Below are 53,421 nucleotides of genomic sequence, written 5' to 3'. Positions count from 1 at the left end.
CAAGCTCAACGCGTCAGCGCAAATGTCAGCAAAGACGCTCTTACGACTTATCTTTTATCGTTTTTGCCTGTCTTATGTGAACTCAGTGCATCAGCGTCAATGAAAAATACAGGGTTTTTGAGGTTGTAGGTACTGAATATTGTGTGGGTTCTGTGTTTAGATTTTATTGTTGGTAAAAGGATAAAGTTTGCGAATTTTTCTATAAGTAATGTGAAGAAGGATTGTTTACTGCAGGATACGTAAGAAAAGAGTTTTTCCTGCTGCATCCTTGCAGCGTTGGTTTGTCCCTAAAAAGCGACAGAGCCTCCTTCCTGGAGGCTAAGGCAAGTCCATTTGCCCTCTGTCTGAATAATACTTTAGCGAAACTGTTTATTCAGTGCAAGATCAAAAGATCAAATAATAGACATTTTTCAAGTTTATATGGCAGTGGGCGTTACTTTTATTTTCGTGTTTCAGAAGGTAATACAGAAGGTTCAATGAAGTACTCTCTCATTAAGTTTTTCATTTGATCTTTATTTGCTGAGAGTTTAATACCACAGCGTGCACCTAAGGAGTATGGTTTCACGCTGCGTATGGCCCCTTCAAAATTATTTGCTTTTTTATTATTTCCGATTATTACAGAGCATTTCATATCTTTAAGGTTATCGATTTTATCGATGTTTGAAATTTCAAACATAACCCCAGTTAATGAGATATCTTTAATTAAGCCTGTAAGTTCTAGCCCATTAGATAATTTTAATTTTGCAGGTAATAATGTTGGCACGCGAGTTTGAGAGCGTAGTGAAAATAACTGCACTTGTTTAGGGTAAGCGATGAAAAGAAGTCGAGAGGGTCGAAATGAAATAGTTAATAGTAGTTGTCGAAAGGCAATTATTTGGCCACCATCGCCTTCTATTAACGCTCTAACTACGACAGTGGCGCCATCAGGTAAGTAGTCTGCGGCTTTAGCCAAGCGAGCAGTGCTTGGATAATTTAAAATAATGAATTGGTTTTCTAATAAGCCTACAAACTCTGTTTTTACACGTTTACTGCTGGTTGGCGTCAAAATTTCTAAATCAACCATGCTTCCTGGTGTTAACTGATGAAGCTTGTCTATGTTTGTTCTTTTCATAGCAGGTTTCCAATAGAAGATTATTACTCGCTAGTCTTCTTGTTCAAATATAAATAATCATCTAGTGACGTGGAATATATGATATTAAACTCTGCTTTCAGAAATTACTAGTATATAAATAGAGGTGAGAGCTTTATTGAAAAGCCACTTAATTGAGGTGATTAAGTAATAATTTCAGCATAGAAGCAATAAAATCCGACTGATATTGTTTAGTCGGATTTTGTTTTCTTAGTTTTATGCGAATAGCATTATTTTCTAAGGAAGTTTAACGAGTGCTATCAGCTAGCTCGTTGAGCAATACACGTTGAGCGCTTCTGTATTCGCCTTTTCTTGGTTTAGATAGCTGGTAAGAACCATCACTTTGTAATATCCAGCTTTGGGTGTTATCTGTTAAGTAATACTCTAGTTCTTTTTTAACTCGGCGAGTTTGCTTGTAATCTTGAAGTGGGAAGGCGACTTCAATGCGGTTGTTTAAGTTTCGATCCATACCGTCTGCACTAGATAAATATACTTGAGGATTACGATTGTTATAGAAGTAATAAACGCGTGTATGTTCTAAGAATCGTCCGATAATACTGCGTACCCTAATGTTAGACGATATACCTTTAATTCCTGGGCGTAATGTACAAATTCCACGAATAATAAGGTCTATTTTTACACCTGCTTGAGATGCTTTATATAAAGCTTGTACGAGTCTCTGTTCTGTCAAAGAGTTTACTTTAATGATGATACGTGAAGGATCACCATTTTTAGCATTAGTCGCTTCACGGTCGATCATTTCAAGTAAGCGATCACGTAGAGTAAATGGAGCATGAAGTAATTTTTTTACTTTAAGCTCTTTGCTCATTCCTGTTAATTGCTGGAATACACGATGAACATCGTCGCCAATATCCTTATTACAAGTCATGAAACTATAGTCGGTATAAAGTCGAGCATTACCGGCGTGATAGTTGCCAGTACCTAAATGAACATAACGATTAAGGTTGGCGCCTTCTCTACGAACGATGAGGATCATTTTTGCATGTGTTTTGTGTCTTACGACGCCATAAACGACAATCGCACCAGCGTCTTGTAGGCGACTTGCTAGGGTTAAGTTTTCAGCTTCATCAAATCGTGCTCGTAATTCAATAACAACGGTAACTTCTTTACCATTTCTAGCTGCTTCAACAAGGGCGTTAGCAATAGGTGAGCGTGCGCCTGTTCGATAAAGAGTTTGTCGAATCGCAACAACATTTGGGTCTTTTGCGGCTTCACTCAGTAAATCGATAACAGGGGAAAAACTCTCAAACGGATGCATGAGCAAATAATCACGCTGGCGTACAGCTTCAAATATTCCACCTGAACTAGCAAGTTTTCTTGGTAAACCAGGAGAAAAAGGAGCGTACATTAGGTCAGGGCGATCAACTAATTCAAGCACTGCCATCAAACGGCTTAAATTAACTGGGCCATCAATACGATATAAATCTTGTTGTTCTAAATCAAATTGTTTAAGCAGTGAATCAACAATATGCGGAGGGCAATTTTCGGCGATTTCTAATCGTACTGAACTGCCATAATGTCGGCTTTGTAATTCGGTACGTAATGCGCCTGCTAAATCTACGCCAATGTCGTCAGAATCTACTTCTAAATCTGCGTTTCGAGTGAGGCGAAATTGAAAACAGCCTTTTACTGTCATGCCTGGGAAAAGTTGATCTGCGTGAGCATGAATAATAGAAGATAGGAAAACAAGGTTATCGCCGCCTTCACATACATCGCCTGGTAATTTAACCAAACGAGGTAATGAGCTTGGTGCTGGCACAATTGCAAGTCCGTTCTCTCTCCCGAAAGCATCGCGGCCTTCTAGCTCAACTACAAAGTTGAATGTTTTATTCGCCAATCTTGGGAATGGATGCGCAGGGTCAAGACCAATAGGGCTGATAATCGGCAGTACATTGTCTCTAAAATAACGTTTGACCCAAGTGGCCTGTTTTTCATTCCAGACTGTTCTGCGAATGAACTTTACATTCACTTCTGCAAGTTTGGGTAAAATGATGTCATTAAGAATGCGATATTGACGGCGAACAAGTTTGTGAGCCTGTTCACTGATAAGAGCAAGTACCTTTTTAGGATGCATGCCATCAGGGCCGTTTTTTTCTCGACTATATTCAAGTTGGCTTTTTAAGCCGGCTACTCGAATTTCAAAAAATTCATCCATGTTCGAGCTGAAAATACATAGAAACATCAATCTATTTAAGATCGGATGGTTTTCATCCATAGCCTGCTCAAGCACACGAGCGTTGAATTGTAGGTGGCTTAATTCACGGTTGAAATAGAGTTCTGGGTCAGCGAGATCAATTTCTTCAGGCAAGCGCTCTTCGATCGCTATTTTGGTAGGATCTTGTGGTTGTTCTGGAATTGGCTCTAAAATCAACTCAGCATCAATTTCAACTAGTTGGCTAGGCGTTGACTCTTTTTTTTCGATCTCGTTCACAGACTGCTCAGACATGTACTTCTATTATCTCCAAATATCGCTATATCATGATTTTGGTGTCGTGTTATTACTTACCCTTTAATTTTTAGGTATTTCATAACAAATTACACCAACGCAGCCTGCTGGTCACCGATTCTGTGTACTTATTTTCGCTAAATGCGCTTTTTAAGCAAACGAGCTGCGTCTTTTGCAAAATAGGTTAGGATGCCATCTGCACCAGCACGTTTAAATGCTAAGAGTGATTCCATCATTACCGTGTCTTTATCCAGCCAACCCTTTTCGAAAGCCGCCATATGCATGGCGTACTCACCACTTACTTGGTAAGCAAAGGTTGGTACTTCTAATTCTGTTTTTACTCTGCGGACAATATCCAGATAAGGCATGCCAGGCTTCACCATGACCATGTCGGCACCTTCTTCCAAATCGAGCATGACTTCACGAATAGCTTCGTTAGAGTTCGCAGGATCGATTTGATAGGTGAACTTATTGCCTTTACCAAGATTACCGCTTGAGCCTATTGCATCACGGAATGGGCCATAATAAGCCGAAGCGTATTTTGCCGCGTACGCCATGATTAATGTGTTAATGAAGCCTTCTGCTTCTAGTTCATCGCGAATTTCGCCAATGCGACCATCCATCATATCGGACGGGGCTACAACATCTGCACCTGCTTTGGCATGTGATAATGCTTGCTTAACAAGTGTGTCGACTGTGATGTCATTTAATACGTAACCTGAATCGTCGATGATGCCGTCTTGACCGTGTGTCGTGTAAGGGTCTAAAGCAATGTCTGTTAAAACGCCAAGTTCTGGGAAGGCTTCTTTTAAAGCACGAACCGCACGTTGTACTAATCCATCAGGGTTATAAGACTCTTCTGCGAGTAGGGACTTTTTGTCGCTTTTAATAACTGGGAACAAGGCGATTGTAGGAATACCCAATTCAACTAATTCTTTAGCTTCTTCGAGAAGTAAATCGATAGAAACACGATCAATATTTGGCATCGAAGGCACAGCTTCGCGCACGTTCGTTCCTTCAATAACAAACATTGGATAAATCAAATCATCTGCTGTTAAGTGATGCTCACGCATGAGTCGACGAGAAAAATCATTCTTACGCATGCGGCGCATACGAGTATATGGAAACGTCATCCAATATCTCTCCTTTTCGCTGTTTGTAAATCTACTTGAGTATTGTGACAATATTAAGTCAGTATTCACTTAAAAGCTTTGTGTTAAAGCAATGTTTACGTGTTTCTAGGATTTCTTATACTTTCTCGACATTTATAGCTCAGTTATTTGTGATTCAGCTTCTTCTAATTCCTCTTGAGCTTCGAACCAAGATTCTTCACTTTCGGCCAGAGTTTTTTTCCATTTTGCTTCATCGCTTAGTAAAGCTTGTAGTTTATCCTTTTGTTCGGCTTCATAAAGGGTGCTATCAGACATGGCATCTGAGATTTTATCGAGATGCTCTTGAGCGGTTTGAACGCTTTTTTCGAACTTCTCTATTTTTTTGCGTAAAGGGCGTAGTTTTTCGCGCATTTCAGCAGCTTTACGCCGTTCTTCTTTTCTGTCCGTTTTTTCTACTTTACCGAGACTTTGTTCGCCTTTTTCAATTTGTGCAGCGCTGGTTTGTCGTGCCTGTAACCAAGCGTGGTAAGCGGGTAGATCGCCATCAAATGCTTGGATTTGATTATCAGCTACTAGATAAAATTCATCGACGGTACTGTTTAAAAGGTGACGGTCATGGGACACCAATAAAATAGCGCCAGGGAATTCCTGTAATGCTTCTGTTAGAGCCTGACGCATGTCTAGGTCTAAATGGTTAGTCGGTTCATCGAGCACCAATAGGTTGGGTTTGGTCCATGAAATAAGCGATAAAGCCAAGCGGGCCTTCTCTCCACCAGAAAAGCCTTTTACAGGGCGTAGAGCATCATCACCAACAAACCCAAAACCGCCTAAGTAACGACGAATGTCGCTTTCTAAGACCTTAGGTGACAAACGTTGAATATGAAGCAATGGAGAGGCTTCTAAATCAAGAGCACTCAGCTGATGTTGAGAGAAATAGCCTATTTTAAGATTTTCTCCTGTGACTCTGTCTCCAGATAACACGTTGATTTCGCCAACAATCGATTTGATCAGTGTCGATTTACCTGCTCCGTTAGGGCCAAGTAGACCAATTCGCTGTCCGTCTCGTAAAGTGAAATTGGTCTTCCCAAGCTGAACTAATGCTTGATTAGTCTCAGACATGTAACCTAAATCAGCTTGTGATAAATCGATCAGTTGCTGTGAGGTTTTCTCGGCAACAGGAATAGAAAACTGAAACTGCGAGTCAATATGTGCAGGCCCGATGATTTCCATTTTCTCCAACATGCGCAAACGGCTTTGAGCCTGTTTTGCCTTGTCTGCTTTGTAGCGAAAGCGGGCAACGTATTGTTGTAGGTGTGCACGCTTTTCTAATTGTTTTTCATGGTTAGCCTGTTGCTGAGCAAGATGCTCTGCACGCTGACGTTCGTAGTCTGAATAGTTACCTTTATATAAAGTAAGACGTTTCTGGTAAAAGTGAACAATATGACTACAGATTCCATCAAGAAAATCTCGGTCATGGGAGATTAAGAGTAGTGTGCCTGGGTACTGTCTTAACCAGTTCTCCAGCCACATCACGGCATCTAGGTCCAAATGGTTAGTTGGCTCATCAAGTAACAGAACGTCAGAAGGGCACATTAATGCTTTAGCAAGATTTAGACGAATCCGCCAACCACCAGAGAAGTCTGAAACAGGCTTTTGCATGTCCGACATTTTAAAACCTAAACCTTGGAGAAGTGTTTCAGCTCTGGATTGAGCTGTATAGCCGTGGGCGGTTTCAAACTCGCCTAGCCAAGTTGCATGAGCGTGGTTATCACCACTTTCTTGTGCTTTGGCGATATTGCGTTCAATGAGTCGTAATCTATCATCACCATCTAGGCAATAATCTAAGGCGCTGCGTTGCGTTTCTTCTACTTCTTGAGCCATGAAAGCAATGCGACGATTACTTGGAAGAATGACTTCGCCTGTGTCGGCATGTAGCTCGCCTTTAATCATGGCGAATAAAGAAGATTTCCCGGCGCCGTTTGCGCCAATGAGACCAACTTTCTGACCTTCGAAAATAGTGAGGTCAGCATCTTCAAGTAAAAACTGAGTGCCGCGCTGTAAACTAACTTCAATAAATTGAATCATAAAAACTAGAAATCTCTTATCTCGATTATGAGAAGTAAAAATAGACACTTAAATAGAATGAATAACATTTTAGAGTGCTGCTAGTGTAAACGAAATAGTAAGCAAGCATATTCCCAGTTTATCCATGGTTTAAAGTGGATGATTCCTTAACACGAGGGTAAAATGGCGAAAATATTAATGTGAATTTTTAACTCAGGACGTTTGGACTGAGCAAGGTGTACTTTGTGAATAATGTATCAATAAACGAAATCCAACGCTTTTCATTCGATGACACAAATGTTCGTGGTGAACGTGTACTTTTAAACAGCGCTTATCAAGAAATTATTAAGCGTAAAGAATACCCACTACCGCTAGAGAAATTACTTGGCGAATTTGTCGCTGCAATTGCGCTGTTAAGGGATATCATCAAAATAGATGGTGTGTTATCGATTCAAGCAAAAGGCAACGGCTTTCTATCGACTCTAATGACGGAATGCGACGAGCATCAAAACCTTCGCGGCATTGCTCAATGGGATGAAAATCAAAATGTTCCAGATGTTATTTCGCTAAAAGACGTATTAGCTGGCGGTTATTTAGCTATTACAATTCAGCCGCGTAATGGGCAGCGCTATCAAGGTATTGTTGAAATCATAGGCGATACATTATCTGAATGTCTTGAACAGTACTTTTCTCAATCTGAGCAATTGCCTAGCCGAGTTTGGTTGGCTGCGAACGGTGCTCAGTGTGGTGGTTTGTTTTTACAGCGTTTACCGCATGAGCAATCTAAAGAAGGGGATGAGGACGCTTGGGAGCGTTTCACTCATTTAGCTTCAACGGTAAAAGAAGAGGAATTGCTAGGGCTTGAAACGGAAGAATTATTACATCGTTTGTATCATGAAGAAGAAATTCGCTTATATGATACCAAGACAATGCAATTCGGTTGTTCCTGTTCTCGTCAACGAACTATGGACGCTGTGATGTCTCTTGGCCAAGAAGAAATGCGCGAAATATTGATAGAGCAAGGCAGTATAAAAGTCGACTGCCAATTTTGTGCCGAGAAATATGAATTCACAGAAGCAGATTTAGAAGACGTGCTCGGTGATCAAGCTAAAGTACATTAAAAAATCACGTCTCATTAAAGTCTAAAATGTGGCGTGGCTGATAAGGTCACGCCACGATATCATACCAATAACTTGTTCCTCCTCATCAATAACAGGTAAGCAAGATATATCCACTCTTTTAAACCAAGCAAGAACCTCTTCTATTGGTGTCTCTGCCTTCACGGCAATCGGTTGGCGCGTCATAACTTGATGAGCGACTCGATTGAGGGTGTCTAAGTCTCTTGGTTGCTCTGATAAGCCATCAATAAAAGGACTGATCAATCGCAAAAGGTCTCGATCTGAAATAATGCCTACAAGCTTTCCATTATCAGTAACTGGAAGATGGTGAAATTTATGATTTTCCATAATTTTTTTTATGTCAGGAAGACGGCCATCTATATCCACACATATGACACTTTTAATCATAATATCTTGTGCTTTCATGTTGCGCTCCCTGTTAGCTAAGTGGAGATTTAGTATATTTATATTGAACATTATAATTTTAATATAGCAGCAAAATCGAAGCATGTTTTTTCTTAATGTTGCTAACATCGGATATCTTGCTGCTAAAGACAATAAAATGAGCGCCATCTTGTTTTTTTAAGTGTGAATATATCTACATTCTTATACTAAGGTCTCAAGACATTATTTTAAAAACCCGTATAATCTAGCCAAACCTGCTCAGAACCCTTGATAGGTTGTTAGTTTTTGAACTTGCAGCATTGAAATGCAAGTGAAAACGTTCTGAAGAGAGAGTATAAGAAAGCAATGCAGTACCCTTCGTAATATTTACTGCTGGCCAAAAGCCTATTTTCTTAATACGTCTCAAATCCACAATTGGCTATGACACGGCGAAATCCTATGACCTCAAATTCAGTAGACGTTTTATTAGTCGGGGGAGGTGCTATGAGCACAACCCTAGGAGTGTTACTAAAACAACTTGATCCAACGTTAACCATTACTATGGTTGAACGTTTAGATGGCATTGCAAAAGAAAGCACAGATGGCTGGAACAATGCCGGGACAGGTCATGCAGCATATTGCGAACTTAATTATACTTCTCCAAATGATGATGGCTCAGTCAATATAGATAAAGCAGTGAATATTAATGCCGCTTTTGAGATTAGCCTTCAGTTTTGGTCTTATCTTGTTAAGCAAGGTTTAATGCCAGCGCCACAAGATTTTATCCATCGTGTACCTCACCAAAGCTTTGTTTGGGGGGAACGCAATGTAGATATGCTCAAAGCGCGTCATGCGGCTATGAGTGCACATCCTGCTTTTAAAGAAATGCAATACACAGAAGACCGAGAAAAAATGAGAGAGTGGATGCCTCTTATTATGAATAATCGTGATGATAGTGAACCTCTTGCTGCAACACGTATTGAACATGGTACAGATGTGAATTTTGGTGCGATTGCTCGGAACATGAGTAAGCATTTAGAAGGTTTAGAGAATTTTACACTTAGTCTAAATACGGAAGTAAAAGCGTTAAAGAAAAAAGCGGATGGTCGATGGGATGTTACGATTGAGCAAAATGGCTCTCGTAGCAAAGTAGACGCTAAGTTTGTTTTCTTAGGTGCTGGCGGTGGCGCTTTACCTCTTTTACAAAAAGCAGAGGTAAAAGAAAGTCATGGATTTGGTGGTTTTCCTGTTAGTGGCCAATGGTTAGTTTGTGAAAAACCAGAATTGGTTGAGCAGCACTTTGCTAAAGTCTATGGCGCAGCGCCTATCGGTGCGCCACCTATGTCTGTTCCTCATTTAGACACGCGAATTATTGACGGCAAAAAAGCCATTTTATTTGGTCCATTTGCCGGCTTCACGACGAAGTTCCTTAAAACTGGCTCGCTCTTCGACCTTCCAAAAAGTGTTCGCTTTAACAATATTAAACCTATGTTGAGTGTGGGCAAAAACAACATGGATTTGACTCGTTATTTAATCAGTGAAGTTATGCAGTCTCATAAAGACCGTTGTAATTCGTTACGTCAGTTTTTTCCTGATGCTCAGGATAAAGATTGGGAACTAGCCTATGCTGGTCAACGTGTTCAGATTATTAAGAAAGATGAGAATACTGGTGGTAAGTTGGAGTTTGGGACTGAAGCCATCACTACTGAAGACGGTTCATTGGCCGCTTTGTTAGGTGCTTCTCCGGGCGCATCAACAACGGTTAATACAATGATAGGTATTTTAGAGCGCTGTTTTCACGATAGTTTGGCTTCTGATGAATGGCAAACGAAAATGAAAGAGATGGTGCCTTCTTATGGTGAGTCCTTGGTAGAAAACACAGATTTATTACTGTCTATCCGAGAGCATACTTTAGATACACTAAATCTAAATCCTTAGTATTCGATATAAAGCAATGATTTTTTAAAAGCTGGGTATTTCCCAGCTTTTTTATATGGATTAATTGATATAAATACATCAACACAGAGATTTAACATGACAATGACTTTTGCAGATCGTGCTGATCAATTGTGCGATAAACTACGGGAAATTGAACATCAAGCAGAAGAAGGAGACGAGCTTTTTCATTGCGCTTATCTTTTAGGCTTATTGGGTTTACATAGTAGTATTGAAGGTGATGGTAGTGAAGAATTCGACGCCAATTTCGATGCTATTTTACATGAGACGATAGAGGCCGAGAATTTAACCGAGAGTGATCAAGAATACATTTTGTCATTATGGAAAGCGGTTTGTGAGAACGCCAAATAAATAGAAGAACACACAATTAAAAAAGGGGAGCAATCTTATGATTGTCTCCCCTTTATAATGCCAACGGCAGCTAAATTTTATGGTTCTTATAACTGTGGTTTAGTTGGATGTGGAGCATAAGCAAAAACATCAGAGAAACAGCGATTTTTTGTTAAGCCTTTTAGTTCTAATTGATCAAATGTTCCATAAACCATACCAACTGAGCCGCTGATAAAAGCAACGCTTTTGCTTAAATCAGAATGATCGGTCAAAACAGCTTCATACAACCAGCCTGTTCTGCCATGCCACTCTTCATGTTTATCATTAACGATGACATTCAAAGAAAACTTAGTATCTGTCTTCACGCTGTCTAACCATGAATGTGCGAAGGTATCTTCAAAGGTTCTTACACCCCAATACAAAGACACTTTACCTTGGAAATTTTGTGCTACTAAATCTTCATATAAACTTTTAACTTGAGCAAAACCTGTGCCGCCAGCAATCAATAAAATGTGCTCAGGATTAGAATCTAAAATACCATTTTGAACGTGACAATCACCACCTGGTGCTTTGATTGTGATGTTGTCATTTGACTTTATGTGTTCAACCACTTTGCTTGCGAGCGATTCTGGATCTGAAACCAGAATATATAAAGTTAAATCAGGCAGTTCATGTGGAGCGCTACCAATAGAGTAGGGAACTTGCTCGCCAGATGGTAAAGCGACCATTAAATATTGGCCAGCCTTAAATGAAAAGTCATCTGCTTGTAAGGTGATTTGGTGTACGTTTTTATTAACTAACTCAACTTCTTTTACCTTGGCGGTAATATCTTTCATACAGTTACTCCGATACCGTCGCCGTCCTTTTCAACAAAAACAGACAAACAATAATTCACTAATTTGATTATGTATCTAAAAAAAAGCCACTTTACTTAAGTGGCTTATTTTGTGGTATGCAAAGCAGAATTATTTATTCTTTCCTTTCATTGACTCGAAGAACTCATCGTTTGTTTGAGTTACTTTTAGACGATCAATCAAGAATTCTGTTGCAGCAACATCTTCCATAGGGTTCAAAAGCTTACGAAGAATCCACATGCGTTGTAATTCATCTTCGGAGGTCAATAAATCTTCACGACGTGTGCCTGAACGACGAATATTGATTGCAGGGAAAGTACGTTTTTCCGCAATTTTACGATCAAGGTGAAGTTCTGAGTTACCAGTACCTTTGAACTCCTCAAAGATAACTTCGTCCATTTTCGAACCAGTATCAACAAGAGCTGTTGCGATAATGGTTAAACTGCCACCTTCTTCGATATTACGAGCCGCACCAAAGAAGCGTTTTGGACGTTCTAGGGCATTAGCATCAACACCACCAGTTAATACTTTACCCGAAGATGGAATAACTGTGTTGTAAGCGCGGGCTAGACGAGTGATTGAGTCTAGTAGAATAACAACATCGCGTTTATGCTCAACTAGACGTTTCGCTTTTTCGATTACCATTTCTGCTACTTGAACGTGGCGTGCTGGTGGTTCATCAAATGTAGAAGCAACCACTTCACCGCGAACAGTGCGAGACATTTCTGTCACTTCTTCCGGACGTTCATCGATTAGTAGAACGATCAAATGACAATCTGGGCTGTTACGCGTAATGGCGTTTGCAATATTTTGTAGCATGAAGGTTTTACCCGCTTTAGGCGGAGAAACAACTAAGGCACGCTGACCTTTACCCATTGGAGCAACAAGGTCGATAATACGAGACGTCACATCTTCCGTAGAACCGTTACCTGCTTCCATCAATAGACGTTCATCTGGAAATAATGGTGTTAAGTTTTCAAAAAGAATTTTGTTGCGAACGCTTTCTGGCTTATCAAAGTTAATTTCATTAACTTTTAGCAATGCAAAGTAGCGCTCACCATCTTTGGGCGGACGAATCTTCCCAGCGATAGTGTCGCCAGTACGAAGGTTGAAACGTCTGATTTGGCTTGGGGATACGTAAATATCATCTGGGCCTGCTAAGTAAGAGCAGTCAGGAGAACGTAGGAAGCCAAAGCCATCTTGAAGAATTTCTAGAATGCCGTCGCCATAAATGTCTTCCCCACCTTTTGCATGACGCTTTAGGATTGAGAAAATGACATCTTGCTTACGAGAACGAGCCATGTTGTCTAGGCCCATTTCTGCTGCAATTTCTAAAAGTTCGTGTACTGATTTCTGTTTTAAGTCGGTAAGGTTCATAAATGGATTTTTTTGTATTAGCTCATTAGAGGAAAATTGACGGAATTAGAGTTAAGTAACAATAATTTGTGTCTGGAAGTATTTTACAAAGTATCAGCTATTCGGCACTAAAAAACAGAGAACAATTTAAGTAAGTCTTTTGTTCTTGTTTAACCGCCCGGATAGGGCATAGCCAATACAGCGCGAAACAATTTGATTCGAGTCTGAACAAGACAAATCGTTCGTCTTATCACTGTTGAGACCTTCCATACTATAGTTCGACTTAAAGGCGAGGTCTATAGTCAAATCTCGGAAAAAAAGAAAAACTGATAATTTTTTGATCAAACTCAGAGTTAATCTGAGTTTGATGGCGTTTTTTTGAAAAAATAACACCTTGCTCAGCTTGCTTTTTCTAAAAAATCGTTCGAATTCATAAAACTATCATCTGATATTTCGAATTTTTGAGTACTTTCTTGTCAATGGGGTTGCCGGTAGCTGATATACTCTTCTTTCTATTAAGACTTCTGTAATAAAAAGGCTTTCTGAATGCAATCACTCTTTTTGCAACAATCTCATGACTTTCCCTTTGAAAAAATTGCGGCGATTGACCTAGGGTCAAATAGCTTTCATATGGTTGTTGCTCAAGTTACGCATGGACAACTGCGCATTACTGGGGAGTTTGGTGAAAAAGTTCAGTTGGCCGCAGGGTTGGTGAACGGTCATCTTGATGATGCTTCTCAACAAAGAGGTTTGGATTGTTTAGCGCAATTTGCACAAGTTATTGAAGATATGCCTCCAGGGTCAGTTCGTGTGGTTGGTACGAATGCTCTACGTGTTGCCAGAAATCGATATGATTTCATTGGTAAGGCGATGGATATCATGAGTCATCCGGTTGAAATTATCGCAGGAAGGGAAGAAGCCCGCTTAATTTATGTGGGTGTTTCAAGAACCATGGATCATGGTGATTCAAAGCGTTTGGTAGTGGATATTGGTGGCGGTAGTACCGAGTTTATTATTGGTCAGCAATTGGAGCCAATATTAACTGAAAGTCTTCATATGGGTTGTGTTAGTTTCCGACAGCGTTTTTTTGAAGATGGTTCGATTAATAAGTCTAACTTCCAAAAAGCCGTTACGGCTGCGCGTCTAGAACTCTTAAGTATTCAAGACGATTATTTAGATGAAACATGGGATGTGGCTATTGGTTCATCTGGAACTGCTAAAGCGGCTTTTAATATTGTTAAGGAAAATAATTGGAGCAAAAAAGGTATTACCCCTAAATCGCTCAAACAAATCCAAAAAGCATTATTTCTAGCTGGTCATGCAGACAATATTGATTTGCCGGGTCTCAAGCCTGAGCGTAAAGGTACATTCGCTGCTGGGATTGCCATACTAACGGCTGTCTTTGAATGTTTTGATATCAAGCAAATGGATTTCTCTAATGGCGCACTGAGAGAAGGGGTACTGTATGACATTATGGGGCGTTATGCTGAAACTGATATTCGAGAACGCACAGTCAATTACATGTTGAATCAATATCATATTGATACAGAGCAAGCCAAATTAGTAACACACACCGCATTGTCCGCTTTGGCTCAAGTGAAAGATGATTGGAATCTGGGGAGCATTTCTAGCGAAGATTTACTTCGCTGGGCAGGGTTACTTCATGAAGTGGGTGTTGGAATTTCACACAGTCGATACCATAAACACGGTGCTTATATCATTAGTGAATCAGATATGCCGGGGTTCTCTCAACAAGAGCAGCAAGCGTTGGCTAATTTGATTTTACGTCACCGTCGTAAGTTTACTCAATCACTTGATTACCGTTTCACAAAAAGTGATCAACAAGACCTAGATCGTTTATCTATTCTACTAAGGCTGTCTATTTTATTGCACGATGACAGAAAGGAAGGCGATATGCCTATTTTTACATTGAAAGCGAATAATAAAAATTTGCACGCTGAGTTTCTACCTGAGTGGTTAGATGGTAGGCCTTTAACGCTGGCTAATTTACAACGAGAGGCTGAAGCTCTTGTTTTAAGTGGTTATACACTGACCTTTAGTTAAAGGTCAGTGAGCTATAGATTAAGTTAGTTTATCTATAGATCGGTATAAAGCAGCGACATCCTCTCTGTGTAATCCTGTGATTCTAGATGTCCTGCCAATACTTGATGATATTTGTACCGACTCCTTCCCTGTCTCTTTTTTTTCTGATTCTTTATTTTGACCCTGGCTCAATAATAGTTGTTTGGCTTGGTCAGATAACTGAACTGGATCTTGGTTGTTCTTAAAATCTTGGCGTACGTCTACTTTCTCTGGCTGCAAATAAAGAGAAGTCGTAGATGTATTATTGTTTGATACTGAGGAAATGGACAAAGGATCCACCTTAGATAATTATCTGAGATTCTGTATAGAGTAGTACAAAAAATAAGTTATGCACTTTTGTCTTTGTATTTTGTATATTAGTGTCATTGCTATATCAAGAATGATATTGTCTATACATAAAATTGCAAAAAAAATGTAAATTTAACAGATCAAAAGCCTGCTTTGATATCACATTAACTGGTTAATAGCATGAATGATTATCTGTTGTAAGTAATTTGCTTCAAAAAGGATGCCGCATGAGCCAAGAAAACCTCCCAATAGAACACCTTTATTTCACTGAGACTAATCTAGAGCAAATCTTAGAAAATTTAGACATAGTTCGTAACAGAATTCACCCACCTGTAGTAGATGGAACTGTTGTTAACGATCAGGTCTTTCCTTCTGTTTGCCTTATTGGTTTAGGTCGTTGTGGTTCTAATATCGCGTTAGACGTTGCGTCGCTTGTGTATGAAGCGAGAGCAAATTATATGCGGGAAGTTGAAAGCCAAGAGATGTTGGATGGTGAAGGTGAGTTTCGCCCTTTACGTTGGATTAGAAAACACTTACCGATGGAAGGAAAGGATGGTTTTAAACCTGTCTTTTTAATTGAGCCGATTGTCTTACTTGGTGATTTGGATAAAGATATTGAAGGACGAATACGTTTTTCTAATCAAGAGGGAAGAGCTCAGTTTTTAGAGGAATACAAAAAACTGCAAATAATGGACTTTTCTGAAGTTCATGCTGGTGGTGCCGGTAATGCGCCTATCTTAGGTCAATATTTAGCCAAAATAATTCTTAATAAAGATGCGACCACATTTATTAATGAAGAATGGAAGCAAATGCATTCTTACCTTGTGGATTCATGCGGTATTAAAGCAAATCAATCTCGTCTTTATTTCTATATCTTCAGTGCTGGTGGTGGTACCGGGTCAGGTATGGCATCAGAATTCGGTTTAGCGCAGCAATTTTCTTATTTAAGCAAAACGTTTGACTATCGTTCTGCTCAGAGTCAAAGCCAGCTTGCAGACAAGCGCCATAGCTTTGTATTTGAGCCTATCTTTACGTCTGGTATTTGTATTTTACCGAATATCTCAGGGAAGAATGTTGAAATCTCGGAAGCTTTGCATATTAATGCGGGACGTTTGCTAACGAAATATATTTCTGAAGAATGGAATTTCTCTTATAACGAAGAGCGAGATAATGACGAAGTCCCTGCTGATGTGATGGAGCGTATTCGTCCTTGGAACTCGATGATGTTGATCTCTAATGACATCATGCGTTATGCCGAAGAAGAAAATGGTGGGAACGCGGATAACATCGATGTAAACACCATGGAAAAATATGCAAATCAGTATATTTCTCAGCAAATTTTCAACATTCTAACCGCACAAGCAGTAACAACCGATTACGATGAAGATTACTTCCGTCGTGCGGGAATTGATATTTCTGAAACGATTCGCCTTGATGCCAATGATTTATTTATGAGTTTGGCAGGCCCAGTTGCTGTTGCGTATGCTGAAAGCGTTGTTGGTGAAGGTGTACGTCAAGACAGTGTTGATATTGACGACTTGTTCTGTCGCTCTATTGAATTACCACACTTTAATGCAGATACCTCCGCGATTGAAGGTGTAAGTGTTTTGCCTGTGGAATCAGAAAAATATCGTGAAGCTATTAAGGTCTACAGAAAAAGTGGCTTCGATGCCAGTACATTGAACCACCTACATTTCTTTAAAAACTGTTCATCGATTGTTTCTATTATTTCTTTGCCACGAGACTATAAATTGTCTTTCACTGCATTAAATCGGTTGAAAATGCACTTGAATCGTTTATGTCCAAACACAACTTTGAAGCGTTACGCTCTTGTGATTGGCGCGTCAGCAAACTTGTCATTGACGACACTTATTGCGAAAAGCCCATGTTTAAGTGATGATTTTTTAACACTTATGGTTGCTTACATGAAACGCTGTTTTGCACGTGATGCTTACCGATACACGAATGAAATCGATCAAGCGATTATTAGTATGATTCAAAGTGAAGAGCTTGATGAATCTCTGATTGATGAATATTTCACGACGTATGAAAACCCGGCGAAAATTTTGGATACAAACTGGTATGCAATTAAGCCTATGTACGAGAAAAAATATCGTGAATTAATTGAAAGCCCACAAAGTTTTGTGTCTATCAATGACATCCGCTTGGACATAAATAATGTGAAGAATGCGATTAAATACCTTCGAGAGATTTATCGTCATCGTATCAGTAAAACGAGTGTGCTTACGCTTAATGGCTAGTGTTGTTTAAGTTAAACAAAGTGCTTTCTAAAAAAGGTCACCTTAATTAGGGTGGCCTTTTTTATATTGAAAGAATCGCTAGGGATATTTCAAAGTTGGCTTAACTATTGAATGAGTCTTAACTGGTATTACTTTGTGTTTTGATTCTAACCGCTACGCTTTTTATGGCGGATATTGAATGCACTATCTCCAGTTTTATGCTTTATTTTAGTGCGCTTTAGCGCTTAGGATGTATATGGAAGACTTTTCTTGGTTACTTGTTACTTCAGCATTTGTTTTTATGATGCAAGCGGGTTTTTTATGCTTAGAAAGTGGCCGTATTCGTAGTAAGAATAGTATTAACGTTGCTGCAAAAAATATATCCGACTTCATAATTTCAACGACAATTTTTTGGCTTTTTGGTTTCGGTATTATGTTTGGTGATTCCGTCGCGGGGCTGTTTGGATCAAGTGATTTTTTATTTAATGAGAGACATACCCCTTGGGAATTTAGCTTTTTTATTTTTCAAATGATGTTCTGTGGGACGGCGGCAACTTTAGCTTCTGGTGCCGTCGCAGAACGAATGACTTTTATCGGTTATATAGCCATTACAGTGGTGTTAAGTACTCTTATTTATCCAATTGTGGGGCATTGGGCTTGGTCTGGTGTTTATAGTTCAGAAAGTTCACAAGGTTGGCTTGAGGCGTTAGGTTTTGTTGATTTTGCAGGGGCTACTGTTGTGCACTCAGTCGGTGGTTGGCTGGCATTGGCCGCAATTATAATCATTGGGCCTCGTATAGGTCGTTTTGATGAAGGTATACGCTTACCTCCTGGAAATAATCTTCCTTTGTCAGCACTTGGGGTCTTATTAATTTGGTTTGGTTGGTTTGGTTTTAATGGGGGGAGCACATTAGCATTAACCAATGATGTCCCAATGATTATTTTAAATACGTTTATTTCGGCTGCTTGGGGCGGATTAATCGCCGCATTGATTAATTATTTTCGTGATGGCTATATTGAAATTGGCTTTGTTCTTAATGGCACCATTGCTGGTTTAGTCGGAATAACAGCGGCATGTCATGTTGTTTCTCCAGGAGCATCTATCATTATCGGCGCTGTTTCCGGCGCTATTGTGTATTACGGTAGTCTACTTATGGAGAGGTGGCGCTTAGATGATGCGCTTGATGTGGTTCCTGCTCACCTATTTGCAGGAGTATGGGGAACGTTAAGTGTCGCTTTATTTGGGCAAACAGACAGAATTGATAATGCTCTTAGCTTTTCAGAGCAGTTATCGGTACAGCTTTTAGGTGTCATTGTAATTGGCTTGTATTGCTTCTTTATTGGTTACGCTTGTATGTGGCTTTTAAATCGTTTTATGCCATTGCGCGCGAGTAAAGAGCAAGAAGAGCAAGGATTGAATGTGGCAGAGCATCGGGCAACCACTGAACTATTTGATCTGCTAACGTCCATGCAATATCAACAAAATAATATAGACTTCTCTAAGCCTGTTCCAGAAGAGCCATTTACAGAAGTTGGTCAAATAGCACAGAAGTACAATCAAGTTATTAGTCGAGTCAATACTGAAATTGCTCAGCGAGATGATGCCTTAGCGCGTTTCCAAGAAAGTGAAATTCGAAAGTCGGCAATTTTAAATTCGTCTATGGATTGTATTGTAACGATCAATCGATTTGGTTCTGTTATGGAATTTAATCCAGCGGCAGAGCGCACTTTTGGTTGTTTAAAGAAACAAGTTGAAGGGAAAAGCTTTATAGGCTTATTTATTCTTGAAGAGGATAGGCAGGCAATTTTTGAGAGTTTGAACTCTGGCTTTTCTTCCAATGGATTAATATTGAACCGACGTAACCCTTTCCGTTTGCAAAGAGATCCAAATCATCATTTTCCAGCTGAAATAGCCATTACAAAAGCGAATGCCAAAGTATCATCTGAGAGTGAGTACACGCTTCATATTAGAGATATGACTCGTCACATGAAGCTCCAAGAAAAGTTGAAGCTTCTGGCTTACAGTGACCCTCTTACAGGTTTATATAATCGAACCTATTTAATGGACGCATTGGATAGTGCTTTGCTCTTCGCCACTAAAGAAAAAACGGTCGTGGGCTTGTTGTTTTTAGATTTGGATAATTTTAAACAAATTAACGATACATTAGGGCATAAAGCTGGCGATGAGCTTTTATGTGAGGTCGCAAAACGATTGCTGGATATTTCTAATGAATCGGATGTTATCTCCCGCTGGGGCGGTGATGAATTTGTTTTTATGATGACAAAAGAAGTCACCGAAAGTTGTCTTGTAGATCGTGCTCAGAAAATATTAGATGTCATGCGAGAGCCTATTCATTTAAGTGGACAAGATTTTTCGATTCCAACGAGTATCGGTATCTCATGCTCTAGTGATCAAACTACAGGCGCGGATAAACTGATTCAACAGGCTGATATTGCAATGTACTGCGCAAAAGAAAATGGTCGTGATAATGCGAAAATTTTTACCTCCGAGATGGCCAGCGTAGTCACTAAAAAATTCGGCGTCGAAAAAGAGATACATGAAGCGCTTTCGTTAAAGCAATTTACTTTAGCTTTTCAACCAAAAGTCTTTATGGAGAAAGAGAATATACTGGGTCTAGAGGCCCTTATTCGCTGGAATCATCCAATAAAAGGATACATCTCACCTGCTGATTTTATACCCATCGCTGAAGAGTCTAATTTAATTGATAAAATAGATGAATGGGTAATAGATCAAACATTGAAGCAGCAAAGAATATGGCGCGATAAAGGGATCGCTATTGTGCCAATTTCAGTAAATCTTTCAGGACGTCACTTGGTTTCTGATACTTTGGTTGCTTATATCTCAGAAGTGTTAGAGCGACATAAGATTGAAGGCAGCTTATTAGAAATTGAAATTACAGAAGGCATTTTACTGCAAGACATTCAGCGTTGTATCGATGTCATGAGAGAGTTAAAAGCGTTAGGTATTAAAATCTCAGTGGATGACTTTGGAACCGGTTATTCGTCATTGAGTTATTTGAGGCGTTTACCTTTAGACACGCTGAAGATTGATCAATCATTCGTAAGAGAGTGCGACAGTCATTTAGAGGACGGGAAAATTTGTGAAACTATTATTCATCTGGCGAAAAATCTGGAATTAGTGATTGTTGCGGAGGGTGTTGAAACCGCTCCGCAAGCAAAAAAATTGAAGTCATTAGGTTGTGAGATTTTTCAAGGGTACTACTATCATAAGCCAATGAGCAGTGAAAGTGTCGCCAAGCTACTTGCTAAGACTCACTAGGCTTCTGAGGTTCTTCGCGGTCACGTATCGTTTCCATAAGCTCCTGGTTCTGAGTTCTTTCTAACGGCTTTTTACGATAATGCAGAGCCGTTTTAGCGATCATATTTGCTGCAACAGGAGCCGTAATTAGCAGAAACAAAGTGATCAGCAATTCTTGTACAGAAAAGCTTCCTTTCAAATGACTTTGAAAGATCATAGAAGCCACTAATACTCCGGTAATACCCAGAGTCGATGCTTTGGTTGGGCTATGTAAGCGCATATAGATGTCTGGTAAACGAATTAAACCATAGGAGCCGATTAATAAAAATACGGCGCCAATGAGTAAAGATATACAGATGATAATTTCTAAATATAAAGGCATAACGAGTCCTATTCTATGATGTCGCCGCGAAGTAAGTATTTACATAGCGCAGCGGTACTAACAAACCCTAGCATGGCAATTAATAATGCGGCTTCAAAGTACAAAACGCTGCTAGCGTGAATTCCATACAGTAAAATTAGCGCAATAGCATTTATGTACATGGTGTCGAGCGCTAATATTCGATCTGATGTAGTTGGACCTTTCAATAGTCGCCACAAGTTCAAAATTAAAGCGATACAGATGAAAGCGGCGACAATGATTATGGTTATGTTTAGCATCCAAAAATCTCCTTGATTGGCATTTCATATCGCTGCTTGATAGATAGAATAAGCTCTTCTTCATTATCTAAATGAAGAGCATGAACATACAACCATGACTTATCTTTTGATACTTCTGCGCTGACAGTTCCGGGTGTTAGAGATACGGTGCTCGCTAAAAGAGTAATACCTAAATCTGAGTCTATGTTAATCGGAACAGCAACGAACCCTGGATTTAGCTTTTTAATTGGACCGATAATGAGCAGCGCCACTTCAACATTTGCGGTTAAAATGTCTTTCATTACCATGAGTACATAACGAATGGCCAACCAAGGTTTAAGGATCTTTGGATGTTCATCTCGCATACCACTGACTAGCCAAGGAATGGTAATGGCGAAAAATACAGCCAAAACTATGTGTCCTGCACTGATTGAATTGTTTAGTAATAACCAAACAGTAAAAAGTAACAGGCTATGAAACGGCATAGGAAATAACATTATGGGGTTACTCCTGGTAATAAGGCATAAGCTGAAGATTGTATGTCATGTAGGTAACTTGCCGCTTCTTGGGTGAATTCAGTGATATCACCACCGAATAGAACCAAAATTGGAGAGGCTAATAACAAAAGAGCAACAGACATTATTTCAGTCTTTTTAGCTGGCTCTGCTTCCGCAGCAACCGAACCATTATGCCGCCAAAACAAGGTCGTTCCTGCTCTTGAAAAAGTAATAAGGGCAGCTAAGCTTCCTAAAAGGATCAGAGGCCAAACCCACATGGTTTGCAGTGAAGATTGGGTTGCTTGCAAAATCATTACCTTGCCTACAAAGCCAGACAGTGGCGGCATGCCAACTAAAGCAAGCGCTGAAATAGCAAAAGCAAAACCTAATAACCTAGGTTGAACAAAAGGACGTGAATGTACGAATCGATCTTCAGCTTTGCCTCGTTGACGAGCCATCATATCAGCCAGTAAAAATAGGCCAGCAGACGCCAATGTACTGTGCACCATATAATATAAGGCTGCAGAGGTAGCGGCCTCGGAATTAATCGCTGCACACGCTAATAAACTACCACTCGAAACAATCACCAGGTTTGCGCTGAGGACCTTTAGACTTGGGCTAGCAAGAACACCAATACTGCCTATAGCAATCGTCAGTAATGCTAAAGGCCATAGCCAAGGTGTAGCAATGTTAGCAAGTTCGCCCGCATTTTCACCGAAGATAACCGTGTAGACACGAAAAATACTGTAAATGCCAACCTTGGTCATAATCGCAAAAAGAGCAGCAACAGGAGCACTAGCACTGGCGTATGTTTTTGGTAGCCAGAAATGCATAGGCAGCATGGCGGCTTTTAATCCAAATACAACTAAGAGCAAGAGCGCTCCAGTTTTTGCTAGTGTTGCTGTTTCACCTTCAAGTTGACCTACTTTAATGGCCATGTCGGCCATATTCAGCGTACCGAGTGTGCCGTATAAAATCCCTAAGCCGAACAAAAATAAGCTGGAGCCAACGAGGTTCAGAATCACATAATGCAATGTGGCTTGGGTTTTTTGTTTGCCGCCAGCATGAATCAACAGCGCGTATGAGGCGATCAACAAAACTTCAAAGAAGACGAATAAGTTGAAAATATCGCCCGTTAAAAAGGCACCGTTAATCCCCATGATTTGAAACATAAACAAGGGATGAAAATACGCCCCGCCTTTGTCTTTACCGCCAATGGCATACAAGATAACCGAAAAAGCTAGAAAGGATGTAAGCAAGACTAAAAGGCTGGAAACTTTATCAGCAATAAGTGAGATACCAAACGGTGCTTGCCAGCCACCCAATGCATAAACTTGAACACCACTGATATTGATTTCAAACAACAGCACAGCAGAAGACACTAGTAAGAATAAGGTGCCAACAACAGAGCAAACACGTTGAGAAGCGATATCCTTAGAGAAAGGTGGCAACAACATAATTGCGCCAAACAACAAAGGAATCAGAATAGGAAAAATGCTTAAGTGTTGCATTTATTGGTTTCCTCCTGATCTGTTTGATGCTTCATTAGGTTGCGCTGGTAAGTTGCCATCCACATGGTCATTACCTAAATCTGCTCGTGCTCGCATGGCTAGGATCACAGCAAAAGCTGTCATCGCGAAACCAATAACAATAGCGGTTAATACCAAGGCCTGAGGTAATGGGTCACTGTATTGTTCAGACTGGCCTAACACTACAGCGCTATTCAGTTTCAGTCTGCCACTGGCAAACAAGAATAAATTTACTGCGTAGGACAGTAATGTTAAACCGATAACCACGGAGAAACTGCGGCCTCGTAATGTTAGAAAGATGCCACAAGCGGTTAATAAACCGACGCAAAATGCGTATATACCTTCCATTAATCATGCTCCTTTTGGATAGGGCGCTCACTGGTCGTTAACTGGCCAAGATTGGCGAGAATCAACATGGTTGCACCAACCACTGTGAGGAAAACACCAAGATCAAATATCATGGCACTGGCTAACTCGAATTTACCAATGAGAGGTAAATAGAAATAATCGAACCAAGAGGAAAGGAAAGTATGGCCAAAAGCCCAGCTACCTAAACCGCTTAGTGTCGCGATACTAATGCCGGAACCTATCATGATTTGATAATCCAACTTGATACGCGTTTTAATCCAATCAACACCGTGAGCCACGTACTGCTGAATAATTGCTACAGAGGTGATAAGCCCAGCGATAAAACCACCCCCTGGCATATTATGTCCACGTAAGAATATATAGGCAGAGACGAGAAGCGCCAAAGGCAGCAGACTTTGAGAAATCACGGCTAATAGAATAGGGTGTCTGTCTTCTGACCAAGCAAGACCATTACCGTCAGTGGATGGCATAAATAAGCGCATTCGAGAAATTAATTTATAAATACCCAATGCCGCAATGCCTAGTACGGTGATTTCGCCAAGGGTATCAAAACCACGGAAATCGACCAGAATTACATTTACGACGTTTGTGCCACCGCCACCGGTTTTACTATTCTCAGTGAAGAAGGTAGAAATCGTATCAAGTGGTCGTGTCATTAAGGCGTAACAGATCGTACCGATTACACCACCAATCAATGATGCCAAGCTTAAATCACGAACAACACGGCGAGGAGAAGATTCCTTCGGTGTTTTCTGAGGTAAGAAAAACAATGCCAAAATAAGCAAAATCACCGTAACCACTTCCACAGATAACTGAGTCAATGCTAAGTCTGGCGCGGAGAACTGGGCAAAAGCCAAAGACACAATCAAACCAACGACAGACAAAGTAATCAGTGCGACGACCCGTCTTCTATGCCACAAGACAGTAGCAAGAGCCGAAATGCTTAATAAAACCGCACCAGTAATGGATAGAGCATCGACCGGAATTTCTGGACGTTGTCCTGCTGTGGCGTTTAGTTTTAGCAAAGATGACGCAGTCATCACGGCAGCAAGGCCTAAAGTGAAGAAAATATAACGTTGCAAAGAGCTATTTTCAGTAAAGGCAATAATACGACCTGCCTTACTGGCAATAGATTGGATAACGCCTTCGAATACCAACTTAGGGTCACTTTTTGGGAATTGAGCCTGAAACTTAAATAGATGAGATCGATTTTGATACATCACCAATCCACCAATGATAGCAATCACGCTCATCAAGAGAGGGAAGTTGAAGCCATGCCAAATCGCCAAGCTATAACTCGGTGCTTGAGTGTTTAACGTTGCGCTTGCTGCGGCGAATAAAAGATCGCCAACCATGAAGCCTGGAAAGATACCAACCAATAGACAAAGCGCGACTAATATTTCCACCGGAACACGCATATAACGTGGTGGCTCATGAGGTGTTTTTGGTAGGTTAATTGGCTCACCGTTAAAAAACACATCGTGAATAAAACGCATGGAATAGGCAACGGCGAAAATGCCACCCAATGTTGCCAGCACTGGAATAAGCCAAGACAAAGAGCCTAAAGATGCCTGATGGAGTGTTTCTGTGAAGAACATTTCTTTGGATAGGAAACCGTTCATTAATGGCACACCGGCCATAGACGCCGATGCCACCATAGCGAGAGTAGCGGTATAAGGCATATATTTCCACAAACCGTTTAACTGACGCATATCGCGCGAGCCTGATTCGTGGTCAATAATTCCTGCAGCCATAAATAACGACGCTTTGAAAATAGCATGGTTAATAATGTGGAAAACGGCCGCAACAGCCGCAAGGTCTGTCCCCATACCTAGCAATAAAGTAATAAGGCCTAAATGACTGATGGTAGAATTTGCTAAAAGCCCTTTTAAATCGTGTTGGAATAACGCGATATAAGCCCCCATCAAGAAGGTCGCGAGGCCAGTCAGAGTTACAATTAAGAACCACAAATCAGTATCGGCTAACGCAGGGTAAAAGCGCGCCATTAAGAAAATACCTGCTTTCACCATAGTGGCAGAGTGTAGGTAAGCACTAACTGGCGTCGGTGCAGCCATGGCATTTGGTAGCCAAAAGTGGAAAGGAAATTGTGCTGACTTGGTGAAAGCGCCAAGTAAAATCAATACAACAATAACCGGGTAGTTTGCACTGTCCTTAATAAAAGGGCCGCTATCTAAAATGTCTTGAAGACTAAAGCTTCCAACAGTATTACCTAAAATGAGTAAGCCAGCTAATAATGCTAAACCACCAGCACCTGTAATCGTAAGGGCCATTCTGGCACCTTTTCTGGCGTCGGCTTTATGGCCCCAGAAGCTGATTAGCAAGAATGAACTAATACTGGTTAATTCCCAGAAAAACCAAAGTTGAATTAAGTTATCTGATAACACTACGCCCAGCATGGCAAACATGAATAAGATTAGATAAGCGTAAAATTTTCCGATTGAATCTTGAGCTGAAAGGTAATAACGAGCGTACAGAATAACCAGTAAGCCAATGCCCAAAATAAGAATTGAGAACAACAAGGCTAATCCGTCTAAACGGAAGGCCAGTTCTAGCCCAATCGCAGGTATCCAAGGAATGGCGGCTTGAAAACGTTCGCCTTGAAAAATATCACCGGCATTGGAAAGTATTAAAAATAAGGTTAATGCAGGTAATGCAGCCGTCATAAACGCACAAGTAGTACGGCTAAAACGAGCAGTAAGAAGTGGAATTAATGTACCTAATAAAGGAAGAAAAGGCAGCCAGATCAGTGAACTCAATGGAAAAACTCCTTTTCAGTTAACGGAGGTACAGAATAAGTATTATATACGAGCATGATTGTTATCCTAACAAGCGGTCTCAATATGAGGTTTGTTCAATAAGATTAGGCGTTAAAGCAAATAATGCCGTTTGGCAACAAGCATAGCCGTTTACTAATAAAATCAATAGTCTAAAACCACCGACATCGAAAAATATCATAAATTAAACATCTAAATGATGACAAGTAAGAGTTTGAAAATTTAGAAAAGTTCCGCCTTCGAAGCCGGAATGAAATTTTGTTACTTTGCCCTTTTTTGTGATCATCCATTATTCATGATCTGGAAGGAATGTCGGATGGGCAATGGTTGTTCATAAGCTGCTACAACCTTCATTTCAAAAACGACATTATTTTAAGAGGCTTCAGAGATTTATTGTCTACTTGATGGCGTCATTGATGGTACTAGGTCGCAGGGTTATAGGGAAATGTGTAAAAAATGTTGAAAAAGAAAATAATGTTTAATTTTTTGAGAGGAACTGTAATAAAAAGTTACTTTTGTGCGACTAAGTTTATAGAAAGTTATGAAAAAAGCGTAATCTACTACTTAACTTATCGATATGAATTGAAAGCAGTCAGGGTGCCTTTATATCCGAGTGGGTATTTATCCAGAAGGAGCAGGGCTTCAAGTTTATTTTAATTAAAGGATCTGCATTGATTGCTGAACTACAAGCCTTTCTTGTCTCTGAAAGCGCATCAAGTGTCTTGTTGCTGTTTTCTGGCATTGTGTTGTTGTCTTACTTATCAGAAGACTTGGCAATCGTAACGGCAGGCTCATTAGCGGCGCAAGGGAATATGCAACCTTCCGCTGCCTTGTTGGCCATTTTTGTTGGTATTGCCAGTGGTGATCTTGGTTTATATTTTTTAGGTCATTTGGGCAGGCGAAGCCGTTACTTGCGGTATAAAGCATTAACTAATCGTTATTTCAAAATATTGCGAACTCGTTTGCATAAAGGCGTTTTTATTAATCTTTTTGTGATTCGTTTTGTTCCGGGATTGCGTACGATTGGGTTTACCCTCAGTGGTTTTTTTGCCATTCCGTTACCTTTTTTTATGTTTGCGGTTCTTTCGGCGACAGCCTTATGGACCATGATTATTTTCTCGATTATTTATTACTTGGGTAACCTTGCTTGGTTGCAAGCATCTCAGTACCAATGGGTTCTTATTCCTATTGCGGTTGGCGTTTTATTTATCGTCAATCGTTTAGTTAACAAATCATTATCAAAAGGTCTTTCATGAGTTCAACGCTTTTAATACCACCCCATAAAATTAATGCAGGTATGCCAGTGTTAGAAGCGGATACCAAACGTAGTATCTCGCCTTATGAATTTTTGCCCGCTTGGTTCTTTTATACGCCTGTTGTTTTGCAGAGTTTGGTTCAGGGTATTTTTTATCGTGACTTGCGTTTACCGCTTGTTGTAAATCCAAGCATCAAGTTAAGTGGCATGGTGGGTGAATCTAAACATGACATTATGAGTTTGGCTGGTTCCGTTGCTAAACCTTGGATTTCGCCTTTTACCACACTGACTAAAAATCATGGCTCATTAGAAAGCCAAACTCAGATGGCATTAACTGCGATGGGGAGCTTGTCATTAGACTTTCCATTGGTGGCAAAACCAGATTTAGGCTGTCGAGGTGTGGGTGTAAAATTGCTTAAAAGTGAAACGCAATTAGAGCAATACATTAATGACTTTCCTTTTGATGCTCGCTTTCTATTACAAGAAAAAGCGCCTTATCAAGCGGAAGCTGGTGTCTTTTATGTTCGTAATCCAGGAGAGTCACGAGGCAAGATTATCTCCATTACGTTGAAATATGCACCGTCAGTTATTGGTGATGGACAGCATACTTTAAAGGAGCTTATTGAGCTTTCACCACGCGCAGGTCAGCTTAGTCACTTATATTTTCCACGTCATACTGACAAATTAGATTGGGTGCCTGAAAAAGACGAAGAGTTTCAGCTTGGTTTTGCTGGCAGCCATAGTCGCGGCTCTATTTTTCGTGACGGAAATCAATACATCACTACAGAGTTAACGCAAAAACTTGATGAAATTCTTCATGATGTAGATGGTTATCACTATGGACGTTTAGATATTAAATTCGACAATCTTCATGACTTTATGAAAGGCGAAAAATTCACCATTTTAGAGTTAAACGGAGCAAGCAGTGAAGCGGCTCATATTTGGGACAGAAACACTCCACTTAAAACTATATTCGGAACCTTGCTGACACAATACAGATTGTTGTACGCCATTGGTGCGAAACAGAAAAAACGGGGTCATGTACCTCCTTCAATAAACAGCCTTTTAGCGGCTTGGCGTGAAGAAAAAAGCTTAACAGAGCAGTATCCTGAGACTGATTAAACGAAAGTGAAATAAGGCAAATAAGCGCGACAGACAATGTCTTCACTTATATTTATGACCAAAGAGAATAATGGGTATGTTTTCAATGATAAAAGAAACAGCAGCAGACAATGAACCTCAAGGTCGAGCGTTAGCTGTTTCTCTAGGCTGTATTGAAGCCTTAGAGCAAGGTAATGAATGTCTGAAATCCTTGAGTGATGACCAATATAACTGGGCGGCCGCTCCACATATTACCAGTACTATTGGTGAGCACTTCCGGCATTTACTGGATCTATTTCATGCAATTAACTTGGCCAATGGCAAGGTAATTGATTACAACTTTAGACGACGTGGTCACGCGGTAGAAAAATCTCGCGTAACGGCGATTAAAGAAATAGATCATTTGATTCATTGGTTAGAAAGTATGAGTCATGCTGAACTAGCTGCTCCCGTTACCATTTTGACTGAAGTGTCTATGACAGAAACACAAGCTCATTCTATGACGTCGACATTAGAGCGTGAACTGACGTTTGTTGCCTTGCATGCGAATCACCATTTTGCCATGGCAAAAGTGACGATCAGTTTATTGAATTTAAACATCAGTGATACTTTTGGTCTTGCGCCAAACACGCTTTCTTATTTGCGAGGCCAATAATCATGTGTTCTGTTTCTTGGTTAATTGATCAAAACGGCTACCAAATTTTTTTCAATCGTGATGAACAAAAAACGCGCGCACAGGCTTTGCCTCCTCGTACTCAGGAAATGGATGGTGTTAAGGTTTTGATGCCAATTGATCCTGTCGGACAGGGTAGTTGGATCAGTGTGAATGAGCATGGTGTGGCTTTATGTTTGTTAAATAATTATCAATGTGACAACCCAAAAGCTGCCTTGTTTAGTCGTGGCTTATTGTTAAAACATTTATCAAAAGAAATCAGTGTGGATGGTGTTTGTAACGCTTTTCAGCTTTTAACCTTGCCTCAATTTGCACCTTTTATTTTGTTGGCTTTTGACTTAAACCTATTAGATAGAAAGACCCGTGTTATGGCGTTAGAGTGGAACGGTTCAGAGTCTGTTATCCACCCAACGGATTCGCCCTTATTTTCGTCTGGTGTTGATTTGCCACAGGTTACAGCAACTCGTAAGTTGGCTTATCAACAGATTGTTGGTGAAAAACCGACTCAGAGTTCTTTGTTGATGTTCCATAAGCAGCATCATTATGAGGAATCTCATAAGTCTGTGTGCATGCACCGTGAAGACGCAGAAACCGTTAGTTTCACTCATATTATTGTGACGCCTCAAGGGCAAGAAATGCGCTATGTGGCCGGCTCTCCTTGTATGAACTTGACGACCGAAGCCTTGTTACAAGGTACGCATAAATTACCGAATCGAAAATCAGTCGCTATACCTGCCTAGGTTACCGACTTAGATCGCACTTTTAACTGTTCATTTTAGGAGAGAGGTATGAAAATAATATTGGCAGTGGTGCTGCTTTTTGTAAGTCATTTTAGTTACGCTGCAGATGCAATATACACAGGCTTTTTTAGCAATAAAGCCGTAAGTGGTTATGACACGGTAGCTTACTTTACAGATAATCAGCCGATTAAAGGTAGTTCAGAATTTCAAGTAGAGTATCAAGGCGCAGATTGGTTTTTTGTGTCCAAAAAACACCTAGATATGTTTAATGCAGATCCAGAAAAATACGCACCACAGTATGGTGGATATTGTGCTTGGGCAATTTCTGATCAAAATGATTTTGCGTCTTCAGATCCTCAGCAATGGGCGATTGTCGACGGAAAGCTTTACCTGAACTACAGTAAAGATGTTAAAGAAAAATGGGATGCTGATCGTGTATTACACATTCAACAAGCTGACAAAAACTGGCCAAAATTAATTACTAAATAGAGAGAATTCCAATGACATTTAAACCAATGAAACACATACCTGCGATTTTTATCGGATTTGTATTTGTACAGTCTTTGTTTTTCAAATTCACAGGCTCATACGAAACAAACTATATATTTGGCACCTTAGGCGAATGGTCAGGGCTGACTTTGTTCGCTGATTATGGTGCTTACGTCATTGGTACGGCTGAGCTTATCGCAACGCTTCTACTTTTCTCTCGTTTTCATGGTCTTGGTGCTTTGATGGCTGTCGGTGTTATGTCTGGTGCGATCATTTTTCACCTATTCACGCCGCTTGGTGTCATCATGCCTGAGTTCAACGAAGTCGGTGAGATTGTTGGTTACGATGGTGGTTTACTGTTTGGTATGGCGTGTTTGGTTTGGTTGTCTGCGGTTTTTCTTTCACTGCGCGATTTAAAAGATGAAACAGGGACATTGAACAAGTTATATGGCGTCATTTTTAAGAAAGAGAACACTTTATGATCGAAAGTCCTTTTCGTTTACCAAGAGTTACGCCGTTTGGTATAGGAGAACGCTTTTTGGAATGGATGACAGGGCTCAGTAAGCTGGATGGTTTCTACCAGCAGCGACCTGAAACCACATCCACTTTTGAGTTTATGAACTACACATTGAAAGCTCTCAATGTGGAATACAGCATTGCCACTGGGTCTCTGGATAATATTCCCAAAGAAGGTCCAGTTGTTATCGTGGCGAATCACCCGTTAGGTGCTATTGAAGGCGTGATCGTCGCAGATATGCTGGCTTCCGTTCGCCAAGACGTCAAAGTATTGGCAAATGAAATGTTGAAACGCCTTCCTGAGATTAGCGATCTTTTTATCGGTGTTAATGTTTTTGGCGGCGAAAAAGCACGAAAAACCAATAGCTTAGCAATTCGTGAAGCAAACCAGCATTTAGCCGATGGCGGTTTGTTGGTATTATTTCCTGCCGGTGAGGTATCGACTTACCCAAAAGGCAGCAAAGTATTGGCTGATGTCGAATGGCGTAATTCGGTAGCGAAATTTATCAATCGTAGCCAAGCGACAACCGTACCTATTTTTGTTGATGGCAAGAACAGTGCTTTATTTTATCAAGCTGGACGTGTGCATCCCTTATTACGCACGGCGTTACTTGGTAAAGAGTTACTAAACAAACAATCTAAAAACATAGCGCTGTCTATTGGCAGCGCTATTCCTTTTTCTGAATTAAAAAATTTTGATGAAGAAAAAGACTTGGTGAATTATCTTAGACTCAACACCTATTTGATGAGCCCAGACCATGAACAAGTGCAAAAGTCGTCATCTCAAAATAACAATCAACCGATCATTGCTCCCATTGAGAAAGAACAACTGATAAGCGAGTTGGCTCAGTTGCCAATGGATGCTTTATTGTTAGAGCAAGGTGACTTTGCCGTTTACTGTACACCGACTACGGCGATTCCTAACTTGATGCAGGAAATTGGCCGTATTCGCGAAGAAAGTTTCCGAGGTGTTGGCGAAGGAAGTGGTTTAGCTTGCGATATTGATCAATACGATGAGTATTACCAGCAATTGTTTGTTTGGCATAAAATAGACAAGCAAATAGTTGGATCATATCGTTTAGGTTTTGTTGATAAGCTGCTCAAAGAGCGTGGTCTAGATGGTTTGTACTCTCGCAGTTTATTTCATTACGATCAAGCCTTCTTAGATACGTTAGATAACAGCATTGAAGTAGGGCGTTCTGTGGTGGCCGAAGCATATCAGAGGAACTTAAACTCTTTGCTTATGTTGTGGAAAGGCATTGCGGCATTGATGTCACGATACCCTAAATACACTCACCTTTTTGGTCCAGTTAGTATTAGCAATGACTACAGCGAAAATGCCCGACAACTGATGGCGCAAACCTTGTCTTTACACCACTATGATCAAGAAAAAGCACAACTGGTAAATGCCTCTACGCCGTTGCGTAAAAGAGGATCGGAATTCTGGCAACCGAATTTGTTGTCTGCGTTGGCCAGTGTTGAGCTACTGTCAAAAATACTGTCTCGTATGGAGCAAGGCAAAGGGCTTCCTGTTTTATTGCGTCAATATTTGAAAATGAATGGCAAGCTGGTTTGTTTCAATGTTGATCCTGCATTTCACGATACATTAGACGGTTTAATCGTTGTTGATTTACGCAAAGTGCCGCTGAAAACCCTTGGGAAATACATGGGCAGACAAGCAGCAGAGGATTACTTCTCTTTTCACGGCAAATAGTTATTTGAATTAAATGGCAGGCATAAAAAAACCACCCTAAGGTGGTTATTTATGTGATGCTTCATACGTGCATCCAGTTCCCTTTCAAAGTGCAAACTCTCTAAAAGACAACCGTATTATTGGTGGAGACGGGGGGGATCGAACCCCCGTCCGTCAGTCCTCTGCCATCGGCTCTACATGCATAGTCACTTCTATTATTTGACCACGAACCGCCCGAAGGACAGGGTGTTAATGGCGAGCCTACTTAGTCTTAGAACCTTATCCCTAGGCGGGGCATCAGTTAGCATCTCGTAATTTATGATACTGTAGAATCTCTGGCTACAAGCAACCTGAGTACAGCACACTAGCAGCGGTTTAGGCTGCTAAAGCGTAGTTTTCGTCGTTTGCGACTATAAAATTGATGCGGGGGATTAACGAGATCACGCATCACTCTCGACATGCACCTTTGGGTTTGTAACCGACGTCGAAACCATGTCGTCCCCAAGATGTAGCGCAATTCTAGCCCAAACAATATGCTTACGCTAGAGTTAACGCTGAATTGCTTTCTTTCTTCACTATTCGATCTTGGTGTTTTTTACTTTAACGCTTTAATCTTAATTGTTTGATCTAAGTGTTAGGCGTGTTTCATTAATCGTTCTTTGTCTCGTGACCAATCACGATCTCGTTCGGTATCACGTTTGTCGTGTTCTTTCTTACCGGTTACGAGTGCCACTTCGCATTTGATTTTATTGCCTTTCCAGTACAGCGCCATGGCCGCACAGGTTTTGCCTTTTTGCTCGGTAACTTGAATTATTTTATCAAGTTCCTTGCGATTAAGGAGCAATTTACGTTGACGCATTGGTTCACAGACTACGTGTGTTGAAGCACTAAGTAGTGGTGTGATACGTGCGCCAACAAGCCACGCTTCATTTTGGTGGATGATAACGAAAGAGTCGACTAATTGGGCTTTGCCTTCGCGCAGACTTTTTACTTCCCAACCAGACAAAACCAATCCGGCTTCGAATTTTTGGTCAACAAAATAATCGTATTTTGCACGTTTATTGAGCGCGATTGTGCCTGTACTGTTGGATTTTTTCTTTACTTTACTCATAGTGTGAAATTATACGGTCGATAGAGGTAAAAACCTATGCTTTTCTTGAGGTATGAGCTCGAATGTAAGAAAATTCATACCTGTTACTTATTTGTTCGGCTAGGTGTTGCGAATGTGTCGCCACGTTTGTGTTTTCTTCCTATCCTTTAAAACACTTGTTGTTATTTAGAGCTTAATTTATGCCTGAAAATCGATGTTTACAAGGTATCTGGTCTAGTCCGTGGATATTTATTTTTGCCGCCAGTGGATCTGCTGTTGGATTGGGGAATATTTGGAAGTTTCCTTATGTGCTTGGGCAAAATGGCGGCGGTGCATTTTTGCTTGTCTACTGTTTGTGTTTGCTGCTGGTTGGTTTGCCTGTGTTGATGGCGGAAGTGGCGTTAGGGCGTACGGTTCGTTCTAACCCTATTGATACAGTTAATGATTTGAGTGAACGTCGTATCGTACATTCTGCTTGGGTGTTTGTGCCTTGGCTTGCGGGTGTGACAGGTTTTTTGATTCTGACATTTTATAGTGTAATTGCCGGTTGGGCGCTGGCGTATTTAGAGCGTGCGATATCGGGTGATTTTCAGGGGCTAGATCAAGTTGGCGCGTCCAGCATGTTTACTGCTTTATTGAAAGAACCTGTTGAAATGTTGTTATGGCATTCTGTCTTTATGGTGTTGGTCGTTATAACTGTTGGGCAATCTGTTACGCGCGGTTTGTCTGCGGTTGTTCGAGTTTTATTGCCTATCCTTGTTGTGGCTTTGGGTTTATTGGCGGTTTATTCAATAACAGTTGGTGATATGCCGGCCACATTGAAGTTTATGTTTCAGTGGGCTTGGCAAGATATTACGTTTGAGGTGGTATTGGCTGCTGTCAGTCTAGCCTTGTTCAGTCTGAGCGTCGGTATGGGCGCGATGTTTGCCTACGGTGCGTATATTAATAAGCGTATGTCGATTGCTCGTGCATGCAGTATTGTAGTTGGTGTGGACTTGTTAGTGGCTTTGCTTGCTGGTTTGGTGATTTTTCCGTTGGTTTTTGCGTTTCAAATTGATGTGGAAGCAGGACCAAGTTTAACCTTTGTGTCTTTGCCTATTATTTTTGGTAATTTACTTGGTGGTCAATTTTTTGCGAGCGTGTTTTTTCTATTGCTCGTTGTCGCAGCATTAACTTCAGCAATATCGATGTTGGAGTTGTTTGTCGCTTGGTTACATGAGAAGTTTTACATGGCGCGAATTAAAGCCGCATTTCTCACTGGATTAGCTGTTTGGTTTATTGGTATTGCGGTGTTGTTATCCTTTAATCATTGGGACAGTGAAATTGTCTTTAATCTGAATTTCTTTGAATTGTTAGATGTCTTCACGTCTTTGGTGCTTTTGCCATTGAGTGCGATTTCACTGTCTATTTTGGTTGCTTGGTTTATTCCTCGTCCTATGTTACAGAATGAGATGATTACAAAGCAGTCGAGCCACTTCCAATGGTTTTATAAAACATTGAAATATATCAGTATCCCAGCAATGATCGTGATTACCGTTGCTGGTTGGATAGGAGTTTAGTTTGAGTAGTATAGAACGCTTTGCTCATGTTAATTATAGTTGTGAGCAAATGTTTTCCTTGGTAAACGATGTTAATGGTTATCCAGAGTTTTTACCTGGTTGTTTGGATTCTACTTTGATTTCACAAACATCAACGGAGCTTGTTGCATCCTTAGTAGTTGGTAAAGGACCAATGACTCAATCTTTTACAACTAAAAATTTCTTGGAAGAGTTTAATAGAATAGAAATGACGTTAGTAAAAGGGCCTTTCAAACGCTTGCATGGCGTTTGGACATTTACTGAATTATCGCCAACAAGTTGTAAGGTTACCTTGTCTATCGATTTTGAGTTAAGCGGTATGCTGAAATTTGCGTTTGGTGGGGTGTTTAGTCAAATTGCGAATTCGATGGTGGATTCTTTTAGCAAACGAGCAAAAGTGGTGTACGGTGAGTAGTATGAGAATAGAAGTAGCTTATGCTTTGCCTGAGAAGCAAAAAATTGTGTCATTAGAAGTAGAAGAAGGTTGTACCGTACGTGATGCGGTTCGTCGTTCTAATATTAATGTTTTCTTTCCAGATGTGGATTTGGAAACAGTGAAAGTTGGTATTTTTGGTAAATCGGTACGTAACCCAGAAGAGCAAGCTTTAAAAGAAGGTGAGCGTATTGAGTTGTATCGAGAATTGCTCGTTGACCCTAAACAAGCTAGGGCCAATCGTGCAGCAAAAACAGCTAAAGACTAGTTGTTTTTAATTTGTTTTAAAACGCCATCACTAAATGTTAGTGTTAGGTCGTTTACATCGCTTGTTTTGGTGTCTGGTGTTGCGTTGCGAGCAGTGTATAGGTAGTGCCATTCGTTTGCTTTGAAGGTGTCTTTTACCATTGGTGTTCCTAATAGGTAAGTGACTTGAGATTCGGACATACCAATTTGTAACTGTGATAGTTGTTCCTGCGCTATAAGGTTGCCTTGTGTGACTGGAACTTTATACGGAGGCGGAAATAAACCGCACGCGCTAATTAAAAGTGTGATGCATAGTATAAAAGCTAATTTTTTCATTTGTATTATCCTTACTTTGGTATGCTAATGATAAAGTAATTATCAACAAGAACGAATAGAGAATGACTCATGACTAGTGAAAATCAAGAGCTAAAGAAAGCTGGACTCAAGGTAACCTTACCACGAGTGAAAATTTTACAAATCCTTGAAGGTGCGGGCGACCGTCATATGAGTGCCGATGATGTGTATCGTACGCTACTTGATCAAGGTGAAGATGTTGGTTTAGCGACCGTTTATCGTGTATTAACTCAATTTGAAACCGCTGGTTTGGTTCAGCGTCATCACTTTGAAGCTGGCACGGCGGTCTTTGAGCTAGCGAAAGGCGACCATCATGATCATATGATTTGTTTAGAAAGTGGCCGAGTGATTGAGTTTGTTGATCCTATTATTGAAAAACGTCAGCATGAAATTGCTAAAGAGCATGGTTTTGAAATTGAAGACCATAGTTTGATTTTGCACGTGCGCCCAAAGAAAAAGTAAGTGCTTTTTAGGCGACGTTGTCTTCTAAGCTATCATTGTCGGAAAGATATTGTATTTTAAAAGTAACCTATTTATTAAACGGGTTATCTAATAAAAAAGGAGGTTGAGCCAATGCTTAACCTCCTTTTTTTACACTACCGTTTTATCTTGATTTATTGAAGTTGCACGTTGCCCAGCATTTCTCTGGCGTGAGCAAGGGTTTGTTCAGTGAGCTCCAAGCCGCCTAGTAAGCGCGCGATTTCCTGTGTGCGATTTTGATCCTTGAGTAACTCTACTTGCGAAGAGGTTGCTTCATCAGAAATGTTTTTGCTAACACGTAGATGTTGATTGCCTTGTGCAGCGACCTGAGCCAAATGTGTCACGCAGAATACTTGGCCGCGTTTCCCGACCGAGCGCAACATGCGCCCGACGACTTCTGCAATACCACCACTGATACCGACATCGACCTCATCGAAAACCAGAGTTGGTATAATAGAAGTGTGCGCCGTAACTACTTGAATGCCCAAACTAATACGAGAAAGCTCACCACCTGATGCGACTTTACGTAATGGTTGAGCAGGTTGGCCTGGGTTTGATGCAATCATGTATTCAATATCTTCAAAGCCATTCGCAGTTACTTGGTTTAATGGCTGGCACTGAATAAAGAAACGCGCATAAGGCATGCCTAAACCGTGAATTTGTTCTTCTACTTTTTGCGCAAGATTATCTTTGGCTATGATGCGTTTTTCTGTCAGTGTCGTGGCTAGTGCTGTGAGTTTTTCATAAGCCTGCTCTTCTTTCTCTTTTAAAGACTCTAGGCTTTCGTCATTGCCTTGTAATCTTGCTAGCTCTGTTTCAACACTTTCTCTTAAAGAAAGCAGCGCTTCTGGAAGCATTCTATGTTTACGAGCGGTTTCATAAATGTCCGATAAACGTCGTTCGATGTCCGTCAGGCGCTCTGGGTTTTGCTCCAAGGTATCTTGATAGTGGTGAAGGCTGTCGGCTGCTTCTTGAGCTTGAATTAATGCCGCGTTCATCATTTCTAATGCGCTTTCTAATTCTTTTGTTGCTGGGCGAATTTGGCTGGCATTATTCAGTGCTTGATGAAGTAAAGAACAAACATTGCCTTCGTCGCTATCAATTAGAATGTTACTTGCTTGGTACGCTTTGAACTGGGAGTCGGCAATGTTGGATAAAAACGTCTGTTCTGTTTCCAGTGTTTCAATTTCACCTTCTTTTAAATCTAATCGTTCTAGTTCTTGTGCTTGGTAGGACAAAAGTTGAATTTTAGCGTTTTGTTCAGAAGATCGATTTTGCTGAGCAGACAGAGCTTCTTTTAATTGCCGCCAAGTCGCATGTTGGGCACTTACCTTTTTTGTGAGATCTGTGAGTTTGCCATACTCATCAACCTGCTGCCTTTGGGCATTTTTTTTCAATAGAGACTGGTGTTCGTGTTGACCGTGAATATCGACTAATTGGCTGCCAACTTCTTTTAGGTCGCTTAAAGTGCAAGGGCGACCATTAATGTAAGCTTTTGATCGACCTTCCTTGCTAATTACGCGGCGTAATATGCAATGCTGATCATGCTCTAAGTCTCTTTCTTCAAGCCATTTTTGGACGTGTGGATGTAGTTGAATGTCGAAGCTAGCGCTGATATCGGCTTTTTTCTCTCCATGTCTTACGACAGAAGCATCGGTGCGATCACCTAAACAAAGCGATAAGGCGTCCACCATGATGGATTTACCCGCACCGGTTTCACCTGAAATAACAGTCATGCCTTGTTTAAACTCAAGTTCTAACGCTTCAACAATAGCAAAATTGGATATAGCGATGCTAGTCAGCATAGAGGGCTCCAAGAAAGAAAAAATACATATGGTTATTTATACAGTATTTGGTTGTTTTTTGACAAGTGTCGTTAGCATATTTAATTCCCATGAAATTAATGCGGTTTTACTGTTGAAAGGTAAAAAGCTGACCCCATATAACCAGCACAGAGAATGAATTGTTTCTGTTATTTGGAGTAAAAGATGAGTAATCAGCCAAAAAATCCTAACCTAGAAACGGAGCCAGATTTGAAAAGCGAAACGCAAAACGAAGCAGTAGAAGAGCTTTTAGAGCCTGAAGCAGAGCTTTTAGAAGAAGTGACCGAAAATGATGAGCTTGCTAAAGCATTGGAAGAGGTTGCTCAATACAAAGAAGCAGCACTTCGTGCCCACGCTGATGCGCAAAATGTTCGTCGTCGTGCTGAGCAAGATGTTGAAAAAGCGCACAAGTTTGGTATTGAAAAATTTGCCAAGGCTATTGTTAGTGTTGCGGATAACCTAGAACGAGCTTTGACGTCCACGCCTGCAACCGGTGAAGAAGATCTTGTTCGTGAAGGCGTTGAGCTAACACTGAAAGATTTGCTTGAAACCTTGGCGCGCTTCGAAGTAAAAGTCGTTGATCCACATGGCGAACCTTTCAACCCAGAATTGCACCAAGCGATGACAATGGTACCGAATCCAGAATTAGAACCGAATACGGTAATGGATGTAGTACAGAAGGGTTACACGCTTCAAGGTCGCTTATTGCGCCCTGCAATGGTCGTGGTTTCAAGCGCAGCTTAATTGACTGTCATTTTTTTGACAGTAGGCGCTTGAAATACTCAGAAGCGTACCCAAATACAGAACTATCAACGAAACAAACGAATATATTGGAGATACAAACCATGGGTAGAATCATTGGTATTGATTTAGGTACAACGAACTCTTGTGTTGCTGTTTTAGATGGCGAGAAAGCTCGTGTTATTGAAAACGCAGAAGGCGATCGCACCACACCGTCTATTGTTGCTTACACAGAAGATGGCGAAATTTTAATTGGTCAGTCTGCAAAACGTCAGGCTGTTACTAACCCAACGAACACAATCTTCGCGGTTAAGCGTTTGATTGGTCGTCGTTTTAAAGACGACGTAGTTCAAAAAGACATCTCTATGGTGCCTTACAAAATCATTGCTGCAGAAAACGGCGATGCTTGGGTTGAAGCAAAAGGCGAGAAGAAAGCGCCACCACAAGTGTCTGCTGAAATCCTGAAGAAAATGAAGAAAACAGCAGAAGATTTCCTAGGTGAGCCAGTTACTGAAGCGGTTATCACGGTTCCTGCTTACTTCAATGACTCCCAGCGTCAAGCAACAAAAGATGCGGGTAAAATTGCGGGTCTTGAAGTTAAACGTATTATTAATGAGCCAACAGCGGCTGCCTTGGCTTACGGTCTAGACAAAAATGCTGGCGACTCTACTATCGCGGTTTTTGACCTTGGTGGTGGTACATTCGATATCTCTATCATCGAAATTGCTGATGTAGATGGCGAGAAACAATTCGAAGTATTGTCTACAAATGGTGATACATTCCTAGGTGGTGAAGATTTCGATATGCGCGTAATCGAATACCTAGCAGCTGAATTCAAAAAACAGTCTGGTATTGATTTGCACAGCGATCCACTAGCACTACAGCGTTTGAAAGAAGCGGGTGAAAAAGCGAAAGTAGAATTGTCATCTTCTACTCAAACAGAAGTTAACTTGCCTTACATCACAGCAGACGCAACTGGCCCTAAACACTTGAACGTTAAATTGACTCGTTCTAAGTTAGAGTCTTTGGTTGAAGAGCTTGTTATTAAATCTCTTGAGCCTTGCCGTCAAGCATTGAAAGATGCGGATTTGTCTGCTTCTGATATCGACGAAGTTATCTTGGTTGGTGGTCAAACACGTATGCCATTGGTTCAAGCGAAAGTAACTGAATTCTTCGGTAAAGAGCCACGTAAAGACGTTAACCCTGATGAAGCCGTAGCAATTGGTGCTTCTATTCAAGGTGCGGTATTGGCTGGTGATGTAAAAGACGTTCTTCTTCTAGACGTTACACCTTTGTCTCTTGGTATCGAGACTATGGGTGGCGTGATGACAGCGTTGATCGAGAAAAACACAACGATCCCAACGAAGAAATCACAAACGTTCTCTACAGCAGAAGACAACCAAAATGCGGTAACTATCCACGCATTGCAAGGTGAGCGTAAGCAAGCCTCTCAGAATAAGTCTCTAGGTCGTTTCGACTTGGCTGATATTCCACCTGCTCCACGTGGTGTGCCACAAATCGAAGTAAGCTTCGACATTGATGCGAACGGTATCTTAAGCGTATCAGCGAAAGATAAAGCGACAGGCAAAGAACAGTCTATCGTCATTAAAGCGTCTTCTGGTCTAAGTGACGAAGAAGTCGAAAAAATGGTTCAAGATGCTGAAGCGAATGCTGAAGAAGACCGTAAGTTCGAAGAGCTTGTTCAAGTTCGCAACACGGCTGACGGTATGATTCACGCAACGCGTAAAACTTTGACTGATGCTGGTGATAAAGCAACAGAAGAAGAGAAAGCGGCGATTGAAACTGCCATCACAGAGCTTGAAGAGGCATTAACGTCTAATAACAAAGAGCAAATCGAAGAGAAAACCAATGCGTTGACTCAAGCGTCTGGCTCTTTGGCTCAGAAGATGTATGCCGACGCTGAAGCTGCTGATGCTGCAGAGCAGCCTGCTGAAGGCGAGCAAGCTTCCTCTCAGGATGATGCTGTTGATGCAGAATTCGAAGAAGTAAAAGACGATAAAAAATAAGCGTTAAATACTTATTTCGTTGCCTCTTTATAGGCAGCTGTTTATAGAAAACACGGTTTTAGGACCGTGTTTTGCTATTTGCAAATCTTCTAAGTAAGTTCGTTCAATTAGATTTTGTAAATTTTAAATTGTATAAACTCAGACTTTTCAATTCAGGCTTTTTAATTCAGGAATTCCTGCAATGAGCAAAAGAGACTATTACGATGTTCTCGGTGTCGCCAAAGATGCCGATAAAAAAGACATCAAGAAGGCTTATCGCTCTTTAGCGAATAAGTACCATCCAGATAAAAATCCAGATAATCCAGAAGCGCTTGATAAATTTAAAGAGCTTGCTGAAGCCTATGAAATTTTGTCTTCCGATGACAAGCGTGAAGCTTATGATCGATTTGGGCATGAAGGCGTTAACGGTCAAGGTGGCGGTTACGGCGGCGGTGCTGGTGCTGGTGGTTTTAGTGATATTTTTGGTGATGTATTTGGTGACATTTTTGGCGGTGGTGGCGGTGGTCAAAGCCGAACCCGTCGTGGCTCCGATTTACGTTACACATTAGAGCTTGATCTTGAGCAAGCGGTTTGGGGATGCGAGGAAAAAATTCGTATTCCAACTTTAGTCAACTGTAAGACGTGTGATGGATCTGGTGCGAAGAAAGGCTCAAAGCCGAAAACCTGTGGAACCTGTGGTGGCGCAGGCCAAGTTCGCATGTCACAAGGTTTCTTCTCGGTTCAGCAAGCGTGCCCAGAATGTCATGGTCAAGGTCAGGTTATTTCTGATCCATGCCCAGACTGTCATGGTCAAGGCCGTACTCAGGAATACAAAACACTTAACGTAAAAATTCCTGCAGGTGTTGATACAGGTGACCGTATTCGTTTATCGGGTGAAGGTGAAGCCGGAGCTCAAGGTGGGCCAGCGGGTGATTTGTTTGTTCAAGTATCTGTTAAGCCTCATAATATTTTTGAACGCGATGGTGCGAACTTATACTGTGAGGTGCCAATTAGCTTCACAACTGCTGCGTTAGGTGGCGAAATCGATGTGCCGACGCTAGATGGTCGTGTGCGTTTGAAAGTGACCGCTGAATGTCAAACAGGTAAATTGTTCCGCCTTCGTGGTAAGGGTGTTAAACCTGTCCGTGGCGGCCCAGTGGGTGATTTGATTTGTAAGGTGGTGATTGAAACACCAGTAAATCTTACTGCTCGTCAAAAAGAGCTGTTTACGGAATTGTCTGAGAGTATGGGTGAAGGCACGAACCATTCACCTAAGCAGAAAAACTGGTTTGATGGTGTAAAACGCTTCTTCGATGATATTAAGAAGTAAGCGGTTCACAAGGTAAAGCTAGAATAAGACTAAAAAAGGTGCCTATTTGGCGCCTTTTTCTTTTAGTAAATAGTCGATATGGTTACGCAGTAAATTCGCAGCATTGGTGAAGCTTTTATTGTTTGGAATAATAAAGTCCGCCTTGTTACGAATATCGATTGTTTTCAGTGACGCTTGACGAACATGGCGCATGTATCGGCTGGTAACTTCATTTACATCTCTTCCACGTTCTGCAATGTCACGCTTTAAGCGTCGCACAATGGCGATGTCCATGTCGGTATCGACAAACAAAAGGTAATCAACGGCATCGCGAATTCCTGGGTCTTGGAACATCATGTGACCTTCTACTAGAACGACGTGTGTTGGGTCTAGATTGCGATAACCAACACGTTTGTGTTGTGAATGATCGTAAACTGGAATTTCATTGGGTTGCTGGCGATTTTTACAGTTATGAATAGCAAGTGTTAGGCTTTCAATATCAAGAGAGTTTAAGTCATCAAAGTTGTACACATCTGGGTCTATGTTGCCACAGCCATTATAAAAGCTGTCTTGGCAAAGAATGCTTATCTTATCGTCTTGGCCTTCTGCAAGTAGAGAGCAGAGTCGGCTTTTTCCGCTTCCGGATACGCCTGTGATGCCAATAACAAGTGCCATAAATTACCTCAAAAAATAAAGTTTCAGTGCTCCTTGAATAGAAGGAGTTTATAGTGTTGTATTATATATCAGGTTTGATAGTTTTTGCCTGCTAAACTGGATGACTATATTTAATAGGGAATGGTTGATGACGAGTAGAAACGCCTCGATTTTTTTTGTATTTATGGTGAGTACTTTTTTTGTGAGTCAGGTGTTCGCAAATGCCAGCAAAGCGAACGGCGATGTAGAGAAAGCTCCAAAACCTCGTATTACTGGTAACGCTAAGTTCTTTGGTTTGCCATTGAATGATTTAGCTTTACCCAGATTAGAAAAACACTTGAGTGAAATGGGGCTGCAAAATTATCCTTCTTATAAAGATGGTGTGGTGAATTATAGTTTGGGGCCTGACGGAATTCTCGGTGTTACGGATGCAACTGTATTCTCAAATAGTTCCGGTTATGTGCAGCAAGCGCGTTTATCTGGTGTCGTAGAAAGTAATGAAAAACGCAAAGCATTAGGGGATTTATTACTGAGAAGATACGGCACACCTAGTGATGGTCAATTGCGCAGCGGGTTGGGTCATGCGGCTTGGCTGTTTAGAGATGGAACAATGGTAGAGCTTCGTAACAGCACATTTGACGTGTCTATTATGTATGTGGATGAGCGTCCTAGAGTGGCAAGTCATAGCGGAAAGATCGATGTCGAAGCTTTATCCCGAAAAAAATAGTCGTTCCATTTTATTGGTTATATAGTTAATTCTTTATGTTTATTTTTGATCTTAATCTGAGTTTAGCTCATTTTATACAGCCTCACCTTTACGATATTTCTTTGGCATTTGTTGCTACTTGTTTAGTGATTTATGGCGATAAAATTAATGGTTATTTAAAGAAACTGGTTACGTCTTGGATATTCATTGCTAGAGTGAGCGCTTTCATTTTGATGTGTACCTTTGGTTATGGTTTGTTGACCTTGTGGGGACAACCGTTAATTTATTGGGGTATCAATCATGTTGATTTGGCTTATCGTCCTCTTTTGGTCTTTGGTAGTTTTTGTTTATTGGGTGTTTTAGCGGAAAGAAAGCGTCATTTATAAAATAATTCATGTAAGTTACTGTCAGTTTATGTTGCCCAATTACTACATAGTCTTTCTGTTTATACCTTAATTGAGTTTAGTCTTGTGATTATGTAGTAAAGTTTCTAACCCTTTCTCTTTATTTCGTTATTTCTCTAAAAAAATGCTCTAAATGCCCGTTTTTAAGGTTTTTTCGTAGTCTTCTTACAATTTGTTTTTGTTTATTCTCGACGTTAGACTGCGTCCATACTTTGATATAGCAGCGTCTTTCTTGGGGGCAAATAATGACAAATACTTGGTTACAGACACTTGCACAGGCGGAATCACTGATTCCTCTTTTGGGCAAACTTGGGCGTGAAAAATCAGTGAAAGTTGAACTGGCTGGAAATACATTAATGGCTGATTCTGTTACTGGTTTAATGACGGCTTTTGATCAGCACCCTGAACTGGATCTTGATCAAGTCTATCAAGTGTTAGAACAAGTATTAGCCAGTGATGTGGCTCAAACGGTTGTTGAACTAGAGTCTTTGGTAGCTGAGGCTGATGTGGCTTCTGTATTGGCTGCGAAACCCAATAATGGCACTGAAACACCTGTTGTTTTATATGGCTTTGGTCGAATTGGTCGTTTACTTGCTCGTCGTATGTGTACTTTGGGTCACACTACACCTGGAATGTCGCTGGCGGCCATTGTCGTTCGTAAAGCTTGCGACAATGATTTAACTAAGCGTGCGAGCTTACTGAAATACGATTCGGTTCATGGTGTATACGAAGGTTTGGTTAAGGTAGATGAAGAGAATCAAGCCTTGATTATTAATGGTTCACCAGTAAAGGTGATCTATGCTTCTGATCCTGAAACAGTTGATTATCAAGCGCATGGAATTAAGAATGCTTTATTAGTGGATAACACTGGACGCTGGCGTGATCGCGACGGTTTGAGTGTTCACTTGAATCGTCCTGGTATTAGTCGTGTTGTATTAACGGCACCAGGCAAAGAAATGAAGAATATCGTTTTTGGTGTTAATGATAATGACGTAACCAATGATGATCGTATTGTTTCTGCTGCATCTTGTACTACCAATGCAATTACCCCAATCTTGTCTGTGCTTGAAAGTAAATACGGTATTGAGTCTGGTCATGTAGAAACCGTTCATGCTTATACTAATGATCAAAACTTGATTGATAATATTCACAAAGGCGATCGTCGTGGACGTGCTGCTGGTATGAATATGGTGATGACAGAGACTGGCGCTGCGAAAGCGGTTTCAAAAGCAATTCCTTCTTTGGAAGGTAAATTAAGTGGCAGTGCGATTCGAGTGCCAGTGATTAATGTTTCCATTGCTGTCTTAAGTCTTAATCTAAAATCAGCGACGTCAGTTGAAGAAATTAATCAGCTTTTGAAAAACGCCTCGAACAGAGCTGAGTTAACTGGTCAGATTGGTTACAGTGATGGTGCAGATGCGGTTAGTTCTGATTTTATTGGTTCTCAGCAGGCTGGCATATTAGATTCGTTATCAACGAAAGTCCGTGGCAATCAAGCGATTCTGTATGTTTGGTATGACAATGAATACGGCTACAGCTGTCAGGTGGTTCGCTTGATGGAAAAGTTGGCTCAAGCAAACCTTGTTAATATGAGTGTGGTTAAGGACAGAGCGGCTTAATTCTGCTGTCTAGCGTTTGTCTCGTTCACACGATATGTTTAAAAGGCGACTTGTAAAAGTCGCCTTTTTTTGAATGCTCTTTTATGTATGGTGTTTATTAGATTAAATGAAAAGCATTGTTTAGTTATCGAGTAATAACTTCACTGAAATAGCCAAGCACATAATGATTACCATGGGTCGAATCAATTTCGCCCCTTTGGTAATAACGAGGCGTGAACCAATTTGCGCGCCGAACCATTGACCAAACCCCATCACGATGCCTAGTGCCCAAACAAGATGTCCACTGAAAGCAAACATGGCTAAAGACGCTAGATTACTTGTCGCGTTGAGTACCTTGGTATGAGCGGTTGCTGAGACAACAGTTAACCCCATAAAACAAAGATATGCGGTAGAGAAGAAGGCGCCTGTTCCGGGGCCGATTAAACCATCGTAAAAACCAAGGCTCGTGCCAATGATTAATGAAAACTGTAAATTGGTTAGAGAGAAACGGCTGGCAATATAAGGTTGAACTTTTGGCAAAAAGAAAAAGAAAATCGCCACAGCGATGAGAATAATAGGAACCGCTTTCAATAATAATGCACTGTCTAAATAAGACACCAGCAAGGTGCCAGAAACGGCGCCAATTGCTGTCATCGCAATGGGTAGCAGCATATCAGACAGCTTTACCTGACCTTTTTTAATAAAATGATACGATGCTGAAACGGTTCCGGCACAGCCTTGCAATTTGTTAGTTGCTAATGCTTCCGCCGGAGAAAGACCTGCAGCTAATAAAACAGGTACGGTAATGAGCCCGCCACCGCCAGCAATGGCATCGATAACGCCCGCAAAAAAAGCTGCAGCGAATAGAGCAAGATAGACCCAAAGAGCAATATCGTAAAATACAAAGTCCATTGGGCATTTATCCTGTGGAAGGTAGTAGTTAGTTCTTTTAGTAGATCAAAAAAAGTCCTCCTAGACAATGGTTTAGGAAGACTAATCGTATTTACTTAGTAAAGGCGTTGGGCTCGCTGAAGACCTAATTACAAGCTCAGCTTAAGTGAAAGCGAATATTTAATGACATGTTTTCTTTATGTCGTTTTACTATCAATATATTTTTCTAAGGCGGCAACTTGTTCGGTAGAGAATTCGAGTCCAAGCTTAGTTCGACGCCATAGGATATCTTCAGCTGTTCTAGCCCATTCGTGGGAAATTAAATAGTCGACTTCAACTTGATATAAGCTGTTGCCAAAATTTTGTCCTAGATCACTCTCTGAATTGGCTTTATTCAATAAAAGGTGAGTTAACGTGCCGTAGCTATTGGTAAAGCGACGAGCAAGGCCTGCATTAATAAATGTGTAGTCTTGTTGTAGTTTGATGGCGAAAGCATCCAAAGACATTCTCAAATCGCCACCAGGTAACGGCTTGCCGTGAGTCCAAGCGGCACCAAGATCTTCGAAGTAAGGCTCAAGCTTGCGCATGGCTGATAATGCGAGTTTTCTGTAAGTCGTAATCTTACCACCAAAAATACTCAGCAATGGTGCTTGGTTTTCTTGATCGTCGAGATGCAAGGTGTAATCACGCGTCACAGCTGATGGATCAGAGGATTCATCTTCTAGCAACGGGCGAACACCAGAATAGCTCCATACAACGTCTTCAGGCGTAAGAGCTTTTTTGAAGTGATCATTCGCCACATTCAATATGTAGTTGGTTTCTTCATCGTTGATCACTACGTCGTTCGGGTCACCTTTGTATTCAACATCGGTTGTACCTAACAGGGTGTAGTTTTCACGGTAAGGAATAGCAAACACGATGCGCTTGTCCGTGTTCTGCATGATAAAGGCGTTAGAGTGTTCGTAAAGCTTAGGCACAACAATGTGGCTGCCCTTGATCATGCGAATTCCGTAAGGCGCTTTTTGTTCTAGTTTTGTTTCGATAAAAGAGGATACCCAAGGTCCAGCGGCATTCACGAGAGCTTTTGCGGTCACGCTATGTATTTCTTTTGTTATTTGATCTTCTAGGCTAATTAGCCATTGTCCGTTAACGCGTTTTGCACTGGTGCAGCGAGTGCGAGCAAAGATATGAGTGCCATTCTCTTGAGCACTCAAGGCGTTAGTAACGACGAGACGAGCGTCATCAACCCAGCAATCAGAATATTCAAAACCTTGTGTTATGTCTGTTTTAAGCGGGCTATCTGATCCATATTTAACACCTTTTGAGCCTAATAGTGTTTCGCGTTTGCCTAAATTGTCATAAAGAAATAAGCCAATGCGTATAAGCCAAGCAGGACGCAAATGTGGTCGATGAGGCATTTGAAAGCGCATTGGTGTAACGAGATGCGGTGCGATTTTTAATAAAACTTCGCGTTCGTTCAGCGCTTCTTTTACCAAGCGAAACTCGTAATGCTCTAAATAACGTAAACCACCATGAATTAATTTGCTGCTTGATGATGATGTTGCATGAGCCAAGTCTCCCATTTCGCACAGACCAACATTTAGTCCACGGCCAGCTGCATCGGCAGCAATACCTGTACCGTTAATTCCGCCGCCAACGACAAATAAATCAAAATGGGAGTGATTCATGCTAAGCCTCATGATTATAATTCGAAAATATATGTTCGGAAGTGAACATTTATGTTCGATACTAAACCTCAATGAGGTTCATGACAAGATTACATTGTGAAGGTTTGATGAATTTATGAGCAAATAGAAACAAAAAGCAAAAGTTGAGATGGTAAGGCAGTTTGTATTAAAGGCTTGGGCAAGAAAGCCCAAGGTTATCTAGGTGTGCAAAGCTCTAATCGAACATCATGCTCTTTCATAAGTTTGATAATGGCTTTTGGTGGTTGCTCGTCAGTAAATAATCTATCTACTTGAGTCATGTTTCCTAGGCGAACCATGGCATTCCGACCAAATTTTCCGCTGTCTGCTGCTAGAAAAACAGTACGAGAATTAGAAATAATACTCTGTGCGACTCGTACTTCTTGATAATCATAATCTAATAATGAGCCGTCGGTTGGATCGATACCACTGATGCCTATGATGCCATAGTCAACGCGAAATTGATTGATGAAATCAATCGTTGCTTCGCCCATGACGCCGCCATCTCTAGAACGTACGGTGCCACCAGCAATAATCACGGTGAAATCTTCTTTACCGCTTAAGATCGCGGCAACATTAAGGTTGTTGGTAATAACTTGTAGGCCTTGATGGTTTAGCAATGCGCGAGCAACGGTTTCTGTTGTTGTCCCGATATTGATAAATAAAGAGGCATTGTTAGGAATTTCCGTCGCAATACGTTTTGCTATTTGCTCTTTGGCTGGCAACTGCAGAATTTGTCTCGCCGCATAGGCCACATTGGTTGTGCTTGAGTCGTAACTGGCGCCACCATGATGTCGACGTATCTTATCCGCTTTTGCTAATTCATTAATGTCACGGCGTATGGTTTGCGGTGTGACAGAAAATTGGCTAGCCAATTCATCAATGGTTACATAGCCTTGGTCTTTTACTATGGCGACAATTTTGTCTTGGCGGGAAAGTTGACCCATGTTGTTTTCTTCTCCTTTAAAAGGTTACTGCTTGCTTAATGACTGTGCATTGGTTTTTAATGGGTATATTCGTATTTGAATATTCATGTTCAAAAAACAAAACAAAAACAATACATCATTCATTTTTTGAATGGTTGTGACTTCAAAGAGAATTCACTATGACCCGTTATATTCTTGCAATCGACCAAGGCACCACCAGTTCACGCGCTATTTTATTTGATGAAAAAGGCACCCGAGTGGGTCAATCTCAACAAGAGTTCCCACAAATTTTCCCACACGATGGTTGGGTAGAGCATGATCCTGAAGATATTTGGTCATCGACTTTATCGGTTTGTCAGTCTGTTCTCAAGGATACAGGGATAGATGCACAGGCGATAGCAACGATAGGTATCACAAATCAACGTGAAACAACCATTCTATGGGACATCGAAACGGGCAAACCTGTTTATAACGCGATTGTGTGGCAAGACCGACGTACAAGTGAATTCTGCCAGTCTTTGAGTGAACAAGGCCTAGGAGACAAGGTTCAAGAAAAAACAGGTTTGCTAATTGATCCCTACTTTTCAGCCACTAAAATTCGTTGGGTATTAGATAACGTTGAAGGTGCTAAAGAAAAAGCTCAAGCAGGGCGTCTGGCATTTGGAACCGTCGATAGTTTTTTATTGTGGCGGTTAACCAATGGTAAGTCATATAAAACCGATGCCACTAATGCAGCTCGTACTATGGCGTTTAATATCCATACGCAAGAATGGGACAGTGAGCTTATCGAGATCTTAGGCATTGGCGATGTACTGTTCCCTGAAGTGATGGATTGCAGTGCCGATTTTGGAGTGATTGATTCATCATGGTTAGGCGCTGAAATTCCAGTTAACGGTATTGCTGGTGATCAACAGGCGGCTTTAGTCGGTCAAGCGTGTTTTACGCCGGGCATGGTGAAAAGCACTTACGGAACCGGTTGTTTCTTGATATTGAATACTGGAGATAAGCCAATTCGTTCTGAGCACAAATTGCTGACGACGGTGGGTTATCGCTTAGACGGCAAAGTGACTTACGCATTAGAAGGCAGTATTTTTGTTGCTGGTGCGGCAATTCAATGGTTGCGTGATGGATTGAAACTATTTTCAGATGCTAAAGAAACCCAGAGTCTGGCTAAGAAAGCGTTAAACGATGACTCCGTTTATCTTGTTCCAGCCTTTACTGGATTGGGTGCGCCTTATTGGGATCCGGATGCGCGTGGCGCGATGATTGGTTTAACCAGAGACACAAGCGTTGAAGATATCGTTAGTGCTGGATTACGCTCTGTTTGTTATCAAACAAGGGATTTGGTCGGCGCGATGGCTCAAGATGGTGCCACTTTCAGCTCATTAAGAGTGGACGGTGGCATGGTGATTAACGATGTCATGGTGCAGTTTTTAAGTGATTTGCTTGAAATTACAGTAGAGCGACCGTGTGTCACAGAAACAACCGCATTGGGTGCTGCATTTTTAGCAGGATTGCATGTGGGATTGTTTAAATCGCTGGACGATGTATCGACTCTTTGGCAAGCAGATAAAAGCTTTGAGCCCTCTATGGAGAAGGGAACAGGAGATAAACTGTATCAAGGATGGCAGAAAGCGGTAGACCGAGTACGTACAAAAAATTGATTTCATGTCGTTTACGTTTTTCTACATGTGAGGGTTTGTATCGCTGAGCTATTGTCGCTAAATTTTATTTACGAATGGATTTTAAAAAGGTTTGAATATGCCAAAACAATTTCTCGAAGTACAGCAAGATGATTTCATCAAGTTTGGCGGTGAGCGCCTAAATTATTTAGAGATTGAAGATGCGTTAATGACATTGGTGTTGGCGTTAATAGCTTTAAAAATGAAATGATGAAATTGGCTGGTTGGACTGGTGGGGCGTTGACGACGTATGCACAGCGTGCCTCGGTTGCTCAGGCTGCATTTAACAAAATTCGAGAAATACTTCCAAACGTTAAGGCGGAAGAGGAATTAAGAGGATTACTTAAAGCATCGTAATGGTTTTTTGGATGAGCTTTTGAAAAATAAGGGAGAAACGATTAAATCGTTTCTCCCTTATTTTTAAGTGTAAGCTTTTATTGTTGAGCGAGAGCGTACTGATTTACATTATTCAGCGTCAGCAATGGCTCTTACGTCATACTCTTCATCCAATATACGACCAATCACGTTATTGCCTGCAAGGTGATGTGCATATTGCATGTGTAAGCATCGAACTTGATCCCAGTTGGCAATACCGCCAATACCGAGTTTATCAAATAGTGGCTTAAAGCCTTTTTCTTCGATAATGGCTTTGTGTTCATTGCTCATAACTTCCCAGCGTCTTGCTATGTAGTCACGGTGAGAGGCGTAATGGGCTTCTCTTAATTCTTCATCATCCTTAATACGCTGTTCTAGTTCTTTCACCACACCATGGCTTTCTATTTTAGCCAAGGCTTTGTCTATGGCTTTGCTTGAAAGCCAGTAAAGTGTTGGGAAAGGTTGATCAAAAACCCAAGTTTCCATTTCGAGAACTTGTGGTGTGCCGTTAGGAGAGTAATGTGCAATGGCATTAATGCCGCTTGGCTTACGTCCAAGCTGTGCAGTGATAATGTCTATATCACCTTGAGAAAGTGTGTTTGTCATAGCGTCTTATTGTAGTGTGAATGTTATAGAGTGAATGCGGGGAATTTAGCGGCGAATTTTTGTATCCATTCGGCGGCAGCTTCGTTGTAATTAAGTCGTCGGCCAGCCATTTTAGCTTGGCGTCGATAGTGTTCTATCTGAGAAAGTTGCTCGATCATTCGAACACAGTAACACTCTTCTTTAGTCGGGAATTCAATGGCGATAGCGTAACCGTCTGTTTCTTCATCGCACGATACAATACGGCCAGAAACACAAAAGTTCGGATCGATTTCTTCCAATGTGATTTTTACCGAACATCCATTATCAAAAGGATGCGAGGTTAAATATGTGATACCGACAAACCCAGCTCTTCCTTCATCAGTTTGAGGGAAATGCTGATCTTCTATTAAGGTGATTTCTAATGGAAGGTCTCTCGGATGTGCAACAAATTCCATCGCAACAAGCCAGCTACTATTTCAGATATTAACGTTATCGGCCAATGAGGCCGAGTGTTTAAAAAAGAATGAGAATTGTACGCTTTTTGCTCTGCCTGTACAGATGAATTTTAAGATATGTGGAGACATATTCATAACCTGCGCCTATATATAAAATATTGTACGTCTTTTTACTTTCCCTTATTTATTTAACTCTATCTTTGGCGTTTGTTGATAGCAAAGTTTTCCCAGTCTTTTAAGTGCAGCGTCTGTTGTGTTGTCCCAATGCTGTGCGTAATTTAATCTGAAATGATGATTGAACTGAGACGTCAAACTAAAGGCTAGACCGGGTAGCAAACCAATGCCACTTTCGAGTGCCTGAGTATGCAGCGTCATTGCGTCCACTGTATCAGGTAACGAGATC

The 53,421-nt window shown here is 40.9% G+C and carries 50 protein-coding genes and 1 other RNA gene (1 of these 51 running past the window's edge); 26 read left to right on the top strand and 25 right to left on the bottom strand.

Annotated elements, in window-relative coordinates; all coding sequences use genetic code 11:
* Window positions 1-439 precede the first annotated feature (439 nt).
* From MUS1_RS10510 to MUS1_RS10495, 4 genes are all read right to left on the bottom strand, one after another.
* Entirely contained in the window at window positions 440-1,063 is a 624-nt protein-coding gene (locus tag MUS1_RS10510; protein ID WP_211236455.1) for a flagellar brake domain-containing protein, read from the bottom strand.
* Window positions 1,064-1,376: 313 nt separating this feature from the next.
* Window positions 1,377-3,596 (bottom strand): polyphosphate kinase 1, encoded by a 2,220-nt coding sequence (gene ppk1 / locus MUS1_RS10505; protein WP_156924884.1) that lies wholly within the window; start codon window positions 3,594-3,596, stop codon window positions 1,377-1,379.
* Window positions 3,597-3,733: 137 nt separating this feature from the next.
* The gene (gene hemB, locus MUS1_RS10500) at window positions 3,734-4,729 is read right to left on the bottom strand and encodes a porphobilinogen synthase (protein ID WP_036162272.1); all 996 of its coding nucleotides are present in this window, start codon (window positions 4,727-4,729) and stop codon (window positions 3,734-3,736) included.
* A gap of 132 nt (window positions 4,730-4,861) precedes the next feature.
* Complete coding sequence (locus MUS1_RS10495; protein WP_036162270.1) at window positions 4,862-6,793, bottom strand: ABC-F family ATP-binding cassette domain-containing protein; 1,932 nt, start codon at window positions 6,791-6,793, stop codon at window positions 4,862-4,864.
* 224 nt (window positions 6,794-7,017) lie between these two features.
* Between MUS1_RS10495 and hslO the strand changes: the two genes are divergently transcribed.
* Entirely contained in the window at window positions 7,018-7,893 is an 876-nt protein-coding gene (hslO, locus tag MUS1_RS10490; protein ID WP_084035604.1) for an Hsp33 family molecular chaperone HslO, read from the top strand.
* Between the two features lie 21 nt (window positions 7,894-7,914).
* On the opposite strand, the gene MUS1_RS10485 is transcribed toward hslO, so the two are convergent.
* Window positions 7,915-8,316 (bottom strand): CBS domain-containing protein, encoded by a 402-nt coding sequence (locus MUS1_RS10485; RefSeq protein WP_036162268.1) that lies wholly within the window; start codon window positions 8,314-8,316, stop codon window positions 7,915-7,917.
* 417 nt (window positions 8,317-8,733) lie between these two features.
* Between MUS1_RS10485 and mqo the strand changes: the two genes are divergently transcribed.
* Together mqo and MUS1_RS10475 are read left to right on the top strand one after the other, a co-directional pair.
* Window positions 8,734-10,212: a malate dehydrogenase (quinone) gene (mqo, locus tag MUS1_RS10480; RefSeq protein WP_036162266.1), complete on the top strand. Its 1,479-nt coding sequence runs from the start codon at window positions 8,734-8,736 to the stop codon at window positions 10,210-10,212.
* Window positions 10,213-10,308: 96 nt separating this feature from the next.
* Window positions 10,309-10,581, top strand: coding sequence for a YfcL family protein (locus MUS1_RS10475; RefSeq protein WP_036162265.1), 273 nt, complete (start codon window positions 10,309-10,311; stop codon window positions 10,579-10,581).
* 86 nt (window positions 10,582-10,667) lie between these two features.
* On the opposite strand, the gene MUS1_RS10470 is transcribed toward MUS1_RS10475, so the two are convergent.
* Entirely contained in the window at window positions 10,668-11,396 is a 729-nt protein-coding gene (locus tag MUS1_RS10470) for an NAD(P)H-flavin reductase (RefSeq protein ID WP_036162263.1), read from the bottom strand.
* A 129-nt stretch (window positions 11,397-11,525) separates the two neighbouring features.
* On the bottom strand, window positions 11,526-12,791 hold the full coding sequence (gene rho, locus MUS1_RS10465; protein ID WP_036162261.1) for a transcription termination factor Rho: 1,266 nt from the start codon (window positions 12,789-12,791) through the stop codon (window positions 11,526-11,528).
* 525 nt (window positions 12,792-13,316) lie between these two features.
* On the opposite strand from rho, the gene MUS1_RS10460 reads away from it, so the two are divergent.
* Entirely contained in the window at window positions 13,317-14,834 is a 1,518-nt protein-coding gene (locus tag MUS1_RS10460) for a Ppx/GppA phosphatase family protein (RefSeq protein WP_051436209.1), read from the top strand.
* A gap of 18 nt (window positions 14,835-14,852) precedes the next feature.
* Here MUS1_RS10460 and MUS1_RS10455 read toward each other — a convergent pair whose 3' ends face one another.
* The gene (locus tag MUS1_RS10455; protein WP_036162260.1) at window positions 14,853-15,143 is read right to left on the bottom strand and encodes a hypothetical protein; all 291 of its coding nucleotides are present in this window, start codon (window positions 15,141-15,143) and stop codon (window positions 14,853-14,855) included.
* A gap of 245 nt (window positions 15,144-15,388) precedes the next feature.
* On the opposite strand from MUS1_RS10455, the gene MUS1_RS10450 reads away from it, so the two are divergent.
* Both MUS1_RS10450 and amt read left to right on the top strand, forming a co-directional pair.
* Window positions 15,389-17,422 (top strand): hypothetical protein, encoded by a 2,034-nt coding sequence (locus MUS1_RS10450; protein ID WP_051436208.1) that lies wholly within the window; start codon window positions 15,389-15,391, stop codon window positions 17,420-17,422.
* 235 nt (window positions 17,423-17,657) lie between these two features.
* A complete protein-coding gene (amt, locus tag MUS1_RS10445; protein ID WP_036162258.1) occupies window positions 17,658-20,702 on the top strand; it encodes an ammonium transporter in 3,045 nt (1,014 codons plus the stop codon).
* Here amt and MUS1_RS10440 read toward each other — a convergent pair.
* From MUS1_RS10440 to MUS1_RS10415, 6 genes are read right to left on the bottom strand one after another with little or no spacing between them, the layout of a single operon-like run.
* On the bottom strand, window positions 20,689-21,063 hold the full coding sequence (locus tag MUS1_RS10440; RefSeq protein ID WP_036162257.1) for a Na+/H+ antiporter subunit G: 375 nt from the start codon (window positions 21,061-21,063) through the stop codon (window positions 20,689-20,691). The genes amt and MUS1_RS10440 overlap by 14 nt on opposite strands.
* Before the next feature lie 8 nt (window positions 21,064-21,071).
* Window positions 21,072-21,341: a K+/H+ antiporter subunit F gene (locus MUS1_RS10435; RefSeq protein WP_036162255.1), complete on the bottom strand. Its 270-nt coding sequence runs from the start codon at window positions 21,339-21,341 to the stop codon at window positions 21,072-21,074.
* Window positions 21,335-21,820 (bottom strand): Na+/H+ antiporter subunit E, encoded by a 486-nt coding sequence (locus tag MUS1_RS10430; RefSeq protein ID WP_084035603.1) that lies wholly within the window; start codon window positions 21,818-21,820, stop codon window positions 21,335-21,337. The genes MUS1_RS10435 and MUS1_RS10430 overlap by 7 nt, the downstream gene beginning before the upstream one ends.
* A complete protein-coding gene (locus MUS1_RS10425; RefSeq protein ID WP_036162252.1) occupies window positions 21,817-23,328 on the bottom strand; it encodes a monovalent cation/H+ antiporter subunit D in 1,512 nt (503 codons plus the stop codon). Before MUS1_RS10425 ends, MUS1_RS10430 begins: the two co-directional genes overlap by 4 nt.
* Window positions 23,329-23,694 (bottom strand): Na+/H+ antiporter subunit C, encoded by a 366-nt coding sequence (locus MUS1_RS10420; RefSeq protein WP_036162250.1) that lies wholly within the window; start codon window positions 23,692-23,694, stop codon window positions 23,329-23,331.
* A complete protein-coding gene (locus tag MUS1_RS10415) occupies window positions 23,694-26,492 on the bottom strand; it encodes a monovalent cation/H+ antiporter subunit A (protein ID WP_036162249.1) in 2,799 nt (932 codons plus the stop codon). The genes MUS1_RS10420 and MUS1_RS10415 overlap by 1 nt, the downstream gene beginning before the upstream one ends.
* A gap of 689 nt (window positions 26,493-27,181) precedes the next feature.
* Between MUS1_RS10415 and MUS1_RS10410 the strand changes: the two genes are divergently transcribed.
* From MUS1_RS10410 to MUS1_RS10380, 7 genes are all read left to right on the top strand, one after another.
* Entirely contained in the window at window positions 27,182-27,766 is a 585-nt protein-coding gene (locus tag MUS1_RS10410; RefSeq protein ID WP_084035602.1) for a DedA family protein, read from the top strand.
* On the top strand, window positions 27,763-28,887 hold the full coding sequence (locus MUS1_RS10405; protein WP_036162246.1) for a hypothetical protein: 1,125 nt from the start codon (window positions 27,763-27,765) through the stop codon (window positions 28,885-28,887). Before MUS1_RS10410 ends, MUS1_RS10405 begins: the two co-directional genes overlap by 4 nt.
* Window positions 28,888-28,963: 76 nt before the next feature.
* A complete protein-coding gene (locus MUS1_RS10400; protein WP_156924883.1) occupies window positions 28,964-29,521 on the top strand; it encodes a DinB family protein in 558 nt (185 codons plus the stop codon).
* A 2-nt stretch (window positions 29,522-29,523) separates the two neighbouring features.
* Entirely contained in the window at window positions 29,524-30,279 is a 756-nt protein-coding gene (locus MUS1_RS10395) for an NRDE family protein (protein WP_036162245.1), read from the top strand.
* Between the two features lie 48 nt (window positions 30,280-30,327).
* Entirely contained in the window at window positions 30,328-30,768 is a 441-nt protein-coding gene (locus tag MUS1_RS10390; protein ID WP_036162244.1) for a YHS domain-containing (seleno)protein, read from the top strand.
* Between the two features lie 11 nt (window positions 30,769-30,779).
* Complete coding sequence (locus MUS1_RS10385; RefSeq protein ID WP_036162242.1) at window positions 30,780-31,250, top strand: hypothetical protein; 471 nt, start codon at window positions 30,780-30,782, stop codon at window positions 31,248-31,250.
* Window positions 31,247-32,998: a bifunctional lysophospholipid acyltransferase family protein/GNAT family N-acetyltransferase gene (locus MUS1_RS10380; RefSeq protein WP_036162240.1), complete on the top strand. Its 1,752-nt coding sequence runs from the start codon at window positions 31,247-31,249 to the stop codon at window positions 32,996-32,998. The genes MUS1_RS10385 and MUS1_RS10380 overlap by 4 nt, the downstream gene beginning before the upstream one ends.
* Window positions 32,999-33,118: 120 nt before the next feature.
* Here MUS1_RS10380 and ssrA read toward each other — a convergent pair.
* Window positions 33,119-33,480, bottom strand: a transfer-messenger RNA (tmRNA) gene (gene ssrA / locus MUS1_RS15935).
* A gap of 131 nt (window positions 33,481-33,611) precedes the next feature.
* Window positions 33,612-34,088 (bottom strand): SsrA-binding protein SmpB, encoded by a 477-nt coding sequence (smpB, locus tag MUS1_RS10375; protein ID WP_036162239.1) that lies wholly within the window; start codon window positions 34,086-34,088, stop codon window positions 33,612-33,614.
* Window positions 34,089-34,267: 179 nt separating this feature from the next.
* Between smpB and MUS1_RS10370 the strand changes: the two genes are divergently transcribed.
* From MUS1_RS10370 to MUS1_RS10360, 3 genes are read left to right on the top strand one after another with little or no spacing between them, the layout of a single operon-like run.
* Window positions 34,268-35,626 (top strand): sodium-dependent transporter, encoded by a 1,359-nt coding sequence (locus MUS1_RS10370; RefSeq protein ID WP_036162237.1) that lies wholly within the window; start codon window positions 34,268-34,270, stop codon window positions 35,624-35,626.
* Window position 35,627: 1 nt separating this feature from the next.
* The gene (locus tag MUS1_RS10365; protein ID WP_036162235.1) at window positions 35,628-36,059 is read left to right on the top strand and encodes a type II toxin-antitoxin system RatA family toxin; all 432 of its coding nucleotides are present in this window, start codon (window positions 35,628-35,630) and stop codon (window positions 36,057-36,059) included.
* A 1-nt stretch (window position 36,060) separates the two neighbouring features.
* Complete coding sequence (locus MUS1_RS10360) at window positions 36,061-36,345, top strand: RnfH family protein (protein WP_036162233.1); 285 nt, start codon at window positions 36,061-36,063, stop codon at window positions 36,343-36,345.
* Here MUS1_RS10360 and MUS1_RS10355 read toward each other — a convergent pair.
* Complete coding sequence (locus MUS1_RS10355; RefSeq protein WP_036162231.1) at window positions 36,342-36,659, bottom strand: outer membrane protein assembly factor BamE; 318 nt, start codon at window positions 36,657-36,659, stop codon at window positions 36,342-36,344. The two genes, MUS1_RS10360 and MUS1_RS10355, sit on opposite strands and share 4 nt — an antisense overlap.
* A 69-nt stretch (window positions 36,660-36,728) precedes the next feature.
* On the opposite strand from MUS1_RS10355, the gene fur reads away from it, so the two are divergent.
* Window positions 36,729-37,139, top strand: a complete 411-nt coding sequence (gene fur, locus MUS1_RS10350; protein WP_036162230.1) for a ferric iron uptake transcriptional regulator — start codon at window positions 36,729-36,731, stop codon at window positions 37,137-37,139.
* 152 nt (window positions 37,140-37,291) lie between these two features.
* On the opposite strand, the gene recN is transcribed toward fur, so the two are convergent.
* Window positions 37,292-38,962 (bottom strand): DNA repair protein RecN, encoded by a 1,671-nt coding sequence (gene recN, locus MUS1_RS10345; protein WP_036162228.1) that lies wholly within the window; start codon window positions 38,960-38,962, stop codon window positions 37,292-37,294.
* 183 nt (window positions 38,963-39,145) lie between these two features.
* Here recN and grpE point away from each other — a divergent pair, with 183 nt between their 5' ends.
* The 3 genes from grpE to dnaJ all read left to right on the top strand — a co-directional run bounded on the left by grpE (window position 39,146) and on the right by dnaJ (window position 43,057).
* Complete coding sequence (gene grpE / locus MUS1_RS10340; RefSeq protein WP_036162227.1) at window positions 39,146-39,724, top strand: nucleotide exchange factor GrpE; 579 nt, start codon at window positions 39,146-39,148, stop codon at window positions 39,722-39,724.
* A 101-nt stretch (window positions 39,725-39,825) separates the two neighbouring features.
* Window positions 39,826-41,748 (top strand): molecular chaperone DnaK, encoded by a 1,923-nt coding sequence (gene dnaK, locus MUS1_RS10335; RefSeq protein WP_036162226.1) that lies wholly within the window; start codon window positions 39,826-39,828, stop codon window positions 41,746-41,748.
* Between the two features lie 181 nt (window positions 41,749-41,929).
* Window positions 41,930-43,057, top strand: a complete 1,128-nt coding sequence (dnaJ, locus tag MUS1_RS10330) for a molecular chaperone DnaJ (protein WP_036162224.1) — start codon at window positions 41,930-41,932, stop codon at window positions 43,055-43,057.
* Between the two features lie 42 nt (window positions 43,058-43,099).
* Here the strand turns inward: dnaJ and MUS1_RS10325 are convergent, their stop codons facing one another.
* Window positions 43,100-43,711, bottom strand: a complete 612-nt coding sequence (locus tag MUS1_RS10325) for a uridine kinase family protein (RefSeq protein ID WP_036162223.1) — start codon at window positions 43,709-43,711, stop codon at window positions 43,100-43,102.
* Between the two features lie 127 nt (window positions 43,712-43,838).
* Between MUS1_RS10325 and MUS1_RS10320 the strand changes: the two genes are divergently transcribed.
* The 3 genes from MUS1_RS10320 to MUS1_RS10310 all read left to right on the top strand — a co-directional run bounded on the left by MUS1_RS10320 (window position 43,839) and on the right by MUS1_RS10310 (window position 46,419).
* The gene (locus MUS1_RS10320) at window positions 43,839-44,417 is read left to right on the top strand and encodes a hypothetical protein (RefSeq protein ID WP_036162222.1); all 579 of its coding nucleotides are present in this window, start codon (window positions 43,839-43,841) and stop codon (window positions 44,415-44,417) included.
* Window positions 44,418-44,452: 35 nt separating this feature from the next.
* Window positions 44,453-44,782 (top strand): DUF3392 domain-containing protein, encoded by a 330-nt coding sequence (locus MUS1_RS10315; RefSeq protein ID WP_036162220.1) that lies wholly within the window; start codon window positions 44,453-44,455, stop codon window positions 44,780-44,782.
* Between the two features lie 263 nt (window positions 44,783-45,045).
* Window positions 45,046-46,419 (top strand): glyceraldehyde-3-phosphate dehydrogenase, encoded by a 1,374-nt coding sequence (locus MUS1_RS10310; protein ID WP_036162218.1) that lies wholly within the window; start codon window positions 45,046-45,048, stop codon window positions 46,417-46,419.
* Between the two features lie 120 nt (window positions 46,420-46,539).
* Here the strand turns inward: MUS1_RS10310 and MUS1_RS10305 are convergent, their stop codons facing one another.
* The 3 genes from MUS1_RS10305 to MUS1_RS10295 form a co-directional block, all read right to left on the bottom strand.
* On the bottom strand, window positions 46,540-47,310 hold the full coding sequence (locus tag MUS1_RS10305; protein ID WP_036162216.1) for a TSUP family transporter: 771 nt from the start codon (window positions 47,308-47,310) through the stop codon (window positions 46,540-46,542).
* A 176-nt stretch (window positions 47,311-47,486) separates the two neighbouring features.
* Window positions 47,487-48,977 carry a glycerol-3-phosphate dehydrogenase gene (gene glpD / locus MUS1_RS10300; RefSeq protein ID WP_036162214.1) on the bottom strand — a complete coding sequence of 497 codons (1,491 nt, stop codon included), beginning with the start codon at window positions 48,975-48,977 and terminating at the stop codon, window positions 47,487-47,489.
* A 194-nt stretch (window positions 48,978-49,171) separates the two neighbouring features.
* Window positions 49,172-49,942, bottom strand: coding sequence for a DeoR/GlpR family transcriptional regulator (locus tag MUS1_RS10295; RefSeq protein WP_036162213.1), 771 nt, complete (start codon window positions 49,940-49,942; stop codon window positions 49,172-49,174).
* Between the two features lie 158 nt (window positions 49,943-50,100).
* Between MUS1_RS10295 and glpK the strand changes: the two genes are divergently transcribed.
* The 3 genes from glpK (at window position 50,101) to MUS1_RS16250 (ending at window position 51,960) form a co-directional block, all read left to right on the top strand.
* Complete coding sequence (glpK, locus tag MUS1_RS10290) at window positions 50,101-51,585, top strand: glycerol kinase GlpK (RefSeq protein ID WP_036162212.1); 1,485 nt, start codon at window positions 50,101-50,103, stop codon at window positions 51,583-51,585.
* Between the two features lie 97 nt (window positions 51,586-51,682).
* Window positions 51,683-51,814, top strand: coding sequence for a hypothetical protein (locus MUS1_RS16340; RefSeq protein ID WP_281171196.1), 132 nt, complete (start codon window positions 51,683-51,685; stop codon window positions 51,812-51,814).
* A complete protein-coding gene (locus MUS1_RS16250; RefSeq protein ID WP_245595795.1) occupies window positions 51,811-51,960 on the top strand; it encodes a hypothetical protein in 150 nt (49 codons plus the stop codon). The genes MUS1_RS16340 and MUS1_RS16250 overlap by 4 nt, the downstream gene beginning before the upstream one ends.
* A gap of 108 nt (window positions 51,961-52,068) precedes the next feature.
* On the opposite strand, the gene MUS1_RS10280 is transcribed toward MUS1_RS16250, so the two are convergent.
* From MUS1_RS10280 to MUS1_RS10270, 3 genes are all read right to left on the bottom strand, one after another.
* Window positions 52,069-52,584, bottom strand: a complete 516-nt coding sequence (locus MUS1_RS10280) for a DUF501 domain-containing protein (protein ID WP_036162210.1) — start codon at window positions 52,582-52,584, stop codon at window positions 52,069-52,071.
* A gap of 23 nt (window positions 52,585-52,607) precedes the next feature.
* The gene (locus MUS1_RS10275) at window positions 52,608-53,018 is read right to left on the bottom strand and encodes a hypothetical protein (RefSeq protein ID WP_036162208.1); all 411 of its coding nucleotides are present in this window, start codon (window positions 53,016-53,018) and stop codon (window positions 52,608-52,610) included.
* A 180-nt stretch (window positions 53,019-53,198) separates the two neighbouring features.
* Window positions 53,199-53,421: the 3' portion of an aminotransferase-like domain-containing protein gene (locus MUS1_RS10270; RefSeq protein WP_036162206.1), read on the bottom strand. 1,208 nt of this gene lie beyond the right edge of the window; only the last 223 of its 1,431 coding nucleotides appear in the window; its start codon lies beyond the right edge, outside the window — the gene reads right to left on this strand; the stop codon is at window positions 53,199-53,201.

Source organism: Marinomonas ushuaiensis DSM 15871, assembly GCF_000521805.1.
GTDB classification, from domain to species: Bacteria; Pseudomonadota; Gammaproteobacteria; order Pseudomonadales; family Marinomonadaceae; genus Marinomonas; species Marinomonas ushuaiensis.
This window is presented reverse-complemented; position numbering and strand designations above follow the sequence as displayed.

What these genes read in the sequence shown, in the direction of transcription:
- MUS1_RS10510 (WP_211236455.1), bottom strand. Translation starts at nt 1,063, where the DNA reads ATGGTTGATTTAGAAATTTTGACGCCAACCAGCAGTAAACGTGTAAAA.
- ppk1 (WP_156924884.1), bottom strand. Translation starts at nt 3,596, where the DNA reads ATGTCTGAGCAGTCTGTGAACGAGATCGAAAAAAAAGAGTCAACGCCT.
- hemB (WP_036162272.1), bottom strand. Translation starts at nt 4,729, where the DNA reads ATGACGTTTCCATATACTCGTATGCGCCGCATGCGTAAGAATGATTTT.
- MUS1_RS10495 (WP_036162270.1), bottom strand. Translation starts at nt 6,793, where the DNA reads ATGATTCAATTTATTGAAGTTAGTTTACAGCGCGGCACTCAGTTTTTA.
- MUS1_RS10485 (WP_036162268.1), bottom strand. Translation starts at nt 8,316, where the DNA reads ATGAAAGCACAAGATATTATGATTAAAAGTGTCATATGTGTGGATATA.
- mqo (WP_036162266.1), top strand. Translation starts at nt 8,734, where the DNA reads ATGACCTCAAATTCAGTAGACGTTTTATTAGTCGGGGGAGGTGCTATG.
- MUS1_RS10475 (WP_036162265.1), top strand. Translation starts at nt 10,309, where the DNA reads ATGACAATGACTTTTGCAGATCGTGCTGATCAATTGTGCGATAAACTA.
- MUS1_RS10470 (WP_036162263.1), bottom strand. Translation starts at nt 11,396, where the DNA reads ATGAAAGATATTACCGCCAAGGTAAAAGAAGTTGAGTTAGTTAATAAA.
- rho (WP_036162261.1), bottom strand. Translation starts at nt 12,791, where the DNA reads ATGAACCTTACCGACTTAAAACAGAAATCAGTACACGAACTTTTAGAA.
- MUS1_RS10460 (WP_051436209.1), top strand. Translation starts at nt 13,317, where the DNA reads ATGCAATCACTCTTTTTGCAACAATCTCATGACTTTCCCTTTGAAAAA.
- MUS1_RS10450 (WP_051436208.1), top strand. Translation starts at nt 15,389, where the DNA reads ATGAGCCAAGAAAACCTCCCAATAGAACACCTTTATTTCACTGAGACT.
- amt (WP_036162258.1), top strand. Translation starts at nt 17,658, where the DNA reads ATGGAAGACTTTTCTTGGTTACTTGTTACTTCAGCATTTGTTTTTATG.
- MUS1_RS10440 (WP_036162257.1), bottom strand. Translation starts at nt 21,063, where the DNA reads ATGCCTTTATATTTAGAAATTATCATCTGTATATCTTTACTCATTGGC.
- MUS1_RS10435 (WP_036162255.1), bottom strand. Translation starts at nt 21,341, where the DNA reads ATGCTAAACATAACCATAATCATTGTCGCCGCTTTCATCTGTATCGCT.
- MUS1_RS10425 (WP_036162252.1), bottom strand. Translation starts at nt 23,328, where the DNA reads ATGCAACACTTAAGCATTTTTCCTATTCTGATTCCTTTGTTGTTTGGC.
- MUS1_RS10420 (WP_036162250.1), bottom strand. Translation starts at nt 23,694, where the DNA reads ATGGAAGGTATATACGCATTTTGCGTCGGTTTATTAACCGCTTGTGGC.
- MUS1_RS10405 (WP_036162246.1), top strand. Translation starts at nt 27,763, where the DNA reads ATGAGTTCAACGCTTTTAATACCACCCCATAAAATTAATGCAGGTATG.
- MUS1_RS10400 (WP_156924883.1), top strand. Translation starts at nt 28,964, where the DNA reads ATGTTTTCAATGATAAAAGAAACAGCAGCAGACAATGAACCTCAAGGT.
- MUS1_RS10395 (WP_036162245.1), top strand. Translation starts at nt 29,524, where the DNA reads ATGTGTTCTGTTTCTTGGTTAATTGATCAAAACGGCTACCAAATTTTT.
- MUS1_RS10390 (WP_036162244.1), top strand. Translation starts at nt 30,328, where the DNA reads ATGAAAATAATATTGGCAGTGGTGCTGCTTTTTGTAAGTCATTTTAGT.
- MUS1_RS10385 (WP_036162242.1), top strand. Translation starts at nt 30,780, where the DNA reads ATGACATTTAAACCAATGAAACACATACCTGCGATTTTTATCGGATTT.
- MUS1_RS10380 (WP_036162240.1), top strand. Translation starts at nt 31,247, where the DNA reads ATGATCGAAAGTCCTTTTCGTTTACCAAGAGTTACGCCGTTTGGTATA.
- smpB (WP_036162239.1), bottom strand. Translation starts at nt 34,088, where the DNA reads ATGAGTAAAGTAAAGAAAAAATCCAACAGTACAGGCACAATCGCGCTC.
- MUS1_RS10370 (WP_036162237.1), top strand. Translation starts at nt 34,268, where the DNA reads ATGCCTGAAAATCGATGTTTACAAGGTATCTGGTCTAGTCCGTGGATA.
- MUS1_RS10360 (WP_036162233.1), top strand. Translation starts at nt 36,061, where the DNA reads ATGAGAATAGAAGTAGCTTATGCTTTGCCTGAGAAGCAAAAAATTGTG.
- MUS1_RS10355 (WP_036162231.1), bottom strand. Translation starts at nt 36,659, where the DNA reads ATGAAAAAATTAGCTTTTATACTATGCATCACACTTTTAATTAGCGCG.
- fur (WP_036162230.1), top strand. Translation starts at nt 36,729, where the DNA reads ATGACTAGTGAAAATCAAGAGCTAAAGAAAGCTGGACTCAAGGTAACC.
- recN (WP_036162228.1), bottom strand. Translation starts at nt 38,962, where the DNA reads ATGCTGACTAGCATCGCTATATCCAATTTTGCTATTGTTGAAGCGTTA.
- grpE (WP_036162227.1), top strand. Translation starts at nt 39,146, where the DNA reads ATGAGTAATCAGCCAAAAAATCCTAACCTAGAAACGGAGCCAGATTTG.
- dnaK (WP_036162226.1), top strand. Translation starts at nt 39,826, where the DNA reads ATGGGTAGAATCATTGGTATTGATTTAGGTACAACGAACTCTTGTGTT.
- dnaJ (WP_036162224.1), top strand. Translation starts at nt 41,930, where the DNA reads ATGAGCAAAAGAGACTATTACGATGTTCTCGGTGTCGCCAAAGATGCC.
- MUS1_RS10325 (WP_036162223.1), bottom strand. Translation starts at nt 43,711, where the DNA reads ATGGCACTTGTTATTGGCATCACAGGCGTATCCGGAAGCGGAAAAAGC.
- MUS1_RS10320 (WP_036162222.1), top strand. Translation starts at nt 43,839, where the DNA reads ATGACGAGTAGAAACGCCTCGATTTTTTTTGTATTTATGGTGAGTACT.
- MUS1_RS10315 (WP_036162220.1), top strand. Translation starts at nt 44,453, where the DNA reads ATGTTTATTTTTGATCTTAATCTGAGTTTAGCTCATTTTATACAGCCT.
- MUS1_RS10310 (WP_036162218.1), top strand. Translation starts at nt 45,046, where the DNA reads ATGACAAATACTTGGTTACAGACACTTGCACAGGCGGAATCACTGATT.
- MUS1_RS10305 (WP_036162216.1), bottom strand. Translation starts at nt 47,310, where the DNA reads ATGGACTTTGTATTTTACGATATTGCTCTTTGGGTCTATCTTGCTCTA.
- glpD (WP_036162214.1), bottom strand. Translation starts at nt 48,977, where the DNA reads ATGAATCACTCCCATTTTGATTTATTTGTCGTTGGCGGCGGAATTAAC.
- MUS1_RS10295 (WP_036162213.1), bottom strand. Translation starts at nt 49,942, where the DNA reads ATGGGTCAACTTTCCCGCCAAGACAAAATTGTCGCCATAGTAAAAGAC.
- glpK (WP_036162212.1), top strand. Translation starts at nt 50,101, where the DNA reads ATGACCCGTTATATTCTTGCAATCGACCAAGGCACCACCAGTTCACGC.
- MUS1_RS16340 (WP_281171196.1), top strand. Translation starts at nt 51,683, where the DNA reads ATGCCAAAACAATTTCTCGAAGTACAGCAAGATGATTTCATCAAGTTT.
- MUS1_RS16250 (WP_245595795.1), top strand. Translation starts at nt 51,811, where the DNA reads ATGATGAAATTGGCTGGTTGGACTGGTGGGGCGTTGACGACGTATGCA.
- MUS1_RS10280 (WP_036162210.1), bottom strand. Translation starts at nt 52,584, where the DNA reads ATGACAAACACACTTTCTCAAGGTGATATAGACATTATCACTGCACAG.
- MUS1_RS10275 (WP_036162208.1), bottom strand. Translation starts at nt 53,018, where the DNA reads ATGGAATTTGTTGCACATCCGAGAGACCTTCCATTAGAAATCACCTTA.